54 protein-coding genes are annotated in these 55,802 nt (G+C 67.3%); 32 read left to right on the top strand and 22 right to left on the bottom strand.

Annotated features, from left to right (window positions below; genetic code table 11):
- Positions 1-85: 85 nt before the first annotated feature.
- The 3 genes from ACV4UZ_RS07160 to ACV4UZ_RS07150 all read left to right on the top strand — a co-directional run bounded on the left by ACV4UZ_RS07160 (position 86) and on the right by ACV4UZ_RS07150 (position 3,368).
- Positions 86-766, top strand: coding sequence for a Crp/Fnr family transcriptional regulator (locus ACV4UZ_RS07160; protein ID WP_491600211.1), 681 nt, complete (start codon positions 86-88; stop codon positions 764-766).
- Positions 738-1,577 carry a Crp/Fnr family transcriptional regulator gene (locus tag ACV4UZ_RS07155; RefSeq protein ID WP_491600210.1) on the top strand — a complete coding sequence of 280 codons (840 nt, stop codon included), beginning with the start codon at positions 738-740 and terminating at the stop codon, positions 1,575-1,577. The genes ACV4UZ_RS07160 and ACV4UZ_RS07155 overlap by 29 nt, the downstream gene beginning before the upstream one ends.
- 252 nt (positions 1,578-1,829) lie before the next feature.
- Positions 1,830-3,368, top strand: a complete 1,539-nt coding sequence (locus ACV4UZ_RS07150; RefSeq protein WP_491600209.1) for a cytochrome D1 domain-containing protein — start codon at positions 1,830-1,832, stop codon at positions 3,366-3,368.
- A 67-nt stretch (positions 3,369-3,435) separates the two neighbouring features.
- Here ACV4UZ_RS07150 and ACV4UZ_RS07145 read toward each other — a convergent pair whose 3' ends face one another.
- A complete protein-coding gene (locus ACV4UZ_RS07145) occupies positions 3,436-3,663 on the bottom strand; it encodes a DUF6967 family protein (RefSeq protein WP_491600208.1) in 228 nt (75 codons plus the stop codon).
- The gene (locus ACV4UZ_RS07140) at positions 3,660-4,526 is read right to left on the bottom strand and encodes a TauD/TfdA family dioxygenase (protein WP_491600207.1); all 867 of its coding nucleotides are present in this window, start codon (positions 4,524-4,526) and stop codon (positions 3,660-3,662) included. The genes ACV4UZ_RS07145 and ACV4UZ_RS07140 overlap by 4 nt, the downstream gene beginning before the upstream one ends.
- A 239-nt stretch (positions 4,527-4,765) precedes the next feature.
- Here ACV4UZ_RS07140 and dsrA point away from each other — a divergent pair, with 239 nt between their 5' ends.
- From dsrA to hpnH, 15 genes are all read left to right on the top strand, one after another.
- Complete coding sequence (dsrA, locus tag ACV4UZ_RS07135) at positions 4,766-6,016, top strand: dissimilatory-type sulfite reductase subunit alpha (protein ID WP_491600206.1); 1,251 nt, start codon at positions 4,766-4,768, stop codon at positions 6,014-6,016.
- Positions 6,017-6,027: 11 nt separating this feature from the next.
- Entirely contained in the window at positions 6,028-7,098 is a 1,071-nt protein-coding gene (gene dsrB, locus ACV4UZ_RS07130; RefSeq protein ID WP_491600205.1) for a dissimilatory-type sulfite reductase subunit beta, read from the top strand.
- Positions 7,099-7,109: 11 nt separating this feature from the next.
- Positions 7,110-7,469 (top strand): sulfurtransferase complex subunit TusD, encoded by a 360-nt coding sequence (tusD, locus tag ACV4UZ_RS07125; RefSeq protein WP_491600204.1) that lies wholly within the window; start codon positions 7,110-7,112, stop codon positions 7,467-7,469.
- Positions 7,470-7,473: 4 nt separating this feature from the next.
- Positions 7,474-7,854 (top strand): sulfurtransferase complex subunit TusC, encoded by a 381-nt coding sequence (gene tusC / locus ACV4UZ_RS07120; RefSeq protein ID WP_491600203.1) that lies wholly within the window; start codon positions 7,474-7,476, stop codon positions 7,852-7,854.
- 11 nt (positions 7,855-7,865) lie between these two features.
- Complete coding sequence (gene tusB / locus ACV4UZ_RS07115; protein ID WP_491600202.1) at positions 7,866-8,174, top strand: sulfurtransferase complex subunit TusB; 309 nt, start codon at positions 7,866-7,868, stop codon at positions 8,172-8,174.
- Positions 8,175-8,291: 117 nt separating this feature from the next.
- Positions 8,292-8,624: a TusE/DsrC/DsvC family sulfur relay protein gene (locus ACV4UZ_RS07110; protein ID WP_491600201.1), complete on the top strand. Its 333-nt coding sequence runs from the start codon at positions 8,292-8,294 to the stop codon at positions 8,622-8,624.
- A gap of 92 nt (positions 8,625-8,716) precedes the next feature.
- Positions 8,717-9,439, top strand: a complete 723-nt coding sequence (locus tag ACV4UZ_RS07105; protein ID WP_491600200.1) for a respiratory nitrate reductase subunit gamma — start codon at positions 8,717-8,719, stop codon at positions 9,437-9,439.
- Entirely contained in the window at positions 9,439-10,941 is a 1,503-nt protein-coding gene (gene dsrK / locus ACV4UZ_RS07100) for a sulfate reduction electron transfer complex DsrMKJOP subunit DsrK (protein WP_491600199.1), read from the top strand. The genes ACV4UZ_RS07105 and dsrK overlap by 1 nt, the downstream gene beginning before the upstream one ends.
- Before the next feature lie 153 nt (positions 10,942-11,094).
- Positions 11,095-13,044, top strand: a complete 1,950-nt coding sequence (locus ACV4UZ_RS07095; RefSeq protein ID WP_491600198.1) for an NAD(P)-binding protein — start codon at positions 11,095-11,097, stop codon at positions 13,042-13,044.
- Between the two features lie 2 nt (positions 13,045-13,046).
- Positions 13,047-13,421, top strand: coding sequence for a cytochrome c3 family protein (locus tag ACV4UZ_RS07090; RefSeq protein WP_491600197.1), 375 nt, complete (start codon positions 13,047-13,049; stop codon positions 13,419-13,421).
- Positions 13,418-14,119 (top strand): sulfate reduction electron transfer complex DsrMKJOP subunit DsrO, encoded by a 702-nt coding sequence (gene dsrO / locus ACV4UZ_RS07085; RefSeq protein WP_491600196.1) that lies wholly within the window; start codon positions 13,418-13,420, stop codon positions 14,117-14,119. Before ACV4UZ_RS07090 ends, dsrO begins: the two co-directional genes overlap by 4 nt.
- A 3-nt stretch (positions 14,120-14,122) precedes the next feature.
- Positions 14,123-15,337: an NrfD/PsrC family molybdoenzyme membrane anchor subunit gene (nrfD, locus tag ACV4UZ_RS07080; protein ID WP_491600195.1), complete on the top strand. Its 1,215-nt coding sequence runs from the start codon at positions 14,123-14,125 to the stop codon at positions 15,335-15,337.
- Positions 15,338-15,545: 208 nt separating this feature from the next.
- On the top strand, positions 15,546-16,742 hold the full coding sequence (locus ACV4UZ_RS07075; RefSeq protein WP_491600194.1) for a hypothetical protein: 1,197 nt from the start codon (positions 15,546-15,548) through the stop codon (positions 16,740-16,742).
- A 174-nt stretch (positions 16,743-16,916) separates the two neighbouring features.
- A complete protein-coding gene (locus ACV4UZ_RS07070; protein WP_491600193.1) occupies positions 16,917-18,998 on the top strand; it encodes a protein-disulfide reductase DsbD family protein in 2,082 nt (693 codons plus the stop codon).
- A gap of 141 nt (positions 18,999-19,139) precedes the next feature.
- Positions 19,140-20,291 carry an adenosyl-hopene transferase HpnH gene (gene hpnH / locus ACV4UZ_RS07065; protein WP_491600192.1) on the top strand — a complete coding sequence of 384 codons (1,152 nt, stop codon included), beginning with the start codon at positions 19,140-19,142 and terminating at the stop codon, positions 20,289-20,291.
- Here hpnH and ACV4UZ_RS07060 read toward each other — a convergent pair.
- The 7 genes from ACV4UZ_RS07060 to ACV4UZ_RS07030 all read right to left on the bottom strand — a co-directional run bounded on the left by ACV4UZ_RS07060 (position 20,238) and on the right by ACV4UZ_RS07030 (position 29,036).
- Entirely contained in the window at positions 20,238-20,945 is a 708-nt protein-coding gene (locus ACV4UZ_RS07060; protein ID WP_491600191.1) for a phosphorylase family protein, read from the bottom strand. The genes hpnH and ACV4UZ_RS07060 overlap by 54 nt on opposite strands.
- Positions 20,935-22,890, bottom strand: coding sequence for a squalene--hopene cyclase (gene shc, locus ACV4UZ_RS07055; RefSeq protein ID WP_491600190.1), 1,956 nt, complete (start codon positions 22,888-22,890; stop codon positions 20,935-20,937). Before shc ends, ACV4UZ_RS07060 begins: the two co-directional genes overlap by 11 nt.
- A 21-nt stretch (positions 22,891-22,911) precedes the next feature.
- Positions 22,912-23,772 carry a presqualene diphosphate synthase HpnD gene (gene hpnD / locus ACV4UZ_RS07050; RefSeq protein WP_491600189.1) on the bottom strand — a complete coding sequence of 287 codons (861 nt, stop codon included), beginning with the start codon at positions 23,770-23,772 and terminating at the stop codon, positions 22,912-22,914.
- 5 nt (positions 23,773-23,777) lie between these two features.
- Positions 23,778-24,941 (bottom strand): glycosyltransferase, encoded by a 1,164-nt coding sequence (locus ACV4UZ_RS07045; protein WP_491600188.1) that lies wholly within the window; start codon positions 24,939-24,941, stop codon positions 23,778-23,780.
- A complete protein-coding gene (gene hpnA / locus ACV4UZ_RS07040; RefSeq protein WP_491600187.1) occupies positions 24,938-25,930 on the bottom strand; it encodes a hopanoid-associated sugar epimerase in 993 nt (330 codons plus the stop codon). The genes ACV4UZ_RS07045 and hpnA overlap by 4 nt, the downstream gene beginning before the upstream one ends.
- 245 nt (positions 25,931-26,175) lie before the next feature.
- Positions 26,176-27,858, bottom strand: a complete 1,683-nt coding sequence (locus tag ACV4UZ_RS07035) for a hypothetical protein (protein ID WP_491600186.1) — start codon at positions 27,856-27,858, stop codon at positions 26,176-26,178.
- Positions 27,855-29,036: an SEL1-like repeat protein gene (locus ACV4UZ_RS07030; protein WP_491600185.1), complete on the bottom strand. Its 1,182-nt coding sequence runs from the start codon at positions 29,034-29,036 to the stop codon at positions 27,855-27,857. Before ACV4UZ_RS07030 ends, ACV4UZ_RS07035 begins: the two co-directional genes overlap by 4 nt.
- Positions 29,037-29,084: 48 nt before the next feature.
- Here ACV4UZ_RS07030 and ACV4UZ_RS07025 point away from each other — a divergent pair, with 48 nt between their 5' ends.
- The 4 genes from ACV4UZ_RS07025 to ACV4UZ_RS07010 all read left to right on the top strand — a co-directional run bounded on the left by ACV4UZ_RS07025 (position 29,085) and on the right by ACV4UZ_RS07010 (position 34,639).
- Positions 29,085-29,696 carry a 4'-phosphopantetheinyl transferase family protein gene (locus ACV4UZ_RS07025; RefSeq protein WP_491600184.1) on the top strand — a complete coding sequence of 204 codons (612 nt, stop codon included), beginning with the start codon at positions 29,085-29,087 and terminating at the stop codon, positions 29,694-29,696.
- A gap of 8 nt (positions 29,697-29,704) precedes the next feature.
- Positions 29,705-33,670 carry a Pls/PosA family non-ribosomal peptide synthetase gene (locus ACV4UZ_RS07020; protein WP_491600183.1) on the top strand — a complete coding sequence of 1,322 codons (3,966 nt, stop codon included), beginning with the start codon at positions 29,705-29,707 and terminating at the stop codon, positions 33,668-33,670.
- On the top strand, positions 33,667-33,885 hold the full coding sequence (locus tag ACV4UZ_RS07015; RefSeq protein WP_491600182.1) for a ribbon-helix-helix domain-containing protein: 219 nt from the start codon (positions 33,667-33,669) through the stop codon (positions 33,883-33,885). Before ACV4UZ_RS07020 ends, ACV4UZ_RS07015 begins: the two co-directional genes overlap by 4 nt.
- Before the next feature lie 334 nt (positions 33,886-34,219).
- Positions 34,220-34,639 carry a DUF2934 domain-containing protein gene (locus ACV4UZ_RS07010; RefSeq protein ID WP_491600181.1) on the top strand — a complete coding sequence of 140 codons (420 nt, stop codon included), beginning with the start codon at positions 34,220-34,222 and terminating at the stop codon, positions 34,637-34,639.
- Between the two features lie 95 nt (positions 34,640-34,734).
- Here the strand turns inward: ACV4UZ_RS07010 and ACV4UZ_RS07005 are convergent, their stop codons facing one another.
- The 3 genes from ACV4UZ_RS07005 to ACV4UZ_RS06995 form a co-directional block, all read right to left on the bottom strand.
- On the bottom strand, positions 34,735-35,745 hold the full coding sequence (locus ACV4UZ_RS07005; RefSeq protein WP_491599453.1) for an IS30 family transposase: 1,011 nt from the start codon (positions 35,743-35,745) through the stop codon (positions 34,735-34,737).
- A gap of 319 nt (positions 35,746-36,064) precedes the next feature.
- A complete protein-coding gene (locus ACV4UZ_RS07000) occupies positions 36,065-38,815 on the bottom strand; it encodes a bifunctional diguanylate cyclase/phosphodiesterase (protein ID WP_491600180.1) in 2,751 nt (916 codons plus the stop codon).
- Positions 38,805-39,803: an ABC transporter substrate-binding protein gene (locus ACV4UZ_RS06995; protein ID WP_491600179.1), complete on the bottom strand. Its 999-nt coding sequence runs from the start codon at positions 39,801-39,803 to the stop codon at positions 38,805-38,807. Before ACV4UZ_RS06995 ends, ACV4UZ_RS07000 begins: the two co-directional genes overlap by 11 nt.
- Positions 39,804-39,954: 151 nt before the next feature.
- Between ACV4UZ_RS06995 and ACV4UZ_RS06990 the strand changes: the two genes are divergently transcribed.
- On the top strand, positions 39,955-40,143 hold the full coding sequence (locus ACV4UZ_RS06990) for a hypothetical protein (protein WP_491600178.1): 189 nt from the start codon (positions 39,955-39,957) through the stop codon (positions 40,141-40,143).
- Positions 40,136-40,420, top strand: coding sequence for a DUF3572 domain-containing protein (locus ACV4UZ_RS06985; protein WP_491600177.1), 285 nt, complete (start codon positions 40,136-40,138; stop codon positions 40,418-40,420). The genes ACV4UZ_RS06990 and ACV4UZ_RS06985 overlap by 8 nt, the downstream gene beginning before the upstream one ends.
- A gap of 42 nt (positions 40,421-40,462) precedes the next feature.
- Here ACV4UZ_RS06985 and ACV4UZ_RS06980 read toward each other — a convergent pair whose 3' ends face one another.
- Positions 40,463-41,011 carry an antibiotic biosynthesis monooxygenase gene (locus ACV4UZ_RS06980; protein ID WP_491600176.1) on the bottom strand — a complete coding sequence of 183 codons (549 nt, stop codon included), beginning with the start codon at positions 41,009-41,011 and terminating at the stop codon, positions 40,463-40,465.
- Positions 41,012-41,124: 113 nt separating this feature from the next.
- Between ACV4UZ_RS06980 and ACV4UZ_RS06975 the strand changes: the two genes are divergently transcribed.
- Together ACV4UZ_RS06975 and ACV4UZ_RS06970 are read left to right on the top strand one after the other, a co-directional pair.
- Positions 41,125-41,994: a hypothetical protein gene (locus ACV4UZ_RS06975; RefSeq protein WP_491600175.1), complete on the top strand. Its 870-nt coding sequence runs from the start codon at positions 41,125-41,127 to the stop codon at positions 41,992-41,994.
- A gap of 21 nt (positions 41,995-42,015) precedes the next feature.
- Positions 42,016-42,219 carry a hypothetical protein gene (locus ACV4UZ_RS06970; RefSeq protein ID WP_491600174.1) on the top strand — a complete coding sequence of 68 codons (204 nt, stop codon included), beginning with the start codon at positions 42,016-42,018 and terminating at the stop codon, positions 42,217-42,219.
- Between the two features lie 148 nt (positions 42,220-42,367).
- Here ACV4UZ_RS06970 and ACV4UZ_RS06965 read toward each other — a convergent pair whose 3' ends face one another.
- Positions 42,368-42,997 (bottom strand): response regulator, encoded by a 630-nt coding sequence (locus tag ACV4UZ_RS06965; RefSeq protein WP_491600173.1) that lies wholly within the window; start codon positions 42,995-42,997, stop codon positions 42,368-42,370.
- 153 nt (positions 42,998-43,150) lie between these two features.
- Between ACV4UZ_RS06965 and ACV4UZ_RS06960 the strand changes: the two genes are divergently transcribed.
- On the top strand, positions 43,151-43,531 hold the full coding sequence (locus ACV4UZ_RS06960) for a NifB/NifX family molybdenum-iron cluster-binding protein (protein WP_491600172.1): 381 nt from the start codon (positions 43,151-43,153) through the stop codon (positions 43,529-43,531).
- Between the two features lie 202 nt (positions 43,532-43,733).
- Here ACV4UZ_RS06960 and der read toward each other — a convergent pair whose 3' ends face one another.
- The 4 genes from der to ACV4UZ_RS06940 all read right to left on the bottom strand — a co-directional run bounded on the left by der (position 43,734) and on the right by ACV4UZ_RS06940 (position 47,810).
- Positions 43,734-45,116 (bottom strand): ribosome biogenesis GTPase Der, encoded by a 1,383-nt coding sequence (der, locus tag ACV4UZ_RS06955; RefSeq protein WP_491600171.1) that lies wholly within the window; start codon positions 45,114-45,116, stop codon positions 43,734-43,736.
- Between the two features lie 10 nt (positions 45,117-45,126).
- Entirely contained in the window at positions 45,127-46,443 is a 1,317-nt protein-coding gene (locus ACV4UZ_RS06950; RefSeq protein WP_491600170.1) for a PQQ-like beta-propeller repeat protein, read from the bottom strand.
- Positions 46,444-46,461: 18 nt separating this feature from the next.
- Positions 46,462-47,145, bottom strand: a complete 684-nt coding sequence (locus ACV4UZ_RS06945) for a tetratricopeptide repeat protein (protein ID WP_491600169.1) — start codon at positions 47,143-47,145, stop codon at positions 46,462-46,464.
- Positions 47,146-47,252: 107 nt separating this feature from the next.
- A complete protein-coding gene (locus tag ACV4UZ_RS06940) occupies positions 47,253-47,810 on the bottom strand; it encodes a thioredoxin family protein (protein WP_491600168.1) in 558 nt (185 codons plus the stop codon).
- Between the two features lie 85 nt (positions 47,811-47,895).
- Here ACV4UZ_RS06940 and ACV4UZ_RS06935 point away from each other — a divergent pair, with 85 nt between their 5' ends.
- From ACV4UZ_RS06935 to ACV4UZ_RS06925, 3 genes are all read left to right on the top strand, one after another.
- Complete coding sequence (locus ACV4UZ_RS06935; protein WP_491600167.1) at positions 47,896-48,288, top strand: hypothetical protein; 393 nt, start codon at positions 47,896-47,898, stop codon at positions 48,286-48,288.
- A gap of 81 nt (positions 48,289-48,369) precedes the next feature.
- Positions 48,370-48,705: a DUF2794 domain-containing protein gene (locus ACV4UZ_RS06930; protein ID WP_491600166.1), complete on the top strand. Its 336-nt coding sequence runs from the start codon at positions 48,370-48,372 to the stop codon at positions 48,703-48,705.
- A gap of 3 nt (positions 48,706-48,708) precedes the next feature.
- Complete coding sequence (locus ACV4UZ_RS06925; RefSeq protein WP_491600165.1) at positions 48,709-49,260, top strand: hypothetical protein; 552 nt, start codon at positions 48,709-48,711, stop codon at positions 49,258-49,260.
- 415 nt (positions 49,261-49,675) lie between these two features.
- Here ACV4UZ_RS06925 and ACV4UZ_RS06920 read toward each other — a convergent pair whose 3' ends face one another.
- The gene (locus ACV4UZ_RS06920) at positions 49,676-50,719 is read right to left on the bottom strand and encodes a sensor histidine kinase (protein ID WP_491600164.1); all 1,044 of its coding nucleotides are present in this window, start codon (positions 50,717-50,719) and stop codon (positions 49,676-49,678) included.
- 160 nt (positions 50,720-50,879) lie between these two features.
- On the opposite strand from ACV4UZ_RS06920, the gene ACV4UZ_RS06915 reads away from it, so the two are divergent.
- Together ACV4UZ_RS06915 and ACV4UZ_RS06910 are read left to right on the top strand one after the other, a co-directional pair.
- A complete protein-coding gene (locus ACV4UZ_RS06915; protein WP_491600163.1) occupies positions 50,880-51,584 on the top strand; it encodes a response regulator in 705 nt (234 codons plus the stop codon).
- Between the two features lie 330 nt (positions 51,585-51,914).
- Positions 51,915-52,925, top strand: a complete 1,011-nt coding sequence (locus ACV4UZ_RS06910; protein ID WP_491599453.1) for an IS30 family transposase — start codon at positions 51,915-51,917, stop codon at positions 52,923-52,925.
- 142 nt (positions 52,926-53,067) lie between these two features.
- Here the strand turns inward: ACV4UZ_RS06910 and ACV4UZ_RS06905 are convergent, their stop codons facing one another.
- The 3 genes from ACV4UZ_RS06905 to ACV4UZ_RS06895 form a co-directional block, all read right to left on the bottom strand.
- Positions 53,068-53,523 carry a DUF983 domain-containing protein gene (locus ACV4UZ_RS06905; protein WP_491600162.1) on the bottom strand — a complete coding sequence of 152 codons (456 nt, stop codon included), beginning with the start codon at positions 53,521-53,523 and terminating at the stop codon, positions 53,068-53,070.
- Positions 53,524-53,569: 46 nt separating this feature from the next.
- Positions 53,570-53,926, bottom strand: coding sequence for a TfoX/Sxy family protein (locus ACV4UZ_RS06900; protein ID WP_491600161.1), 357 nt, complete (start codon positions 53,924-53,926; stop codon positions 53,570-53,572).
- Between the two features lie 104 nt (positions 53,927-54,030).
- A complete protein-coding gene (locus ACV4UZ_RS06895; RefSeq protein ID WP_491600160.1) occupies positions 54,031-55,647 on the bottom strand; it encodes a fumarate hydratase in 1,617 nt (538 codons plus the stop codon).
- Positions 55,648-55,802: the final 155 nt, after the last annotated feature.

The raw sequence follows: 55,802 nt of genomic DNA, 5'->3' as shown, positions 1-55,802 counted from the left end.
ATCAAGTCGCCGGGCTCTATTTAGAGAGATGATAATGAAAGTTCGGGGGCGGCATCGTCGAATCCCCCCGGCGGCGGGAGGGACGATGAACTCCGACACCCTGTGCGCGTTGAGGCGAAGCCTGCTGTTCTCGGCGGTTCCGGCCGGAGACGTCGCATCCTTGCTGGACGGCCGCGACACGCTGACGCTGGACGACGGCGAGGTGGTGTTCGCCGAGGGTACCCCCGCCGATTTCCTGTTCCTGGTGCTGGCGGGCGAGGTTCTGCTCGACCCCTGCCCCACGACGCCGCAATTGCGGCTGGCGGCCGGCGACACGGCGGGCGAGGAGGCGGTGCTGACCGGCACCCCCTACACCACCACCGCGCGGGCGGTCGGCCCGGTCACCCTGCTGGCCATGCCGGCCGGCACGCTGATGGCCTATCTGGAGACCCATTTCGACGTGGCCATCGCCATGATCTCGGCCATGGCCGGCCACCTGCGCGAGCAGGTGCGCGAGATCACCGAGCTGAAGATGCAGTCCACCGCCGAGCGCCTGGCCAGCTACCTGCTGGCCCTGGCCGGCGAGGCCTCCGGCCGGGCGGTGGTGCGGCTGCCTTATGAAAAGCGGCATCTGGCCGATCACCTGGGCATGGACCCCGCGACCCTGTCGCGGGCCTTTGCCAAGCTCCGCGACAAGGGTGTGGTGGCCAGCCGCACCGACAAGGTAGAGATCGCCGATGTGGCGAAGCTGAGGACCTATGGCGACTGCGCTGCGTTCACCGCCTAGCGGATCCACCGACCCGAAGGCTCCGGGCGGCCCCGCGTCGTGCCCCTGCCGGCCGTCCTGCGAAGGGCCGACCGCCGATTGCGACCGCACGCTTTCCACGCCGCAGCGGGTCTTCAAGGGCTCGCGCAGCGCCCAGGACGTGGTGGCGGCGCTGCCGCTGTTCGACGGCATCCTGCCCGACGTGCTCAATCGCCTGCTGGCCGATTCCGCCACCATTTCGCGCCGGCGCAGCACCTTGCTGTTCGGCGCCGGCGACGAGGCCGACTGCTTCTACATCGTGCTGGACGGCGCGGTGAAGCTGTTCGCCCTGGCCCAGGACGGGCGGGAAAGCATCGTCGAGATCTTCGGCCCCGGCACCTCGTTCGCCGAGGCCGCCATGCTGTCCACCGGCCGCTTCCCCCTGCATGCCGAGGTGATCGAGGACGCCACCCTGATCCGGGTCGGGCGCCGCGCCTTCCTCTACACCCTTCATTCGGACCACGCCCTGGCCTACCGCATGCTGGCCGCCCTGGCCAAGTGGAACCGCCGCCTGGCCAGCGAGATCGCCGACCTCAAGGGCCTGACCCCCTGGCAGCGCGTGGCGGAGTTCCTGCTGGCCCAGACCCCGGCCACCGAGGGACGGGTCGAGGTGCTGCTGCCCTTCAACAAGGAAGTCCTGGCCAGCCGGGTGGGAATCCGCCGCGAAAGCCTGTCCCGGGTGCTGGGCCGGCTGCGCGTGCTGGGAGTCCATACTTCCGGCAATGCCGTCCGGATAGACGACGTGGATCTGTTGCGCCGCGCCTGCTTCGAGGCCGCCGGCGGTCGTTCCTGAGAATGTACCGAGGGCCGTATCAATACTTTCCTCGACGGAATTTGACGATAGTCACATCCCAATCGCCTCGAGGAGCCCATTGTTCGCGGACCTTAGTGCTTTGGCCGCCGCCCCGTGGGGGGCTTTCCGGCCACGGTGTTGTTTGACGTAAGGGAGGGTTGCCGTATGTGGAAGGGAGTTCGGAACGCATTGTTGCTGACGGCGCTGCCGTTCGCGATGGGAGGTGCTGCGTTCGCCCAGGAAGCGCCGACTTTGAGCAAGGAAGCCAAGGAAGCCAGCGCGAAGATTTATTTCGAGCGTTGCGCCGGCTGCCATGGCGTGCTGCGCAAGGGTGCCACTGGTAAGAACCTCGAGCCGGCCAATACCGCCAAGCTTGGCCAGGCCCGTCTCGAGAAGATTCTGGCCAATGGCACCGATGGTGGCATGGTGAACTTCGATGACATCCTGACCAAGGATGAAATCAAGAACATGGCCACCTACATCCAGATGACCCCCGACGTTCCGCCGGAATGGGGCATCAAGGAAATGACTGCTTCGTGGAAGGTCGCGGTGAAGCCGGAAGACCGTCCGAAGAAGCAGATGAACAAGATCAACCTGAAGAACGTCTTCTCGGTCACCCTGCGTGACTCGGGTGAGGTCGCCCTCATCGACGGCGACACCAAGAAGATCTGGACGATCATCAAGACCGGCTATGCCGTGCACATCTCGCGCCTGTCCGCTTCGGGCCGCTATGTCTACGTCATCGGCCGCGACGGCAAGCTGGACATGATCGATCTGTGGATGGAGACCCCCGCCGTGGTGGCCACCATCAAGATCGGCATGGACGCCCGCTCGGTGGACACCTCCAAGTTCAAGGGCTTCGAGGACAAGTACGCCGTGGCCGGCTCCTACTGGCCGCCGCAGTACGTGATCATGGACGGCGCCGACCTGAAGCCGCTCAAGATCGTCTCGACCCGCGGCGTGACCGTGGACGGCGAGTATCACCCCGAGCCGCGCGTGGCCTCGATCGTCTCCTCGATGATCAAGCCCGAGTGGGTCATCAACCTGAAGGAAACCGGCCTGATCAAGCTGGTGGATTACTCCGACATCAAGAACCTGAAGGAGACCACCATCGAGTCGGCCAAGTTCCTCCACGACGGTGGTTGGGACGCGTCCAAGCGCTACTTCCTGGTCGCCGCCAACGCCTCCAACAAGGTGGCCGTCGTCGATACCAAGGACGGCAAGCTGGCCGCCCTGGTTGACACCAAGTCCAAGCCCCATCCGGGCCGCGGCGCCAACTTCAACCATCCCAAGTTCGGTCCGGTGTGGGCCACTTCGCACCTCGGTGCCGACGTGATCACCCTGATCGGCACGGATCCGGCCAAGAACAAGGCCAATGCCTGGAAGGTCGTCGCCGAGCTGAAGAACCACGGTGCTGGTTCGCTGTTCGTCAAGACCCACCCCAAGTCGAACAATCTGTGGGCTGACGCCCCGCTGATGCCGGAAGCGGCCGCCGCCGAGTCGGTGACCGTGTACGACATCAAGAACCTCGACAAGGGCCCGGAAGTGATCAACATCGCCAAGATGGCTGACCTGCCGGAGACCAAGGCGGTGAAGCGCGCGGTGCACGCCGAGTACAACGAGAAGGGCGATGAAGTGTGGTTCTCGATCTGGGCCGGCAAGACCGACCCGTCGGCCATCGTCATCCTCGACGACAAGACTCGTAAGCTGAAGGCCGTGATCAAGGATCCCAAGCTGATCACGCCCACCGGCAAGTTCAACGTGTACAACACGCAGCACGATATCTACTAAGACACTTTACTCCACCCTACACACCCCGGGGATCGCAAGGTCCCCGGGGATTTTTTTGCCCGCCCCACTATCTTCCCGCCCATTCCCCCATCACCCTCATCATCTCGCCCACGGTCTTCTCGTCCAGATCGACGATGGTGAAGCGGGCTCGGCCCTCCTTGATGCGCATGCGCAAGATCCGCAGGCCGCTTTCATGCTCCACGGCGGAAAAACTGATCTCGCGGCTCCACGGCGCCGCCAGGGTGGCGATGGGAGTGACCTCTTCCTTGGCGAACTGGGGATCGTCGGTGGTCATGAAATCCTCTCGTGATAGCGTGCCCGGTAGAGCAGGCGGGGCGATGCGGGATCATCGCGGAACGGTTCGCGGGTGTGCAGCGGGTTGTTGGAGACCAGCCCCTGACCGGGCTCCAGCACGTGTTCGAAGATGTGGGGCGACGGCCCCTCCAGCAGGCGTCTGATCACGGCCGCCGCCGGGGCGGCTTCCTCCGACCAGATGGCGTTACGGATGCGCGCCGTGTAGCGCATGTGCAAGGTGCCGTCGGCGTTGAACGAGAACACCGGCCCCACCGTCTCGGGCCGGGTCAACCCCTCCTCCTCGTTGCCGGGAATGGTCAGCGCGTCGGGCCGCATCAGCACCCGGATCAGCTCCGGGTCCTCGTCCCTGAGCAGGATATAGAGCATCTCGTGGTCCATCAGCCGGTTGGCGCCGCCCTCGGCCGCCCTTCCGGCGCAATGGAGCAGCAAAGCGCGCACGGTGCGCTCCGGCGGATTGTAGTAGCCGTCGGTGTGCCAGGTGATGGGGCGCTCGGTATAGGGGATGTAGCGCGCCCGCGTGCCCTCGCGGTGGACCGAAAGCGGCGTGATGCCGTCGTCGTCGGCCAGGGCGTTGGCATCCAGCGAGGCGAGGCCCAGTCGGGCGGCCAGGGCCTTCAGCGCCACCTTGTCATCGCGGCCCGGCTTCGGCCCCTCGGCGTAGACCGCCATGTTCGCCCGCTCCAGACGCTGGCGCAGCGCCCCCCTTTCCCCAGGGGTCAGTGCGGCGATGTCGCCAACCTCCACCACCAGATCGGCGGTCCCGGCGGGCGCCCCGGCGAGCCGGCCATCCCGCCAACGGGCGTAGGAGTCATCGTCGTCGAGGCGAAAACATCCTGGAATCATTGAAATTTTTCCTCCTCCGCCATTTTCATGCGAATTCGCTAAAGAATCCACTTGGATCGGTGCCTCCCTAAATATTATCATCCTCGAATGTAACGAGCCGCATAGAACGGCCGGACGAATCAGGAGAGGTCCGGGAGCAAGGCTTCCCAACGGATCGGATATTCATCCAGCGTATTGCCGCGCCCGGCGAAAGGCGCGCGTGCGAGCGCTTCGTGACGAATGCGAGGGAGCGAGACGTAATGACCAAGAAGATGCCGCCCACCCCCATGCTGGACCAGTTGGAAAGCGGTCCGTGGCCCAGCTTCGTGACGGGCCTGAAGCGCCTGGCCGAGGTGGAGGGCAAGGCCCATTCCGGCATCATGAAGAGCCTCTTGGGCCAGCTGGAGCACAGCTACCAGACCCGCAAGGGCTATTGGAAGGGCGGCACGGTCGGCGTGTTCGGCTATGGCGCCGGCGTCATCCCGCGCTTTTCCGAGGTGGCCGACCAGTACCCGGAAAGCTCGGAATTCCACACGCTGCGCATCATGCCGGCCCCGGGCTTCTTCTACGACACCAAGACGCTGCGCCAGATGTGCGACATCTGGGAGGAGCACGGCTCGGGCCTGATCGCGCTGCACGGCCAATCGGGCGACATCATGTTCCAGGGCTGCCGCACCGAACAGGTCCAGGCCGCCTGGGACAAGATCAACGAGATGGGCTTCGACATGGGCGGCGCCGGCGCCGGCGTGCGCACCGCCGCCTCCTGCGTCGGCCCGGCGCGCTGCGAGCAGGCCTGCTACGACACCCTGGCCGCCCACCGCGCCATCATCAACGACTTCACCGACGACATTCACCGCCCCTCGCTGCCCTACAAGCTGAAGTTCAAGTTCTCGGGCTGCGCCAACGACTGCGCCAACGCCACCCAGCGGGCCGACGTGGCCATCTTGGGCACCTGGAAGGACGACATGCAGGTCGACCAGGAGGAGGTGAAGGCCAAGGTCAAGCAACTGGGCCGCAAGGAATTCATCAACCAGGTGATCCGCATGTGCCCGACCCAGGCGCTGGGGCTCAACGACGACGACACGCTGGACGTGGACAACAAGTCCTGCGTGCGCTGCATGCACTGCATCAACGTCTGCACCAAGGCGCTGAAACCCGGCAAGGACAGAGGCATCTGCATCCTGGTGGGCGGCAAGCGCACGCTGAAGATCGGCGACCTGATGGGCACCGTGGTGGTTCCCTTCATGAAGCTGGAGACCGAGGAGGATTACGAGAAGCTGGTTCAGCTCGCCCACGACATGCTGGACTTCTTCGCCGACAACGCGCTGGAGCACGAGCGCACCGGCGAGATGATCGAGCGTATCGGGCTGGTCAACTATCTCGAGGCCCTGGGCCTGCCGCTCGACGTCAACATGATCAACCAGCCGCGCACCAATTCCTACGTCCGCACCGACGGATGGGACGAGGAGGCCCGCAAGTGGGCCGAGCGTAAAAATTCGGCCGCCGAGTAGGAGCAACGACCATGAGCCAACTTCGTCGTCCCGTTGAAAGCGGCGTGCCGGATTCCAAGCAATTCATGCACCCCGCTTTGGTGCGCAATTACGGCAAGTGGACCCACCACGACCGCCCGCGCCCCGGCGTGCTGCGCCACGTGGCGGAAAGCGGCGAGGCGGTGTTCACCGTCAAGGCCGGCACCCAGCGCCAGATGGACGTGTTCACCATCCGCCGGCTGTGCGACATCGCCGATGCCTTCTGCGACGGTCACATCCGCTTCACCGTGCGCTCCTCGGTGGAGTTCATGACCACCGACGAGTCCAAGGTTCCGGCCCTGATCCAGCGCCTGGAGGACGAGGGCTTCCCCGTGGGCGGCACCGGCAATTCGGTGGGCTTCATCAGCCACACCCAGGGCTGGCTGCACTGCGACATCCCCGGCACCGACGCGTCGGGCGTGGTCAAGGCGCTGATGGACGAGCTGGTGGACGAGTTCAAGTCCGAGGAGATGCCCAACCGCGTCAAGATCACCACCAGCTGCTGCCAGATCAATTGCGGCGGCCAGGGCGACATCGCCATCAACGTCCAGCACACCAAGCCGCCGGTGATCAACCACGCGCTGGTGGCGGGCGTCTGCGAGCGTCCGGCGGTGATCGCCCGCTGCCCCGTCGCGGCCATCCGCCCGGCCCTGGTGGACGGCAAGCCCTCGCTGGAAGTGGACGAGAAGAAGTGCGTGTGCTGCGGCGCCTGCTATCCGCCCTGCCCGCCCATGCAGATCAACGATCCCATCCATTCCAAGATCGCCATCTGGGTGGGCGGCAAGCACTCGTCGACCCGCTCCAAGCCCATGTTCCACAAGCTGGTGGCGGCGGGCCTGCCCAACAACGCGCCGCGCTGGCCGGAAGTGGCCGAGGTGGTGAAGAAGATCCTCGCCGTCTACAAGGCCGATGCCCGCGCCTGGGAGCGCATGGGCGAGTGGATCGAGCGCATCGGCTGGCCGCGCTTCTTCGAACTGACGGAACTGCCGTTCACCAAGTACCATGTGGACAACTGGCGCGGCGGCCGGGCCAATCTCAACGCCTCCGCGCACCTGCACTTCTAGGAGGACGAACAATGAAGTTCGCCGTTCTGGTCAACGAAGGCCCCTACAACCACCAGGCCGCCGACAGCGCCTTCCAGTTCTGCAAGGCGGCCTTGGACAAGGGCCACGAGATCTTCCGCGTGTTCTTCTATTACGACGGCGTCAACAACGCGACCAGCCTGGGCCAGCCGCCCAGCGACGACCGCAACGTGACCAGGAACTGGCAGAAACTGGCCGAGGATCACAAGGTCGATCTGGTGGTCTGCGTCGCCGCCGGTCTGCGGCGCGGCATCACCGAGGCCAATCTGGCCCCGGGCTTCCGCATCTCGGGCCTGGGCCAGCTGATCGAGGCCGGCATCCATGCCGACCGTCTCGTGACTTTCGGGGATTAAAGCCATGGACGATATGGAAAGCGGCATCGTCAAGAAGTTCATGTTCGTCAACCGCAAGGCCCCCCACGGCACCGTCTACGCCCTGGAGGTGCTGGAAATGGTGCTGATCTCGGCGGCCTTCGACCAGGATGTGCATCTGGCCTTCCTGGACGACGGCGTGCTGCAGATCAAGAAGGGCCAGACCCCCGCCGGCATCGGGGTCAAGAACTTCTCGCCCACCTACCGGGCGCTGGAAGGCTACGACATCGAGAAGCTGTACGTGGAGGCGGAAAGCCTGGCCGAACGCGGCCTGACCGAGGACGATCTGCTGGTCCCCGTCGAGGTTCTCAGCCGCGCCGAGATGGGCAGGCTGATGGCCGAGATGGACGTGGTTCTGACCGCTTGAGGGGAACGAAAATGGCAACACTTCACACCGTCAACAAATCCCCCTTCGAGCGGTCCTGCCTCGAATCCTGCCTGGGCCACGCCCAGCCGGGCGATGCCATCCTGCTGATGGAGGACGCGGTCATCGCCGCTTTGTCCGGCACCGCCTTCGAGGGCAAGATGGCCGATGCCGCCAAGACCATGAAGCTGCATGTGCTGGGCCCCGATCTGGCGGCCAGGGGACTGGACCCGGCGAAGGTGGTAAAAGACATCATCGTCGTGGATTACGCCGGATTCGTCGATCTGGCGGCCGGAACCAGGGCGACCAACGCCTGGCTGTAACCTTACCCGCCCCCGTCATGGCCGGGCTTGACCCGGCCATCCCTGGACCCCCGGATCAAGTCCGGGGGTGACGGAAGCGGAGGGGAATTCTGAGAAAAAGACCAAGGAGAGGAACACATGGCTTATACCAGCAACGGCGCCACCATCGAGGCCGATGAAGAGGGCTACCTCACCGACATCAACCAGTGGAACGAGGATTTGGCCGGCCAGATCGCCAAGGACGAAGGCATCAACATGACGCCCGAGCACTGGGAAGTGGTCAACTTCCTGCGCGAGTACTACGCCGAGTATCAGATCGCCCCGGCCGTGCGCGTGCTGACCAAGGCCATCGCCAAGAAGATGGGGCCCGACAAGGGCAACAACAAATACCTCTACGAGCTGTTCCCCTACGGCCCCGGCAAGCAGGCGTGCAAGATCGCCGGCCTGCCCAAGCCCACCGGCTGCGTGTAGCTGACACTGTTCACTATCGTCATGGCCGGGCTTGACCCGGCCATCCATGGACCCCCGGATCAAGTCCGGGGGTGACGAGGAAGGGTGCCGTCGTGACGATCTTTTTCGCCATTCTCTTCAGCGTCTCGACCCTGGTCCTGGTGGCCGGGCTGGCCATGAAGATCGCCCAGTACGCCCGCACGCCGGCGCCCTTGAAGATTCCCACCACGCCGGCCCCGCTCACCAAGGGCGGCGTGGCGTTCCGCCTGGGGCGCGAGGCGGTGCTGTTCGAAAGCCTCTATCGCGCCAACAAGCCGCTGTGGCTGTTCGCTCTTGTCTTCCACTTAGGGCTCGCCGTGGTGCTGATCCGCCACTTCCGCTATTTCCAGGCGGAAGTCGGATTTCTGACCCAACTGGTCCAGCCCCTGGCCCAGCCGGCCGGGCTGGCCATGGTGGCGGGCCTTGGCCTGCTGCTGGCCCGACGGTTCGTGTCGGAGCGGGTGCGCTACGTCACCCGGCCCTCGGACATCCTGATGCTGGTCCTGCTGCTGGGCATCGGGGTGACCGGCATGCTGATGAAATGCGTGGTCCACACCGACATCGTGGCGGTGAAGGCCTTCTTCACCGGCCTGATGGGGTTCGAGCTGCGCCCCCTTCCCAATGATCCGCTGCTGGGCCTCCACCTCCTGCTGGTCTGCGTGCTGATGATCGTCTTCCCGTTCTCCAAGCTGCTGCATGCGCCGGGCCTGTTCTTCAGCCCGACGCGCAACCAGACCGACAATCCGCGCGAAGTGCGCCATCTGGCGCCCTGGGCGGCCCGGCTGGAGGAAAAGTGATGGCCGCCGCCCCCTTCGACATCCCCGTCCTGGGCGACCCCGCCGAGCATCCGGTTCCGGCGATCAAGGCCGACGCCATGGCCGCCTCCAAGCCCTATGTGGCCGCCGAGGCGCACCAGCAGCCGCTGGGCTTTCCCGGCGAGCTGACCGAGGGCTGGGAAAAGCGCGCCGTCGACCACATGGGCTCGCTGCTGTCCAAGTACCGCTCGCTCCAGGTGTTCATGGACATCTGCGTCAAATGCGGCGCCTGCACCGACAAGTGCCACTATTTCCTGGGCACCGGTGATCCCAAGAACATGCCGGTGGCCCGTGCCGACCTGTTCCGCAGCGTCTATCGCCGCTATTTCACCCCGGCGGGAAAATTCGCCCCCGGTCTGGTGGGAGCGCGCGACATGACCAGGGAGGTGCTGGACGAGTGGTACAGCTACTTCCACCAGTGCTCCCAGTGCCGCCGCTGCTCGGTGTTCTGCCCCTACGGCATCGACACCGCCGAAATCTCCATGGCGGCGCGCGACATCATGGATTCCATCGGCCAGGGCCAGAAGTACTGCAACGAGATCATCGGCAAGGTCCACAGGATCGGCAACAATCTCGGCCTGCCCGCCCCCGCCCTGATCGACACGCTGGAAGGGCTGGAAGAGGACATCCTGGACGAGACCGGCGTGCCGGTCAGGCTGCCCATCGACGAGGCGGGGGCCGAGGTTCTGCTGGTCACCCCCTCGGCCGATTTCTTCGCCGAGCCGCACGTGCTGGGCCTGATCGGCTATGCCAAGGTGTTCCATGCCGCCGGCGTGTCGTGGACGCTGTCCACCAAGGCGTCGGAAGCCGGCAATTTCGGCATGTTCATCGGCAATTACGAGCAGATGCGCAAAATCTCCATGCGCATCCGCGAGGCGGCGCGGGAGTTGGGCGTCAAGCGCATCATCTTCGGCGAGTGCGGCCATGCCTGGCGCGTCGCCTACTCGTTCCTCAACACCCTGGCCGGTCCCTGGGACTTCCTCGACCCCCGCTATCCCGTGCCCCAGCACATCCTGGAATTCACCTCCGACCTGATCGCGAGGCAAGGCATCAAGCTCGACAAGTCGGGCAATGACGGCATGGTGCTGACCGTCCACGATTCCTGCAACGTGGCGCGTGGCGCCCGCATGGGCGACCGGCCGGGCGGCCAGTTCACCATCCCGCGCGAGGTGATCAAGGCGGCGGTGCCCAAGCTGGTGGACATGCATCCCGACACCATCTGCGACAAGACCTTCTGTTGCGGCGGCGGCGGCGGCCTCTTGACCGACGAGCTGATCGAGCTGCGCGTCAAGGGCGCATCCCCTCGCATGGAGGCGCTGAAGGACGTGGTGGACAAGGAAGGCGTCACCCACATGGCCGCCATGTGCGCCATCTGCAAGGCCCAGTTCACCAAGATCCTGCCCTATTACGACTTCGACCGCGAGATGGTGGTCAGCGTTCACCAGCTGGTGAGCAACGCCATCGTGCTCGGCGACAACGACTGACAACAACGAAAAGGACTGTCCGAGCAGAAGAACCCGCCCCCTGTTCATCGTCATGCCCGGGCTTGACCCGGGCATCCATGGCCCGCCGGATCAAGTCCGGGGGTGACGGGGGAAACGGTCAAGAAGGACAGAACAACGAGAGGGAGAGCCACCATGGCCGCCAACGCCGAGACCACCACCGAGGGGCGGAACTACCGCCGCTACAAGGATGGCGATTTCAAGCCCAAGCACTGGCAGGAGGAGATCTTCAAGGCCGGCTGGTCGCACAAATGCCCGACCTACGTGCTGCGCACGCCGCCCTGCTCGGGCTCGTGCCCCTCGGGCCACGACATCCGTGGCTGGCTGGACATCGTGCGCGGCGTGGAAAAGCCCCCGGCGGGCATGGAATGGCAGGAATACGCCTTCCGCCGCATGACCGAGGCCAACCCCTTCCCCGCCATCATGGGCCGCGTCTGTCCGGCGCCGTGCGAACAGGGTTGCAACCGCAACATGGTCGAGGAACACGTCGGCATCAATTCGGTGGAGCATTACATCGGCGACTGGGCCATCGCCAACAAGCTGGCCTTCCCCAAGCCGGAGCATGAGACCGGCAAGCATGTCGCCGTGGTGGGCGGCGGCCCGGCCGGTCTGTCGGCGGCCTATCACCTGCGGCGGGCGGGCCACGCCGTCACCGTGTTCGAGGAAAAGGCCGAGCTGGGCGGCTATGTCCGCTACGGCATCCCCGGCTACCGCACGCCCCGCGAGGTGCTGGACGCCGAGATCAACCGTATCCTCGACATGGGCATCACGGTGCGCGCCAAGTGCCGCATCGGCACCGACATCACCGTGTCGGAACTGGAAGACAAGTTCGACGCCATCTTCTGGGGCATCGGCACCCATGCGGGGCGCGGCCTGCCCATTCCCGGCTGGAAGGACACCGTCAACTGCGTGTCGGGCGTGGCCTTCCTCAAGGCCTTCAACGAAGGCCGCCTGCAGCACGTTCCGGGTCGCATCATCGTCGTCGGCGGTGGCGACACCTCCATCGACGTGGCCTCGGTGGCCCGCCGCCTGGGCCATATCGAGACGGTGTCCGAGCAGGACCGCGCCGACAACGTCATCCTGGGCCACGTGGCCCACGACGTGGCGGCCACGGCGCGGCGCGAAGGCGCCAACGTCACGCTGACCTCGCTGTTCCCGGTGGAGAAGATGTTCGCCGCCCAGCGCGAGATCGACGACGCCAGGCGCGAGGGCGTCGACATCCGGGGCGGCATCATGCCGCTGGAGGTGATCAAGGGCGCCGACGGCCGCGCGGTAGGCCTCAAGCTCTGCCAGTGCACCATGGAGGGCATGACGCCCAAGCCCATCGAAGGGACGGAATTCACCCTGGACGCCGATCTGGTGGTCGCCGCCATCGGCCAGGCGGGCGATCTGGCCGACCTGCCCGAGATGGACAACGGCAAGGGCTTCATCAACGCCGACAAGGCCTATCGCGTGCCGGGCAAGCCCAAGCACTTCGTGGGCGGCGACGTGGTCAGGCCGCACCTCTTGACCACCGCCATCGGCCATGGCCGGGTGGCCTCGGCCGGCATCGGCGAATTCCTGGACAAGGGCGACGTGGCAAAGCGGCCCAAGGTGGACGTCCACCATTTCGACCTGCTGGCCAAGCTGCACGAAAGCAACCTGGATCCGGCTCCCTACCAGCCCGGCCCGGTGCGCGGCACCTGCGACGCCAAGTTCGCCGTGCACAATTTCGAGAACCGGGCGGCGGCCGAGATCATCCCCCACGACGACCTGTTCCTGGGGCACTTCACCCGCACGGCGCGCCATCACCGCCACGAGGTGCACATCGACGCCGACAAGGTGATCGGCAATTTCGACGAGCGCCTGCTGACGCTCTCCGATGCCGAGGTGGTGGACGAGGCCAAGCGCTGCATGTCCTGCGGCCTGTGCTTCGAATGCGACAATTGCGTGGTGTTCTGCCCGCAGACCGCCGTCAGCCGCGTCAAGAAGTCCGAACGCACCACCGGGCGCTATGTGGAAACCGATTACGCCAAGTGCATCGGCTGCCACATCTGCAAGGACGTCTGCCCCACCGGCTACATCCAGATGGGGCTGGGGGAATAGGGATGCTGGCTCGGCTGCTGCTGGGAGTGCTGTTGATGGTGAGCGCGGCGGCGGCCACGGCCGCCGACCTGCCCCACTGGCCCAAGGCCAAGGGCGATTCCTGCATCGCCCCCAACGAGGTGATGCGGCGCGACCACCCGGACATGCTGAAGCACCAGCGCGACGACACGCTGCGTCTCGGCATCCGGGGGGCCAAGGCGTCGCTCAGGGCCTGCGTCGAATGCCACGCCGCCACCGATTCGGCGGGCAAAATGGTGCCGGTCAACGATCCCGGCCAGTTCTGCCAGTCGTGCCATGCCTATGTGGCGGCGAAGCCCGATTGCTTCGAATGCCACGCCACCACGCCCAAAACCCCGGTCAGGGAGGCGTCGCGATGACCGATCTCTCCCGCCGTCAGGTGATTCTCGCCTCGGGCGCGGTGCTGGTCGCCGCCCCCGCCCAGGCCCGCGCTCCAGGCGAACCGGCTTCGGCGCGCCAGCGCTGGGGTCTGCTGATCGACACCCATAAATGCGGCGCCGAATGCACCGTCTGCGTCGAAGCCTGCAAGGGCGAGATGGGGCTTGCCGGCCGCGACCGGCCGCTGACCGACGCCCAGTACATCCGCAAGGTCAATGTGCGCGATCCCGCCACCGGGGCCACCCATTCGGTGCCGGTGATGTGCCAGCACTGCGCCAAGCCTCCTTGCGTCGACGTCTGCCCCACCGGCGCCTCCATGAAGCGGGCCGACGGCATCGTGCTGGTGGACCGCCACATCTGCATCGGCTGCCGCTATTGCATGATGGCCTGTCCCTACAAGGCCCGCTCCTTCGCCCACGAGGATCAGACGGGGCAGCAACCCCATCTGCCGCGCGGCAAGGGCACGGTGGAGGGCTGCACGCTCTGCGTCCACCGCATCGACGAGGGCCGCCTTCCCGCCTGCGTCGAGGCCTGCGTCTCCAGGGCCAAGGGCGCCATGCTGTTCGGCGATCTGAACGACCCCAAGTCCGAGATCACGCAACGGGTGGCGCGCGAGGCCACCACCCGCATCCGCGCCGATCTGGGGCTGGAGCCCGCCATCCGCTACCAGGGGATCTGAGCCATGAGCACCGGCACCACCACGTATACCCAGGTGCGCCCCTATACGCGGGGCTGGCTGGCCCTGATGGCGGGCCTTGGCGCGGTGGTCGCCGTGGCGCTGGGCGCCGTCTGGCACATGGAGCACCAGGGCCACTGGGTCACCGGCATGACCAATCAGGTGGTGTGGGGCCTGCCCCACGTCTTCGCCGTGTTCCTGATCGTCGCGGCTTCCGGCGCGCTCAACGTCGCCTCCATGGGCTCGGTGTTCGGGCGGGCGGAGTACCAGCCCCTGGGCCGTCTGTCGGCCCTGCTGGCGGTGGCGCTGCTGGCCGGTGGCCTCGCCGTGCTGGTCCTCGACCTGGGCAGGCCGGACCGGCTGGGGATCGCCATGACTCACTTCAACTTCAAGTCCATCTTCGCCTGGAACGTCATCCTCTATTCCGGCTTCATGGCGGTGGTGGGCGTCTATCTGTGGACCATGATGGACTGGCGGGCCAGGCGCTTCTACAAGCCGGCCGCCCTGGTCGCCTTCGGCTGGCGGCTGATCCTCACCACCGGCACGGGCTGCATCTTCGGCTTCCTGGCGGCGCGCGAGGCCTACGGCGCGGCGGTGATGGCGCCCTTGTTCATTGCCATGTCCTTCGCCTATGGGCTGGCGGTGTTCATCATCGTGCTCAATGTCGCCTTCAGGATGACGCGGCGGCCCATGGGCGACGAGCTGCCCGCCCGGCTGGTGCGGCTGCTGGGCCTGTTCGTCGCCGCCAACCTCTATTTCACCGCGCTTCATCACGTCACCCAACTGTATTTCGCCGGGCGCGGCGCGGTGGAAGCCTTCATCCTGTGGAACGGCGGAATCCACACCACCCTGTTCTGGGTGGGCCAGGTGGGGATGGGCGGCATCCTGCCGCTGGTCATCGCCTATGGTGGCTGCGGCCATGCGGCGCGCAAGCGGGCCATGATGGCCTCCATCCTGGTGGTGCTGGGGGGCCTCGCCCAGGTCTGGGTGATCGTCATCGGCGGACAGGCCTGGCCGCTGGACCTGTTCCCCGGCATGGAGACGTCGTCCACCTTCGCCGACGGCCATGTCCACGCCTATGCCCCCAGCGCCTGGGAAGTGATGCTGGGCCTGGGCGGCGTGGCCATCGCGCTGGCCATCGCCACCGTCGGCATGACGGCGTTGCGCCTGTTGCCCGGCCAGCTGGGGTCCGCAACCGATTCGTGTCACTGTCACAACTAAGACACATATGGCGGGATACAGACTGAAGTATGGATTTATTAACAATTTGTTGATGTTTGCGCCAATCCATGACCATTCTGGATGTAGGGTTATGGGCACATAGTCATCACTTCCCGGGGGGGAGAGTGTGAGCGCAAGCATCAAAGCCCGTAAAGGGCCAGGGCCGGAGCCACGGACGGATGATGGGCTGGAAGCGGTCCGCAATACATTGCGGACCCAGGTCGCCGACATCCTTCGCGTCAACATCGCACAACTTTCCACGGTTCCGCCGCACGAGGTCTATGACCACGTCCTGAACACACCCGGTTTGCTGCATGAATGCTTCCAGGTGTTCCGCAATCAGCCGGACCTGTTCCGCAAGGTGGTGCTGCGCAAGGACAAGCGCCCCGCCACCGAGGGCGACGAGGAATTGTGGTGCGGCCGCACCCTGGACCACGTGGTGGCCCTGGTGGTGCGGGCCTCGGCCAAGCGCTATTTCCGCGAGGCCATGCCGGCCCCCGAGGCGCCGCCCGTGATCGTCGAGGCGCCCAGCCTGCTGCACAAGACCGCCATCAAGCTGGGCATCAAGAAGCCCATCCATCGCGCCCCCTACGTCGCCCCGAAAGGTCCCGGCGACAAGCTCTACGACGTGTTTCGCGAGAATCTGCGCTACGAGTGGCAGGCCCAGCTGATTCCCAGCTATTCGACCCTGCATCCCAGCACCGTCCGCGTCCTGGGATCGCGCATTCTCAAGCTGCGGGACTCCTCGCAGATCGACATCCTGGCGGCCGAGGGGCTGGGGCCCGACGGGCGCCTGCCGCTGCTGCTGGAGGACGCGCGGCGCCTGCGCGCCGTGGACGGCAGCATCGATTCCAACGCCCTGATGGAGGCCTTCACCAAGCAGGGCCTGGAGGCCGTCTTCCCCGACCTGGACGACGTGGCGCTGCGCAAGGCGGTGTCGCAGATCGCCGTCATGGAGAACAAGGCGGTGGACATGATCTTCCCCGCCATGGAATACGCGCTGAAGCCGGTGACGGTGTTCCTGTTCACCGCCTACACCAAGCTGGACACCAAGGGTTTCCGCCAGGCCTTCGGCCCCCATTGCGCCCTGTGGGCGGTGCAGAAGCTGGCCAAGCACCTGGAGACCCAGCGCCCCTGGCCGCGTTCCATGCCCGGCATGAAGTCGGCCACCCTGGCGGCGCTGGCCTATGCCATCGACCTGGACAGCGGCATGCCGGCCAGCGCGCCGATCCGCCCCGCGCCGCAGGCGGTGACCGGGGTGCCCAGCAACGCCGCCGTGCCCGCCATGGCCGCCGCCCCGCCGCCCATTCCGCCATCCCTCAAGAAGCCGGCACCCAAGGGCAATGCCGATCTGGAGCGTGCCTCGCGCCGGGCCAAGCCCCTGTCCTCGGCCGGGGCGCGGTAGATTTTCCAGCCATCCCTCCGCCTCGGGGCGGAGGGATTTCCTTCCGCCATTCCGTAACATCCGACCCGCATCGGGCGAAGCCGGGAAGACGGCGCGCGCCGTCATTGACACCGGCGGGGCGAGGGTGCTGTTGTTCCCCGCACGGAAAATCCAAGGAATGCGGCGATGGTGCGGATGATCTGGTTGCGGACGGTGCTGATGGCGGTTCTGCTGGCCGTGGCGGGACCGGCGGCATGGGCGCAGGAGCCGGACGCATCCGAGTGGGCGGCCGGCGAATCCGGCAAGGTCCGCCTGATTTCGGCCACCACGGGAATGGGCGAGTCCTCCCGCCTGCACCTCGGCCTGCAGTTCAAGCTGGAGCCCGGCTGGAAGATCTATTGGCGCACGCCGGGCGACGCCGGCTACCCGCCCAAGCTGGACTGGACCGGCTCGGCCAATCTGGAAAATCCCCAGCCGCGCTGGCCGGCCCCCCATCGCTTCGTGCTGGCCGGGCTGCAGAATTACGGCTATTCCGGCGAGGTGATCCTGCCGCTGGACGCCCGTGCGCCCGATGCCACCCGCCCGGTGGCGGCCCGCCTGGCGGTGGATTTCCTCGCCTGCGCCCAGATCTGCGTGCCGCAGAATGTCGAGCTTGCCCTGGACCTGTCGCCCGGCCCGGCCGGGCCCTCCGCCTTCGCCCACGACATCGGCCGCTTCACCGCCCTGGTGCCGGGCGACGGACGCCGCCACGGCCTGTCCCTCGATGCCGCCGAGACCCTGGGAGAGTCGGCGCTGCGCCTTTCCGTGTCGTCGATCGAGCCGTTCACCGATCCCGACGCCTTCGTCGAGGCCGAGGAGGTCGCCGCCTTCGGCCAGCCCCGTGTTACTCTGTCACCCGACCGCCGCCGGGCGGTGTTCGAAATTCCGGTCCCCGCCGGTTCGCTGCGAAAGCCCCTGGCCGGCGCGCCCATGAGCGTCACCGTCACCGACGGGCTGCGCTCCTTCGAGACCGCCATGACCCCCGTCCCCGGCACGGCGGCACCCATGGCGGCGGCGGGCGAGGCGCCCGGACTGGCCGGCATGCTGCTGGTGGCGCTGCTGGGCGGATTGATCCTCAACCTGATGCCCTGCGTGCTGCCGGTGCTGTCCATCAAGGTGCTGGGCGTGCTCGGCCATGGCGGCGGCGAGCGCTCCCACGTGCGGGCCAGCTTCGTCGCCTCGGGGGCGGGCATCGTCGTCTCGTTCCTGGCGCTGGCCGCCCTGGCCATCGGCCTGAAACAGGCCGGCGCGGCGGTGGGCTGGGGCATCCAGTTCCAGCAGCCGGGCTTCCTGGCCCTGATGGTGGTGCTGCTCGCCCTGTTCGCCGCCAATCTTTGGGGAATGTTCGAGATTCCCATGCCCGCCTTCCTGTTCAGCCGGGGCGGCGGCGGTGCCCATCATACCGTTCTCGGCCACTTCCTGTCGGGGGCCTTCGCCACCCTGCTGGCCACTCCGTGCTCCGCCCCCTTCCTGGGCACCGCCATCGGCTTCGCCCTGGCGCGGGGCCCCGGCGAGATCGTGCTGATCTTCACCGCCTTGGGAATCGGCATGGCCGCCCCCTATCTGGCGGTGGCGGTCTGGCCCGATGCCGCCCTGAAGCTGCCCAAGCCCGGACGCTGGATGGTCACGGTGCGCAAGGTGCTGGGCCTCGCCCTGGCCGGCACCGGATTGTGGCTGCTGACCGTGCTGATGGTGCAGGCCGGGATGCTGGCCGCCCTGGTCACCGGCGGCGCCATGGCGGCGGCCGTCGCCGTTCTGGGCCTGCGGCACCGCTTGCCGGCGGCGGCGCGGCCGGCGGTGACCGCTTGCGTGGTGGCCCTGGCCGGTCTTGCCCTGGCCGCCCCCTTCCACGGCTCGGCCAATGGGGAAACCACCGCTGAAGCCGGTGGCCCGGTGCCCTGGGGCCGCTTCGATTCCCAGACCGTGGCGCGGCTGGTGTCGGACGGCAAGGTGGTGTTCGTGGACGTCACCGCCGACTGGTGCATCACCTGCAAGGTCAACAAGGCGGCGGTGATCGAGCGGGGCGAGGTGGCCCGGCGCCTGTCGTCACCCGGCGTGGTGGCGCTGCGCGCCGACTGGACCCGGCCCGACGAGAGCATTTCCCGCTATCTGGCCTCGTTCGGGCGCTACGGCATTCCCTTCAACGCCGTCTATGGCCCCAGCGCCCCCGACGGCATCGCCCTGCCCGAACTGCTGAGTGAGGCCGAGGTGCTGGCGGCTCTGGACAAGGCGCGCTGATCCTTCGGCCCGTCGCCGGAAAGTCCACACTCCTTAAACCGTTGAAACTTTCCAAGTCCGGCCTGTATGATCCGCCCGCTTCCCGGCCGGTCTTCGGAATTGGGCGGGGGGCGCGTCGAGGCAGAAATCAGGGTCCAACCCGTGGCCGTTCCCCTTCATCAATCCATCAAGATCGGTTCCTACATCGTCAAGCAGCACCTGGTGGGCAACAAGCGTTACCCGCTGGTCCTGATGATGGAGCCCCTGTTCCGCTGCAACCTGACCTGCGCGGGATGCGGCAAGATCGACTATCCCGACGCCATCCTGAATTCCCGCATCTCGGTGGCCGACGCGCTGGCCTCCATCGACGAATGCCCGGCCCCCGTGGTGGTGCTGGCCGGCGGCGAGCCGCTGCTCCACCGCGAGATCGACCAGATCGTCGAGGGCGCCCTGGCGCGCGGCAAGATCGTCTTCGTCTGCACCAACGCCCTGCTGCTGGAAAAGAAGCTCGATTCCTTCAAGCCGCACAAGAACTTCACCTGGACCGTCCACCTGGACGGCGACCGCGAGGACCACGACCGCGCCGTGTCGCGCGAAGGCACCTTCGACCAGGCGGTGTCGGCCATCAAGGCGGCCAAGGCGGCCGGCTTCCAGGTCAACATCAATTGCACCCTGTTCAACAACGCCGATGCCGAGCGCATGGCGGAGTTCTTCGACTTCACCAAGACCATCGGAATCGGCGGCATCACCATCTCGCCCGGCTACGCCTACGAGCGCGCCCCCGATACCGAGCACTTCCTCAACCGCCGCGCCACCAAGGAACTGTTCCGCAAGCTGTTCCGCCTGGGCAAGGGCAAGAAGTGGGAATTCACCCAGTCGTCCCTGTTCCTGGACTTCCTGGCCGGCAACCAGACCTACCAGTGCACGCCGTGGGGCAACCCGACCCGCAACGTGTTCGGCTGGCAGCGCCCCTGCTACCTGCTGGGCGAGGGCTACGCCAAGACCTACAAGGAACTGATGGAGGAGACCGACTGGGACTCCTACGGCACCGGCAAGTACGAGAAGTGCGCTGATTGCATGGTGCATTCGGGCTATGAGCCCACCGCCGTGGCCGATTGCATCACCAATCCCATCAAGGCGGCGGTGGTGGCCTTGCGCGGCCCGCGTACCGAAGGCCCCTTCGCCCCCGATCTGCCGCTGGACAAACAGCGGCCGGCGGTCAACAACTACGACGCCCTGCTGGCCCAGAACCTCGAGCGCCTACACGCCGAGGGAATGACCAACAACCTTCACCGCGTCTCCCAGGGCAGTTAGGGCGGCGCGGCTGTCGAGGCCGACGCGGATCAGCCCCGGCAGTTCCCACGGGCGGCGCAGCAGCGCCCCCATGACCGCCCAAGGCCGGGGGGAACCGTCGGGGGCAAGCCCCACGAACACCGATCGGGGCAGGCCCCGCCGGGCCGGATCGGCCACGGCGCGCAGCACGGCGAAGGGCTTGCCGGCCCTGGCCGCCACCCGGGCCATGGCCCCGCTTTCCATATCGACCACGGACGCGCCGCCTTCGTAGAGAGCACGCTTGGCCTCGGGCGTCGCGGCGATGCGCGGCACCGCCGCCACCACGCCGGCGCGCGAAAAGGGAATGCCCGACAGCAGGCGACATTTCCACACGCCGTCCGCCTCGAAGGTCTCGCCCTCCCACTGCACGGCAGAGCCCACCACCACGTCCCCCGGCGCCAGGGCCGGGTCGAGGCCGCCGGCGATGCCGAAGGACAGCAGCCCCTCGGCCCCTTCGGCCACCAGCTTTTCCGCCAGTTCGGTCACCCGCCGGGTGACGCCGCCCGCCGCCGCCCAATGGGTGCCGGCGGGAAGCAGGGCGCCCTCGCTGGTCATGCCGACGATGACGCCGACGCGGGCGCCCTTGCCCAATCCCGGCCCCCAGCAGGTTTCGGGAAAGGCGTGGTCAGAGGGCATGCATCACGGGTCCGGCATTGCCGGTGGTGAGGTTGCGATACCGCGCCAGGGCCCAGATGGGGAAGAACTGGCGGTAGCCGTGGTAGCGGAGATAGAACACCCGGGGGAAACCCACCGCCGTGTAATGCTCCTCGTCCCACAGGCCTTCTTCGTTGCGGGTGCGGATCAGGTAGTCGATGCCGCGCGCCACGGCGGCCGACTTGGTCTCGCCCGCCGCCATCAGGCCGAGGACCGCCCAGGCGGTCTGCGACGGCGTGGAGGGGCCGCCCATGCCGCGCGGCTGGTCGTCCCAGTAGGACCGGCCGCATTCGCCCCAGCCGCCATCTTCCCGCTGCTTGGATTCCAGCCACTTCACCGCTTTGCGGAAGGCGGGATGGTCATGGGGCAGTCCGGCGGCGTTGAGCGCGCACAGACTCGACCAGGTGCCGTAGACGTAATTGGTGCCCCATCGGCCGAACCACGAGCCGTCGGCCTCCTGCTCGCGCAGCAGGTAATCGACGCCTTCGTGCGCCACCTTGTCCTTGCCCCGCTCGCCCAGCACCGACAGCACCGAGACGCAGCGGGCCGAGACGTCGGCGGTGGGCGGGTCCAGCAGCGCGCCATGGTCGGCGAAGGGAATGTGGTTGAGGTAGTAGCTGGTGTTCTCGGCGTCGAAGGCGCCCCAGCCGCCGCCTTCCGACTGCATGCCCTGAATCCACACCTTGCCCTTCTCGATGGGCTCGGCGTACTTCACCGGGTCGATGCGGTCCAAGGCGGCCATAACCACGGCGGTGTCGTCCACATCCGGGTAGTGGGGGTTGTTGTACTGGAAGGCCCAACCGCCGGGGGCGAGGCCGGGACGGCGCACCGCCCAGTCGCCCACCACGTCGGTGATCTGGCGCGCCACCATCCAGTCGGCGGCCTTGCGCACCGCCGCGTCGGCCTCGGGGGTGCCCACCTCCAGCATGGCGTGGGTGGCGAGAGCCGTGTCCCAGATGGGCGACAGGCAGGGCTGCACCCAGGCGCGCTCGCCTTCCTCCACCACCAGATTGCGGATGGATTGCTTGGCGATGACCACGCGGGGATCGTCCTTGGGAACCCCCAGCACGTCGTACATCCACACGGCGTTGACCATGGCCGGGAAGATGGCGCCCAAGCCGTCCTCGCCGTTGAGGCGCTCGTCCACGAAGGCCACCGCCTTCTCGATGGCCTTGTCCTGCACCGACTTGGGGAAGAAGCGGTAGACCTTCTGCAGGATCATGTCGATGCCGCGGAACAGGTAGGCCCAGTTGGAGCGCACCGGCTCCAGGTACCAGTTCCTGACCTGCTCGGGCGGGGTGACGAACAGTTCCTGGATATGGATGCCCAGCGGATTGCGGGCCCGGGGCCGCTTGGTCATCAGGACGGTGAGCGGCGCGATCACCGTGCGCGACCAGTAGCTGACCTTGTCCATGTGGAAGGGGAACCAGCGCGGCAGCAGCATGATCTCCACCGGCATGATCGGCACGCCCTTCCAGGGGATCTGCCCGAACAGCGCCAGCAGGGTGCGGGTGAAGACGTTGGCCGTCGCCGCGCCGCCATGGGCCAGGATGGCTTCGCGGGCCTTCTTCATGTGCGGCGCGTCGATGTCGTCGCCGATGGCCTTCAGGGCGAAATAGGCCTTCACCGAGGCGCTGATGTTGAGGTCGCCGCGATGGAACAGCGGCCAGCCGCCGTGATCCTCCTGGATCTCGCGCAGGTAGACGCCGATGCGCTTCTCCAGTTCCGGATCGCGCTCGTCCAGATAGTGCAGGTACAGCACGTATTCGGCCGGAATGGTGGCGTCGGCTTCGAGCTTGAACACCCAGTGGCCGTCTTCGCGCTGCTGCTTCAGCAGGGCCTCGGCGGATTCGTTGACCGCCCGCTCCAGGGGATCGCGGAACGCGGCGGCGGTGAAGTCACGGGGATTGATTTCGCTGGGAGACACTGTTCGACCTCAAATAATGGCTCAGAGCAAACCGTGGCGGAGAATACACCACAGCTTGAAGGCTTTCGAGACTTTGACCGGCGGATCACGCGGCACGAAGCCCTCGGCCTCGACCCGCTTGAAGATCTCGCGGTACATCTCCTTCATCAGGGTGGCCGGGCGCATGTGAGCGCGCGAGCACTCGGCCTGGGCGGCGTCTGAGGCGACGAAATAGCCCCGCGCCGTCTCGCCCAGGTCGCGGCAGACCCCCACCAGATTAGGATGGGCCAGAACCTCCATGGGATCGCGGCTGGCGATGCCGTGCCTGGTCAGCAGCTCCACGGGCAGGTAAAGCCGCCCGATCCTGGCGTCAACCGCCACGTCGCGCAGGATGTTGGTCAGCTGCAGCGCCATGCCGGTGGCGTTGGCGGTCTCGATGGACCGGGGCCGCAGGGGCCCGAACACCCGCACCGAAAGGCGGCCGACGGCGCAGGCCACCCGGTCGCAGTAAAGCTCCAGATCAGCCATGGAAAGGCCCGTCACCTGGGGCTGGGCATCGCTCTCGCAGCCGGCGATCACCGCCAGGAAGTCTTCCTTGGGCAGGTTGTACTGCAGCACCGGCCCATGCAGCGCCTTGGCGATGGGGTGGGTGGGGGCGCCGGCGTAAAGCCGGTCCAGCTCCACCCGCCACTCGGCCAGCCCTGCCCGCTTGACCTCGGGCTCACCCGGCTCGTCGGCGATGTCGTCCACCACCCGGCAGAAAGCGTAGATGGCGTACATGGCGTAGCGCCGGGGCCGGTCCAAAAGGCGCATGCCCCAGTAGAACGACGTCCCCGAGGCGCGCACCATCCCGGCCACCAGCTCGTACTGGGCGGGATCGATGGTGAAGACGGTCGGGCTCATGGCGTTCAAGGGCGCGCCCCCTGGCCGTGGGTGTCCTGCACCCTGCCCTTCCACTCGCCGCCCCGGCCGCGCCAGTACATCCAGGCGGAATGGAGCGTGGCGCCCAGATAGAACAGCGACACCAGCGGCAGGGCCAGCGCCCAGGCGGGGAACAGCCGGTAATAGCGCACCATGGGGTAATAGGCGATGGTCATGGCCGCCCAGGCCAGCGCGCCGGTGGACGCGCCGCCGCCGTTCCTCATTGCCAGCAGGGGCGGCGCCACGAAGACCAGCAGCATGGCGACCACGGTTCCCACCAGCAAGGCGGGCGAGTGGCGCAGCTGGGTATAGGCCGAGCGAGAGATCATCCGCCACAGCCCCTCCGGCCCCTCGTAGCGGCGCGTCGAGATGGTTTCCTCGGCCAGATCGAGGGTGAGGCGCCCGTGATGGGCCTTCACCGCCGCCGCCAGGGTGCAGTCGTCGATCAGCGCGTCCTTGATGGCCTTGATGCCGCCGATCTTTTCCAGCATGGCCGGGCGGATCAGCACGTAGCCGCCGGCGGCGGCGGCCGTGGTGGAGCGCGAATCCTTCACCCAGGCGAAGGGATAGAGCATGCGGAAGAAGAACACGAAGGCCGGCACGATGGCCTTTTCCCAGACGCTGACCGTGGACAGCCGCACCATCAGCGAGGCCATGTCCAGGCCCTCGGCCAGCATGCGCGACACGGTGCGGCGCAGCTCGCCCGCCCCATGGCGGATATCGGCGTCGGACAGCAGCAGCAGGTCGGCCTCGGGGAACTTGGACCGCGCCACCTGGACGCCGTGATTCTGGGCCCACATCTTGCCGGTCCAGCCACGCGGAAGCTCCGGGGCCTCGACCACGGTGACCCGGGCGGCGAGGCCCATCTCCTCGGCGGCCTTGCGCGCCGCTTCGGCGGTACCGTCCGAGGAATGGTCGTCCACCAGCACCACCGAGAAATCGCCGGGATAATTCTGGGACAACAGGGATTCGATGGTGGCGCCGATGACGTCGGCCTCGTCGCGGGCGGGAATCACCGCCACCACCTGGGGCCAGACCTCGGGCACCACGGCCTGGGGCGCATCCTCGATCCGCCAGAACGACCCGCGCATGGTCAACAGCCAGGCCCAGGCTCCCGCCCCGACCACGCCGGCAAGCGATGCCAGACTCATGAGACCTCCCCGATGCTCTTGAACCACTCCACCGCCGCGTCCAGCGCCTCGTCGGCGGGACGGTGGCGGTACCCCAACTCCCGCTCGGCCTTGGCCGAGGAGAAGAACATGTGCCACCTGGACATTTTCAGCCCGTCGATGGTGACGAAGGGCTCGCCGCCGAAGACGCGGGCCCAGGTCTCGGCGCCCAGGGCCAGCGGATAGAGCGGCCAGCGCGGCAGCTTCATCAGCGGCGGCTTGCCACCGGTGATCTCGGCGATCTTCCTCAGGATGTCGGCCAGCGTCAGGTTGTCGCCGCCCAGGATGTAGCGCTCCCCCACCCGTCCCTTGTCCAGCGCCAGCAGATGGCCCTCGGCCACGTCGTCCACATGGACGATGTTGAGGCCGGTATCCACATAGGCCGGCATGCGCCCCGAGGCCGCCTCGACGATCATGCGGCCGGTGGGGGTGGGCTTGACGTCGCCCGGCCCCACGGGGGTGGAGGGATTGCAGATCACCGCCGGCAGACCCTGTTCGGCCACCATGCGGCGCACCACCTCCTCGGCCAGGAACTTGGACTGCTTGTAGGGGCCGACCTTGTCGGAAATGTCGCTGGGAGTGTCCTCGTCGGCCACGCCGCCGTCGATGTGACCGAGCGTCGCCACCGACGAGGTGTAGACCACGCGCTCCACCTTCTCGGCCAGGGCGGCCTGCATCAGGGCGCGGGTGCCTTCCACGTTGGCCCGCATCATGGCCTTGGGATCGGGCACCCAGATGCGGTAATCGGCGGCGGTGTGGATCAGCACCCGGCAGCCTTCCATGGCCTTGCGCAGCGAGGCCGCGTCCTCCAGCCGGCCCTCGACCACCTCCACATGCAGGTTGGCGACGTTGCGCCGGTCCGAGGTGGGGCGCGCCAGCACGCGCACGGATTCGCCACGGGCCAGCAGGGCGCGGACGATAGCGGCGCCGACGAATCCGGTCGCTCCGGTGACGAGAACAGGTCCAGCCATTTCCCCACGCCTCATCGCGGCCGGGCGGGATCGCGCGGCCGATGGCTGGTAGTTACAACGATTGTGCGGCGCACCGCCAGTGATTCTTTGGGGTACCGCCGAGACTCTCCCTGTCATCCCGAGCCTTGGGCGAGGGATCTCATCCTGGACCGATTTTTCAGAGCAGGAAACAGCATGCCAAGCGGAGATCCCTCCGCCCAGGGCGTCGGGATGACAAGGGGGGGGAGGGTGCAGGACCCAAGCCCTCAGCCGAATCCGCACTCCACCAGCAGGCGGTGGAAGTCGCGCAGGTGCTTTTCCCCCTGGCTGGGGTCGGGCATGGAGGCGACGAACTTCTCCTCGAACTGCTTCTGGCGCAGATGCTCGATCACGCGGGCCTTGGCCATGTTGAGGGACTTGCCCTCGATCAGCACGCCCGAGCCGCAGAACTTGACCAGCCGGATGGCCCGCATGGCCAGCGGGTCGTCGGGCTTGTCCACCTTCTCGATGATCTCCTCGGCGGTGAGGTAGCGGACCATCACGTCGTCGACGCGGTCGGCCAGTTCCTTCCTGAATTCGTCCACCAGATTGGGGCAGGTGCGCAGCAGCTTGTTGGCGTTGGTGAGCGCCGCCATGCGGGCCGGGGGCGCCAGGCGCACCGGCACCCAGGCGTCGATGTGGTTGGAGCGGCGCACATGGGCGTCGAGCATCTCGGTCAGGATCTCCCCCATGCTGCGCCCCAGATTGGAGCCGGCCAGGGTAAGGAGGAACTGCAGCCGCACGCAGCCGTCGGGAAGCGCGCCGAGCAGCAATTGCAGCGCCTGGGGCGCCGAGACGCTGGCCCCGCCGGAATTGAGCACCCGCGCCCCGCGCTGGAGCAGCGCCTCGGCCATGGGGGCGCCGCCCACCACCCGGTCCTTGTCCACCAGCCGGGTGAGCAGCTTGTGGAACATCTCGTATTCCTGGGAGGAATCGTTGCGCGACAGGGGATTGGTGCCCCCCGCCTCGCGGATCACGCGGCCCATCAGCACGTCGCGGCTTTGCGGCAACGCCCCTTCGGCGAACAGCTTGTTCAGATCGGTGAAAGTCTGGGGGGCGAACTTGGCCGCTTCCGCCCCGCCTTCGGTCAGGGCCACGATGGTGCACAGCGCCGCCGACAGGTTGGACTGGAATCCCAGCAGGTCCTGGATGACCTGGGCCGGCACGGTGAGATCGGCGATCACCGCGTCGATCTCCACCATGTTGCCCTTGGCCTCGGGCTCGGCCGCCCAGGTGATCAGCAGGTCCAGCTTGCCGAACCACGAGCGCTTTTCCAAGAGCGCCAGGGTCATGTAGGAGCGCAAGGTGAACGGGTCGCCCTTGGCCGAATCCTGGGCCTCGGCGAAGGTGGCGGGCGGCTTGGGCTTCCTGGCGGCGAAATCCCGCGCCCGCTTGCCCATCTCCTCCCACGTCTTGTCGAGGACATCCTTGCGGGCCTTGGACTCCTCGCCCGACGCCTTGGCCTGAAGCGACGCGACCCGGTCGATGGCCGAGAACAGCAGGTTGCCCTTGTCGCCGAACCGCTTCATCTCCTTGGCGTCGTGCAGCAGCTCGAACGGCGTCACCAGCGCCTCGTCGAGATACTTGCGCAGCAGCTTGCCCATGGTGGTGCGGGCCGGCTGGGCGTAGAAATCCTCCAGCTCCGAGCAGAGCGGCGCCTCGGTGATGGTGGTGAGCTGAGGATCGCCGGCGGCCTTCTCCGCCGACTTCTTCTCCATCAGGATGGTTTCGGAATGGGTGCCGTCGATGCGCTCGTGATCCTTGACCACCCGCACGGCGGCATGGTTGCCCGCCTGCAACAGGTTCTCGGCGAAGGCCTTGGCCTTGGCCTCGTCGGGCGCCATCTCGGCGATGACCCAGTTCTTGTCGGTCAGGACCTGGACCTCGTACGAGATCTTCGGGCCGCTCATGACGGGGCCTCCGCCGCGCGGCGCCTTTCCAGCGCCGCCGCCTGCACCTCGCCGCGCGGATCGCCCGACTGGGCGGCCCGGCGGAACCAGCGGATGGCGGCCTCGTCATCCTTCTCGACACCGATGCCCAGGGCCAGCATCACCGCGTAATTGTACTGGGCCTCGGGCAAGCCCTGCTCGGCGGCGCGGCGGCACATCACCGCCGCCTCGGTGGGGTCGGGGTCGGTGCCGCGTCCCTGGCGCAGCATGTTGGCCAGGTTGTGCAGGGCGCTGGCCAGCCCTTGGTCGGCGGCCTGGCGGTAGAGTTCCACCGCCTGGGTCTCGTCGCGCTCGACCCCCTTGCCGGACTCGTAGAGCGCCCCCAGGGCGAAGATGGCCCCGGCGTCGCCCTGATCGGCCGCCTGCCGGAACCATTTGACCGCCACCTCGGCGCTGGATTCGACGCCGCGCCCCTGCTGGATCATGTTGCCCAGATTGAACTGGGCCTGGGCGTCGCCCTGCTTGGCCGCCTCGCGGTACCATTTCAGCGCGTGGGCGTTGCTTTGCGCCACCCCCAGCCCCTGGTCGTACATCACCCCCAGGGAGAACTGGCCCCGCGCGTCGCCCGCCTTGGCCGCCAGGGTGTAAAGCCGCACCGCCTCGCCCAGGTCGGGGGGCACGCCGTTACCCTCGCGGTAGGCGTTGCCCAGCGCCACCATGGCCGCGGCGTCGCCCCTGTCGGCGGCGCCCCTCAAGGCGGCCGGATCGACCATGGTCTCGCCGATCCGCAGCGGGTCGGTCTCCACCTCGATCTCGGGCAGGGGAATGACCTTGGGGCCGGCCTGGACGGGGGGCTCCGGCTCGGGCTCGGGCTCGGGCTGCGGCTCGGGCTGGGACGGCCGGGTCTCCTCGGCCGCCGGCGTCCCGTAATCGGGGCGCTCCACATGGGGCACCTTGCCCGGCAGGTCATCGACCCGGCGGCGCACGTCCACACCCTCGGCGGCCATCTTCTTCAACAGGGCCATGGCCTCGGCGTTGCCCTGGCGGGCCGAGCGCACCAGCCACACCACCGCCTCGTCCAGATCGCGCTTGACCTGATAGCCCAGGCGGTAAAGATCGCCGAGCTTGAACTGGGCGACCGGATCATTCTCCAGCGCCAGCCGGCGATAACGGGTGACGATCTCAGGTTCGCGCGCCATTCTGGCCATCCATCCCGAGTGAATAGCCTCTTAGAATGCCGTAAGCCCATGACGGAGTCGATGCGATTAGACGAACAGACCCGGCTTTATGCCGGTATCGCCGCCAGTGCCGGGGCGCGGCGGCGCGTCCTGCTCGCCCATCTGGCCGCCGAATTGGGGCGGCCCGAGGCGGAGATCGCCATCCGCCGCGAGCCCTCCGGCAAGCCGTTCCTGGCCGGGGCCGACCCGGGCTACTGGTTCAATTGCTCTTCGGTGGACGGGCTGCTGCTGATCGCCGGCTCGCGCGCCGGGCCGGTGGGGGCCGACATCGAGACGGTGGAGCGCTGCCGCCCGGTGTGGGAGGGCGCCTCCCGGACCTTCGCCCCCGCCGAGCGGGCGCGCCTGCTTGCCCTGCCCCCCATGGACCGCCCCCTGGCCTTCGCCCGGCTGTGGACCGCCAAGGAGGCGGTTCTGAAGGCGCGCGGCACCGGCATCGTCCATGGCCTGGCCGAGCCCGGCCTGGAACATCCGGACGACCTCGCCGCCCCGCCCCCCTGGCGCCCCACCCATATGCATGTAGGGGGTGAATGTTATGCCGTGACTTGGTATACCCTCCCCATCGACGAGGTTCTGGCCGTTGCCGCCCGCGCCGAACCCTCGCCAGCACCGGGAACGATGTGACACAGCCCTTGCCTTCCGCCCTCTTCGGCCTCCGCGACCCCTCGCTGATCCACGACGAAACCCTGTGGGAAATCTTCTCCGCCAGCGTCGGGGCGTTTCCCCATGCGCCCGCCGCCACCTTCGGCGACGAGACCCTGAGCTATGCGGAACTGTCGGCCCGCGCCCAGGCGGTGGCCCGCGCCCTGGCGGCCAGGGGGATCGGGCGCGGCGATTTCGTCGGCCTGTGGATGAGCCGCTCGCTGGACCTGCACGTGGCGCTGCTGGGCATCCTGGCCTCGGGGGCCGCCTACATCCCCTTCGACACCGAGGCGCCGGCCGAGCGGGTGGCCGAGTGCCTGGCCGATTGCGCCGCCAAGGCGCTGATCGTCGACGCCTTCACCATGGGGGCCATCACCGGTTCCATGCCGGCCCACACCCTGATCCTGCCCACCCTGGAGCAGAGCGCGCCGGACGGCCCCTCGCCCGATCCGCGCGCCCAGGGCGCCAATCCGTCCGACCCGGCCTACGCCATCTACACCTCGGGCTCCACCGGCAAGCCCAAGGCCATCGTCATCAGCCACGCCAATATCTGCCACTACCTGCGCGCCGCCAATTCCATCTACGGCCTGCGCTCCGACGACGTGGTGTTCCAGGGCGCCTCGGTGGCCTTCGACCTGTCGCTGGAGGAGATCTTCGTCCCCTATCTGGTGGGGGCCAGGCTGTGGATCGCCGGACGGCGCACCCTGGCCGAGGCCGACCGCCTGCCCCAGGTGCTGGCCGAGGCCGGAATCACCGTGCTGGACACCGTGCCCACCCTGTTGAGCCTGCTTCCCGGTGACATTCCCGGCCTCAGGGTGATCATCCTGGGCGGCGAGGCCTGCCCCCCCGCCCTGGCCGAGCGCTGGTGCCGCCCGGGGCGGCGCATCTTCAATTCCTACGGCCCCACCGAGACCACCGTGGTGGCCACCGTGGCCGAGGTGGAGGCGGGCAAGCCGGTGACCATCGGGCGGCCCATTCCCAATTACGTCTGCCACGTGGTGGACGACTTCACCCGGCCGGTGCCGCCCGGCGCCACCGGCGAGCTGCTGATCGGCGGGCCGGGCGTGGCGGCGGGCTATCTCGGCCGCCCCGAACTCACCGCCGAGAAATTCATTCCCAACCCCTGGGATACCGACGGTTCCGCCCCGGTGCTCTACCGCTCGGGCGACGCGGCGGCCATCGACGAGACCGGCGACATCGTCTTCCACGGCCGCATCGACGACCAGGTCAAGATCAGGGGCTTCCGCGTCGAGCTGGGCGAGATCGAGGCCCGGCTCGCCGCGCTGCCCGGCGTCAATCAGGCGGCGGTCTCCTTGCGCACCGACGACGGCATCGAGCGGCTGGTGGCCACCATCCTGCCCGAGGCCGGGGCCGCCATCGAGTCCGGCGCGCTGCGGGAAGGCCTGCGCGCCCAGCTGCCCGCCTACATGGTGCCGTCCCACTATCTGGTGGTGGAGGAACTGCCCCGCCTGACCTCGGGCAAGCTGAACCGCAAGGCGCTGAAGGACCTGCCGCTGGACCTGTCGGTGGGGGGCGCCGAGCAGGAGGAGCCCGCCAATCCCATCGAGGCCGCCCTGCTGGAGGCGGCGCGCCGGGTGTTCCCCGGTCAGGTCATCCCCTTCGAGGCCGATTTCTTCCTGGATCTGGGGGGGCATTCCCTGCTGGCCGCCAAGTTCGTCTCGGCGGTGCGCGAGACGCCGGACCTGGCCAGCCTGACGCTCAACGAGATCTACGCGGCGCGCACGCTTCGCGCCATGGGCGCCCTGCTGGCCGCCCGGGCGCCCGCCCCCGGGGCCAGGGCCGCCGACCTGTCCTTCACGCCCCCCTCGCTGAAGCGGCGTTTCCTGTGCGGTCTGGCCCAGGCGGCGGCCATGCCGTTCATTCTGGCGCTGACCACCGCGCCGTGGCTGGGCGTGTTCATCTCCTACATGCTGCTGTCGGGCGAGGACGCCAGCTTCTGGCGCGAGATCGGCACCCTGATGGCCACCTACGCGGTGATCAACATCGGCACCATTTCCGCCTCCATCGCGCTCAAATGGCTTGTCCTGGGGCGGACCCGGCCGGGGCGGCACAAGCTGTGGGGCGTCTATTATTTCCGCTGGTGGCTGGCCCAGCGGGTGGTCAGCGTCGCCCACATCAAGTGGTTCCAGGGCACCCCGATCATGAGCCTCTACCTGCGCCTGCTGGGAGCCAAGGTGGGCAGCGACTGCGTGCTGTCGGAAATGGAGGCCGGCGCCTTCGATCTGGTGCGCATCGGCAACGGCGTGGCCATCGGCGGCAAGACACGGCTGGCCAATGCCGAGGTGGTGGGCGACGAACTGGTGATCGGCACCATCGAGATCGGCGACGATTCCTATATCGGCACCTCGTGCATGATCAGCCACGGCGTGGTGATCGAGACCGGCGGCGAGTTGGGCGACCTGACCTCCATCGCGCCTTTCGGCCGGGTGGGACGCTACGAGCACTGGGACGGCTCGCCGGGACGCAAGGTGGGCATGGTGGACGAGAGCACGCTGCCCGCCCCGGCCCACGCCTCCTTCGGCCACAAGCTGGGGCTCACCGTCCTCTACGGCCTGATGCTGGTGGTGCTGCCGCCCATCAGCCTGCTGCCCATCTTTCCGGCCTTCTTCATCTTCGAGCGCCTGAGCGATTATCTGGTGGGCGGCGAATACGCCACCATCCTGCCGCTGCTGGCCTGGCCCACCGCCATGGCGCTGATCGCCGTCACCGTGCTGCTGATCGCCGTGGTGCGCTGGTCGGTGCTGCCGGTGGTCACGGCGGGCAGCTATTCCATCTACGGCAGCCTCTACGTCCGCAAGTGGATCGTGGCCCTGGCCACCGAGCTGATGCTGGAAACCCTGTCCTCGCTCTACGCCACCGTCTACATGCGGCTGTGGTACCGCCTGATGGGGGCCAAGATCGGCAAGGACGCCGAAATTTCCTGCAATCTGGCCGGACGCTACGATCTGACCGAGATCGGGCCGGGCTGCTTCATCGCCGACGAGGTGGTGCTGGGCGACGAATGCGTCCGCCGCGGCTGGATGGTGCTGGAGCCGGTCAAGACCGAGGCCCGCGTCTTCGTCGGCAACGATGCGGTGGTGCCGCCCGGCGCGGTGATCCCCACCGGCGCCCTGATCGGCATCAAGTCGCGGCCGCCCGCCAACGACGAGATGTCGCCCGGCGACACCTGGTTCGGCAATCCCCCCTTCAAGCTGCCGGTGCGCCAGCGCTTCGACGACGTGGGCGCCGGCTGGACCTTCGCGCCGCCCCTGTGGCGCCGGGTGTGGCGGGCGGTGTTCGAGGCCTTTGCCGTCTCGCTGCCCACCGCGCTGTTCATCACCTTCGGCATCATGACCGTGGACCTGCTGGCGCCCAGCATCCTGGCCCGGGACTACGCCATCGTCCTGCCGCTGTTCGCCGCCGCCTCGGTGGCCATCTCCGTGTCGCTGGCCCTGTCGTCGGTGGCGGTGAAGTGGCTGATGATGGGAGCCTACCAGCCCACCGCCAAGCCCATGTGGTCGTGGTGGGCGCTCAGGACCGAGGCCGTGGCGGTGATGTACTGGGGCCTGGCCGGCAAGGTGCTGCTGGACCACCTGCGCGGCACGCCGTTCCTGCCCTGGTTCCTGTGGCTGTACGGCTGCCGCTTCGGCCGGGGCGTGTTCATGGACACCACCGACATCACCGAGTTCGATTGCGTCGAGGTGGGCGATTTCTGCGCCATCAATTCGCTGTCGGCGCTGCAGACCCACCTGTACGAGGACCGGGTGATGAAGGTGGGCCGGGTCCGGCTGGGTACCGGCGTCACCGTGGGCTCGGGCTCCACCGTGCTCTACGACACCCAGGTGGGCGACTTCGCCCGCATCGGCAAGCTGACCATCGTCATGAAGGGCGAAGGCATCCCGGCCCACTCCCAATGGGAGGGCGCCCCGGCCCAGACGGTCGCGGCAAAGCCGTGAGCGCCCCCCTGAAACGCTCGGTCAAGATCGCCGGCCACGCCACCAGCGTGACCCTGGAACCGGAGTTCTGGGAGTGCCTGCGCGACATGGCGGCGGAGCGCGGCGTGTCCATCAACCAGATGGTGGCCGAGATCGACTGCGCGCGCGGGGCCAACCTGTCCTCGGCCATCCGGGTGTTCGTCCTGAACGAACTCAAAGGAAAAGCCGCCGGGTAAGGCCCGGCGGCTCGTTCCGTCCCACTCGTCCCGCCGTGCTACTTGCCGAGCCGGCTCAGCACGAACCACGCGAGGCCGCCGGTCACCGCCAGGATGAATCCCAGGAACGTCAAGGCGATCACGGCCGTATCGTCGATAACCATACTGTCCTCCCCCTCGGAAAACACGTCTTGATGCATGTCAAGGTTAGCAGGACCGCCGCCGGGCCGCTTTGATCTGGATCAGTGGGGAAACTGTCATCCGTCCATCACTTAAGCGGCATTGAAACCCCCTGGCGTTCGCCCTAGGATTATCCCTGAAGAATGTGGACAATCCGGCAATCGGGAGGGACCCGATGGCAAGCCTGAATTCGGAAAGGCTGACCTTGGCCGAGACCGGGGCGCTGGCCCTCGACGAGGCGGCCCGGGAACTGGACAAGGCCAGCGACACCGCCAGCTTTCTAAAGGCGCTGGAACGTAACCAGCGGGTCTGGCGGACCCTGGCCCACATCGCCATGACGCGCGCCTGGCAATTTCCCAACGAGCGCCAGGTGGCCTATGCCCTGTCCACCGACGGCCTGGGCGCCAAGGGCAATGACGACCGCATCAATACCATGATCGACATCAACCGGGAGGTCTCGGACATCCTGGCCCATGGCGACGACATCGCCCGCATCCGCGAGCGGGCCTACGCCATCTGGGAAAGCCGGGGCCGCCCCCAGGGCCAGGACCTGGAGCACTGGCTGCTGGCCGAGATGGAACTGTCCAGCGGCTGAAGCCGCCTCTTGGATCATCCTGCTTTAACAGGCTGCGGAAAAACTCGCCCACCACTCTATTTATTCGTCACCCCCGCGAAGGCGGGGGGATGGACTCACATTTCAAGTGCAACACCGAGATCGATGGCTTTTCCGAGGAAAGCCTCAAGCGGAGTTCGATATCCGAGGCACTTTCGCGGGGTGAGGTTGTAGTCCATGGCCAGGTCGTCCAGATCGGCCTGGGAAACTGCCGCGAGATCTGTTTTTCGCGGCAGTCCCCGCCGCATTCGCCCGATGGCGTTCTCGACGCCGCCCTTCTGCCAGGGGCTATGGGGATCGCAGAAATAGGTTTTCATGCGAAGCCTTGTCTTCAGGCGGCGATGGGCCGCGAATTCAGAGCCGTTATCGAAGGTGATGGTGCGGCGCTGCTCGGCAGGAAATCGCCGCAGCATGGCGGTCAGGCTGTCGGCGATTGGCTCGGCGGCTTTGCTGAGGTGATGCCGGAGCAGAAGCAGGCGCGAGCTACGTTCGTGCGCCACCAGGACGGCTTGGCGATAGCGGGAGAACAGCATCAGATCGGCTTCCCAGTGGCCGGTCTGGCGCCGGTCGGCGACCTCGGCGGGACGCTCGGCTACCGGCACTCGCTGGGGAATGAAATGCACCGAGCTGCCGCCCTTGCGGCCACGCCAGCCACGCTGAAACTTGGCGCGCGGCAGCAGCCGGTGCAGATAGTCCTTGTGGCTGTTCACGCGCCAGTAGATGTAGCGGTAAATTGACTCGTGGCTGATCACCGGCCTACCTTGCTCAAGCTCGAGCCGCCCGGCGATCTGCTCCGGGGACCATCCCATCGCAAGGCCGTCCAAGGTCAGTTTCCTGAGCGCGCTCGAGCGCTCCAGTTTGTAAAGCTTGCGCCGCCGCCGGGCGCGGGCCTGGATCATCGCCCAATCCACCTTGTAGCCGACTTGGGCGCCACTGTTGCGCTCCAGCTCTCGGCTGATTGTTGACGCCGCCCGGCCCAAGGCCCGGGCAATGGCTCGCCGAGATTTACCGTCTGCATGCAGACGGTAAATCTCGCACCGCTCATCCAGACTGAGCTGATTGTATCGTTGTCCCATCGCAGCACCCATTATAGCGGGTGTTGCACTTCGATCGTGAGCTTAGGGGGTCCATGTTGACGCAATTTGGCGACATCAAAACAAGATATAGTTTGCTGATGCATGGATTGTCCGCTCCGCGTTCCCTTCGGTCCCGCTTTCGCGGGAATGACGACGTCTTGGGACGAGTATTTCCGCAGACTGTTAGAGCGGCGAGCGTCAAATATGAAAGGCGCTGTCATGCTGAGCGCAGCGAAGCATCTTTCAGCCTGAGGCGGTTGCCGCCTGTGCCTGAAAGACCCTTCGCCAAGGCTCAGGGTGACAATCTGTCTCTGATTTGACGCCCGACGCTTTAAGCCGGCTGGTCCGGCGCGCAGGCCAGGGGCAGGTAATCCGCCGCCTGCTCCACCGGCAGCGGGCGGGCGAAATAGTAACCCTGGGCGAAATCGCAGCCGTTCTCGCCCAGGAAGCGGCTTTGCGCCTCGGTCTCCACCCCCTCGGCCACCACGTCCAGGGACAGGGCCTTGGCCATGCGGATGATGGCGAGGCAGATGGCTTCGCCCTCGGGGTCGCCGGGCAGGTCGGTGACGAAGGAGCGGTCGATCTTCAGCACGTCCACGGGAAAGCGCTTCAGGTAGCTGAGGCTGGAATAGCCGGTGCCGAAATCGTCGATGCTGAGCCTGATCCCCAGGTCCTTGAGGCGGAACAGGATGGAGCGCACCTGCTCGGCGTCACCCATCAGCATGCTTTCCGTCAGTTCCAGTTCCAGCAGCGGGGGCGCCACGCCGAATTCGCGCAACAGGCCGTCGATCTCGCCGGCCAGGCCGGGATTGCCCAACTGACCGGCCGACAGGTTGACCGCCACCGGCAGGGGCTGCCGTCCGCCCGCCTGCCAGCCGGCCATGGCGCCCAGGGTCCGGCGCAGCACCGTGTCGCCGATGGCGGCGACCAGGCCGCATTCCTCGGCCACCGGAATGAAGCGGCCCGGCGGCACCGGGCCGTGCTCGGCGCTCTGCCAGCGGGCCAGGGCCTCGAAGCCGGTGACCCGGCCCTCGCCCAGCCGGACCTTGGGCTGAAGATGGATGAACACCTCGCCATCGCGCAGGCCCTGGCGCAGGGACTTCTCCAGCGCGCGACGCTCCGCCATCTGGCGGTCCATGGCGGAAGTGAAGAACTGATAGCCCAGGCGCCCCTTCTCCTTGGCCTTGTACATGGCGATGTCGGCCTTGCGGATCAGCGTCTCGGCGTCGGTGCCATCGTCGGGCGCCATGGTGATGCCGATGGAGCAGCCCACCTCGATGGCCTGGGAATCGATGGCGAAGGGATCGCCCATCAGGGCCAGCACCTGCTCGGCCAGCTCCGCCGCCTTTTCCCGGGTCTGGATGTCGGGGGCCAGCAGGATGAACTCGTCGCCGCCGTGGCGGCAGACGGTGTTGTAGGCCCCCTCGATGGAGCGCAGCCGGTCGGCCACCTCCACCAGCAGCCGGTCGCCGAAGCTGTGGCCCAGCACGTCGTTGACCATCTTGAAGTTGTCGAGGTCGATGAACAGCAGGCAATGCTGCTGCCGCGCCCCGGTCTCGGGCAGGGTCTCGTCCAGCTTCTCGCGCAGCACCGCACGGTTGGCCAGGCCGGTCAGGACGTCGTGACGGGCCAGGAAGCGGATGTTGGATTCCGCCTCCTTGCGCGCCGAGATGTCGCGCATGATGCCGGAATAGAAGCGGCTTCCCTTGAACGAGAACCCGGCCAGGGTGACCTCCACCGGGAACAGGGTTCCGTCCTTGCGCTGGGCCGGCTGCTCGCGCGGCGTGGTATCGACCTGATGGTCGGCGGTCTGGCGGATGCCGGCCAGGATGGCGTCGTGACGCTCGCGCAGGTAATCGGGCATCAGCCGGGTGACGTTCTGCCCCAGGATCTCCTCCGGCTGGTAACCGAACATGCGTGTGGCGCCGCGATTCCACGACACGATCACCCCTTCGGCATCGATCACCACCAGGGCATCGCTGGCGCTGTCCATGACCAGTCGGAACTTCTCCTCGGACTCGCCCAGGTCGCGCAGCAATTCGCCCACCCGTCCGGTCATGGAATTGAAGGCGGAGGCCAGGGCGCCGATCTCGTCCGCCGAGGTGACCGGAGCCCGCCGGGTCATGTCGCCGGCCTCCACGTCCCGCACCGCCTCGGCCAGGGCGTCGATGGGGGCCAGGATGGCGCGGCGCGCCCGGCGCATCAGGACCCAGGCCCCCAGGCCGCCCAGCAGCAGCACCACGGCGACGATCAGCACCGTCCCGGCCGGCAGCTTCAGCGCGCTGAGCAGCGGCTGCTCCACCACCACCAGGAAACGGCGCCCGCCGATCACGAAGGCCTCGCTGGTGGTGAAGGCCCAGGCGCCGTCCAGCCCCCGGCCGATGCCATCGGCCACCGGCAGGCGCCGGATGGTGTGGGCCAGCACCACGGAAGGATTGCGATGGGCGATCACCTGACCGGCATGGTCGAGGACATAGCTGTTCAGCGGCTCGAGGCCGGGCAGCGGCCGGGTCAGGTCCCACACCCGCCGGAAGCGGGCCTGGGCCAGGACGAAGCCCTCCGGCCGGCCGCTCCTGGGGTCGATGGAGGGCACCGCCAGCCCGATCATCGGTTCGTTGGTGGCGCCGTATTGGCGGATGGCGCCGATGGCGTTGGCGCCGCCGACCATGGCCGCCGCCACCTCGGGCAGATGGGCCAGCCCGGCCGCACCCTGGGATACCACCGGCTCGAAGCGGCTGGCCCGCGCCATGATGTTTCCCGAGGGATCGAGCACCACCACCTCGATGAACATGGGCTCGAAGGCGATCAGCCCCTCGGCCAGGGCCTGCCGCCCGGCGGAGTCGAGCGACGCGACGCCCTGACGGCGGATGGGTTCCTCCAGCTCGATGATCAGCGTGCCCAGGTAATTGCGGAACTCCGAGGCGATGGTCCGTCCGACCTGACGCTGGATGGCCTCGGTCTGGCGATCCTGCAGGCGGTAGACGGTGGCCGAGAGAACCAGCCCGGCCACCAGCAGCGGCCCCACCGCCAGAGCGACGAAGGCCAGCCGAAGCTTGCGGTGGAGCGAACGCTCAACGGCCATCGCCCCCCCTCGCCGCGCGGATCAGCTCGGCCTGACGCAGGATGGCATCGGGAATCGGAATGCCCAGGCGTCCGGCGGTCTCCATGTTGATGACCAGACGGAATTCGGCCGTCTCCACGGGCAGGTCGCCGGCGGGAACGCCGCCGAAGATCTGGGCGGCCAGCCGGGCGCCCTGCCCGCCCAGGGCCCGCATGTCGAGGCCGTAGGACATGAAGGCACCGTCCACCACGCCGCCGCGCTGGGGCGTGGTCAGGGGAATTCCCCGGTCCAGGGTGGCCAGCATGAGCCCCGGCACCTGGGACGCCACGAAGGCGTCCACCGGCACGAACACCGCCCCCACGTCGGGCGCCATCCGTGCCAGGGCCACTTCCAGCTCGGGCACGTTGCGAACATGGGCCAGATCGAGGCGTATCCCCAGCTCGGCGGCCAGCGGCGTGATCTTGGACACCGACACCCGGGGCGAGGCATCGTCGGGATTATAGGGCACCAGCACCGCCTTGAGATCGGGCAGCAGGGATTTCAGCCATTGCAGCCGCACCGGCTCCTGAATGCCGAAGGTGACGCCGGTGGCGTTGCGGCCCGGCCGGCCCAGGGTCTCGGCCAGGCCGATGGCGATGGGGTCGCTGGCCGGGGCGAAGACCAGCGGCGCGCCCAGCGGCCGGGCCACCGCGAAGGCCGCCTTGGCCGCCGGAGTCGACAGGCTGAGAAACAGGTCGGGCCGCAACCCCGCCAGCCGTTCCGCCTCGGCCTCCAGGGCCGGACCGGTCACCGGACCGCGATAGTGATAGGTGACACGGCTTCCCTCGGGATACCCCTGGGCCGCCATCCCGGTCTTGAAACCGTCCAGGGCCTCCTCGGCCACCATGGCATGGTTGAGGACGCCGACCACCAGCTTGCGGTCGTCGAAAACGCCGCCCCAGCGCAGCAGCACCAAGACGGCGAGGAGAGCGGCGCCTCCCACCCCCGCCAAGGCCCAGCGAAACCGCATTCGGTCCTCCCCTTTCGCCCACCCATACCTCCGTAATGGGAGATGGGAACTGCACGTTATCGGTTCAAGCCCGGCCACCACCCCGGGCGAAACTCGATATTGCCATTTTGTTCGTTCTATTTTATCGTTTTGTTCTGTTACGGAGGCAGTCATGGACGAACAATGGACCAGCGCGGCCCATGAGATGGTCGCCTATTTCGGGCGGGAAGCAATTTTCGTGGCGGCACGGCGGGCCGAAGACCTGGCCCGGCGGGGCGACTGGCCGGCGGCGGACCGGGCCATGCGGCTGCTCTCCCAGGTGGAGCGCATGTACCGGGCCAGGGGGATCGGCCATGCGTGACGCCATGATTTCTCCCGCCTCGGCGGAAGTGACGGCGCTGCGGGCACTGGCCTGGCTGGTCGCCGACCAGGACAGGGCCATGCGCTTCCTGGCGCTGACCGGCTGCGATTGCGAGACCCTGCGGCGGCGGGCCGGCGAGGCGGACGTGCTGGGGGCGGTGCTGGACTTCCTGCTGGACGACGAATCGGCGCTGCGGGCCTTCGCCGACGAGGTGGACCTGCCGGCCCAGTCGGTGGCCCTGGCCCGCCACGCCCTGCCCGGCGCGCTGCGGCGCTAGGCCAATCGACATTCAAGCGGATGGGCCGGCAAAGTCGCCCCCTCAGCCGAACAGCCAGCGGCGCAGCAGCCTTGTGGCCTGGGGCATGAAGATGTAGGTCATCAGCAGCACCTGGGCCGACACCATGATCAGGGCCTTCAGCCACAACGGGTAGGCGGCGATCAGCGGCCCGATGGTGAGATTCAGGCCCATGACCACGCCATAGGCCACCAGGGTGACCACCAGGGCCATCTTGTGGGGCGACGGCCGGGCCTGGGCGGGAACCTCGGGCAGGTCGAACCAGAATTCCAGGCCGGTGACCTTCTTGATCTCCGCCTCGGATTCCACCATGCCCTCCAAATCCTTCAGCAGGCGGGCGCGCACCTCCGACTTCTCGAAGGCGTGGCACTGCTCCCAGTTGGCGAAGCGATAGATGGTGACATAGGCGAAATCGGTCGCCGCCGCCGGCCGCAGGACGTTGACCCCCTGATAGCCCGGCCAGTGGCTGACCTCGGCGGTGACCCGCGATATCCAGGCCTCGTAATCAGCCTCGCGGCCAGGGACGGCCTTGCGGGTGATGCTGACGGTGACCGGCCCGGCTTGCCCTTCCATCTTTTTTTCCTTTCCACGCCCCATCATCCTCCCTATCTGGGAGTTGAAAACCCGCCCGTACAGGGACCACAATGCCGCCAGTCGCGCGGGACGAACAGGATCGGATTTCCCTCATGCCCCTCAGGTCGATGGCGTTGCTTGCACTCGCGGCCATGGCCGTCCTGTCGCCCGGGGCCATGGCGGCGGAATCCCAGGCAGCCACCGCCCCGGTCAAGGGCGTTCCCGGCGCCCCCCTCCCCGTCGCCGTGGCGGTGGAGAATTTCGCCCTGGTGGAGAAGGCGCCGGTGGCCAGCGGCTTCGGCATCTTCACCATCGAGGCCACCGGCCTGTTGCCGGCGCCGCGCAAGCGTGAGAGCTTCACCCCCACCGAGGACGAGCATTTCTACACCCTTCGCCGCACCGTGGAGCGCTTCCTGCTGCGCAAGGAAATTCCGCGCGGCTGGACCCGCTCCAACGAGGCCACCTTCTCGTTCAGGAACGAACTGGCGCGCTTTCCCCGCACCGACGGCATCGCCTACGCCGTCGAGGGCGAGCTGGTGGTGCACGGCACCAAGCCCATTCCGGTGGGCGTGACGCTGGCGGCGGCGCCGGGCGGCCCGGTTCTGCGCTATTCCATCGGCATCATGGCGGCCAACCAGACCCTGATGATGAAGGAGGGGGTGATCGAGGGCGCCAACCGCAGGGTAGGCTGGATGCTGTCGCTGCGCCCCACCGGCCCGGACGCCGCCATTCCGGTCCGCGCCGTGTTCGCCGTCCGGGCCGAAGGCGGCGACGAGGCAACCCAGCGGGCCGCCCTGGAAGAGATCACCGCCACGTTGAACGCCTCGAGCGACGGCCGCGCCGCCGTGGCGGAACGGGCCAACGACGCCTCTGATTGGCTGAAGCCCCTGCAGACCTTCATACGCCCCGACCAGGTGGCGGGCAAAGGCGGCGGCAAGGACGAGAAGAAGGACGACAAGAAGGAAAAGAAGGGCGGGCACTAGGCCTTCGCCCCTCGGGCCAGCATGGAAGATCCGCCTCCCCCCAAGCGCCCCTCCACCCGCTCCGGCCGTCCCACCCGGGCCGAGCCGCCGGAGGATTGCCCGGTCAAGGACCGCTGCCGCCGGGCCCGCGCCCAGGTGTGCCTGGATTGCGGCGTGGAGCAGAAGCTGCGCCGCGGCCGGCGCAAGGGAGGCAATCCCCCGCCGCCGCCGCCGGAATCCCAGTGATGCCGGAGATCATGCCAAATCCGAATGATTGATTCGGATTTGGTATGATTTATTCATGCCCCTCGCCGGGCGCAAACCTTCGGTTTGCTTGGCCGCGCCCGCAATGGGCGCTGAGTACGGAAACCGAATTGATCATTCGGATTCCGTATTATTCGATCAGGCCGCGCCGGATGGCATAGGCCGCCAGTTCGGCGGAATTGTGCAGGTCGAGCTTCTGCATGATCTTGGTGCGGTGGGTTTCCACCGTCTTGATGGCGATGCCCAATTCGTCGGCGATCTCGCGGTTCTTGTGGCCGCGGGCGATCAGCTGCAGCACCTCGCGCTCGCGGGCGGTCAGCGAACCGCCGCCCATGTCCGAGCCTTCCAGATACTCCTTGACCAGATCCTCGGACAGGCCGGGGCCGAGATAGGTCTTGCCCGCGCACACCGCGGTGATGGCCGCCATCAGTTCGGCATGGCCAAGCTTCTTCAGGGCATAGCCATCGGCGCCGGCGGCCAGGGCCTCGGCCACCCGGCGTTCGCAATTGGCGACGGTGAGAACCAGGACGCGCACCTGCGGCGCCACCTGCTTGATGCGCCGCGTCGCCTCCACACCGTCCAGCTCGGGCATGGACAGATCCATCAGCACCACGTCCGGCGACAGGGTCCGGGCCATCTCGAGCGCCCCCCTGCCATCCTCCGCCTCGCCCACGATGGTGACATCGTCAACCGCCAGCAAGGCAACCAGGCCCTGCCGAACCAGCTGTTGATCCTCGGCTATCAGAATGCGTACCGTCACAGTCGTTCTCCTCCGCCTGCCGGATCATCGCCGAGTTCAGGCCCCACATCAAGGGAATGCGCATCCCGATACGTATTCCCGCCCCAGACTCGCCTTGGTGATCGTTTGATCTTTCCATGTCTATGAATTGCTTCACATTGAGGACGACTTGCCATGAAAATCGCCGTTGCCGTGGATTCCCGCTTCGCCAAGGTCACCGGCCATGCCGGGCGTGCCCGTTACTGGTTGGTCTACGAGTCCGAAGCCAGCGCCGCCCCCGCCCGGATCGAGCTGGAACCCGCCCAGGTCTTTCACCATTACGAAGGTGACGGCCCCCATCCTCTCGACGGCATCGAGACGGTGATCGCCATATCGGCCGGCGACGGCTTCATGAAGCGCATGCAGGCCCGCGGCATCGATGCCCGCCAGACCGCCGAGACCGACCCCGACAAGGCGGTGGCCGATTACCTGGCGGAATGCCTGTCGGCCCCCAAGCCCCGCCCCATCGGCTCGCTGATCTGCAAGACGCTGGACCTGTTCTCCAAGCACAAGTAATACCAAAGGGCCGCGCCGCTTATGCGGCGGGAGCCCAGCCGCCACAGGTGGCGCCCGGCGATTGAGGGCGATGCACTGATCGGTTCCGATCAGTGCATCTTGGTATAAGGGCCCCACCTGTCATGCTGAACCGCAGGTGAAGCATCTTTCAACCGCGATCGGGTGAAAGATCCTTCGCTCCGCTCAGGATGACACGACTGGGTCAGCCGTCCTTGTCGGCGTAGGGATTCTTGCCGCCGCGCACATAGAGGCGGACCGGCACGCCGGGCAGGTCGAAGGCCTCGCGCAGGCCGTTGACCAGATAGCGGGAATAGGATTCCGGCAGTTCCTCGGGCCTTGTCGCGAACAGCACGAAGGTCGGCGGCCGGGCCTTGGCCTGGGTCATGTAGCGGATCTTGTAGCGGCGCCCGCCCGGCAGGGCCGGCGGCGGATGGCGCTCGATCATGTCCTCCAGCCAGCGGTTGAGCTGGGCGGTGGGAATGCGGCGGTTCCAGTGGTTCCAGGTATCCAGCACCGCGTCCATCAGCCGCTCGACGCCCCGCCCGGTCAGGGCCGACAGGGTCACGGTGGCGACGCCCTTGGCCTGGGGCAGCGAGGTTTCCAGCCGGTCCTTCAGGCGCTTCAGGGCGGTCTGGGGATCGTCGACCATGTCCCACTTGTTGATGGCCAGCACCAGGGCGCGGCCCTCGTCCACCACCAGCCGGGCGATGGTCAGGTCCTGCTTGTCCAGGATGGCGGCGGCGTCCATCACCAGCACCACCACCTCGGACATGCGGATGGTCTCGATGGTGTTGCCCACCGACAGCTTCTCGATGGCGTCGTAGATCTGGGCCTTCCTGCGCAGACCGGCGGTGTCCACCAGCTTCATGCGCCGCCCCCGGTGCTCCCATTCCACGGCGATGGCGTCGCGGGTCAGGCCGGCCTCGGGGCCGGTCAGCAGGCGCTCCTGGCCCAGCAGCTGGTTGCCCAGCGTCGACTTGCCCACGTTGGGACGGCCGACGATGGCCATGGTCAGGGGGCGGGTCGGGTCGTCCTCGTCGGATGCCTCGGGCTCCTCGGGATCGTCGCCGTCCTCGGTCAGGGCGCCTGCCTTGATGGCGTGGTCGCGCAGCGCCTCGAACAGCTCGTACATGCCCTCGCCGTGCTCGGCCGAGACCGGCACCGGCTCGCCCATGCCCAGGCCGTAGGCCTCGTACAGTCCGGGCGCTCCCGCCTTGCCCTCGCACTTGTTGGCCACCAGGATCACCGGAGTGGGCAGACGGCGCAGATGATCGGCGAAATGGCGGTCCAGCGGCGTCACCCCGGCGCGGGCATCGATCAGCAGCAGGGCCACGTCGGCCTCGGACACCGCCATGTCGGTCTGGCGGCGCATGCGCGCCTCGACGGAATCGCCGCCCTCGTCCTCGAAGCCGGCGGTGTCGACCACCTGGAACTCCATGCCCAGCAGGCTGGCCTTGCCCTCGCGGCGGTCGCGGGTCACCCCGGGCAGGTCGTGGACGATGGCCAGGCGCTTGCCCACCAGACGGTTGAACAGGGTGGACTTGCCCACGTTGGGGCGTCCGACGATGGCCACGGTAAAGGACATGAAGGGTACTCTAGCGATAGGCGACGAGATCGGCGTCGTCGGTCAGGAAATACAGGGTCCCGTTGGCGATCGCCGGCGCGATGCTGATGCCGGCGGGAGCCTCTTCCCAGCCCAGCATGTCACCGGTATAGGGCGACAGCGACACCAGCTTGCCGTCGGACGAGGCCACGATCAGGCGGTCCGAGGCCAGGACCGGGCCGACCCAGACGATGCGGCCCTCGCGGTCCTTGGGGTTCTCCCAGTTCTGCATCTCGGTCACCCAGACGATGCGGCCGGTCTTGGCCTCCAGCGCCAGCACCTCGTTGTTGTTGGTCAGCACGAAGAGATAGTCGCCGGCGATCCACGGGCTCTGGACGCCGCCGATCTCCTTCTCCCAGATGCGCCGACCGGTGCGCTGGTCCATGCAGACCAGCATGTCGGCATTGCTGATGGCGTAGACGCGGCCCCGGTCGATGGCCGGACGGCCGCGAATGTCGAGCAGGGCGCCGACGATCTCGGTGCGGCGCACGGTGGCCAGAGAATCCTGCCAGATGATGGAGCCGTTCTCGACGCGCAGCGCGAAGATCTCGCCCGAGGAATAGGGAACCACCACCATGTTGCCGTCCACGGCCGGCGAGTTGCCGGCCAGCAGACCGGCGGATTCGGCGATGCCGCTATGGACCCACAGCACCGAGCCGTCCTCGGCCGCCAGGGCATGGGTCTGGTTATCGACGGTCACCGCGAACACCCGTCCGCCGCGCACGGTGGGCGAACCGCGCAGCGGCCCCGACACGGTCTGGCGCCACTCGATCCGACCGCTGCCGGCGTTGAGCGCCACCACCTGGGCGAAGCCGGTGGCCGCGAAGATCTGTCCGTCCTCGTAGGCCAGGCCGCCGCTGGTATAGACCTCGGAGGTGTCCTCGGGAGTGAGATCGACCCGCCACAGCCGCTTGCCGGTATTGGCGTCGAAGGCCGATACCCTGGACGAGGCATCGACGGTGAAGACCCGGCCATCGGCGACGATGGGCTGCCCCAGCAGGCGGCGGCGCTTGCCGGCGCTGGTGCCGGCATCGCTGCTCCAGGCGCGCTCCAGGGCGTCGCCCACCTCCATGTGATGCATGGCGTGGTTGGAATAGCCGCCGGCCTGGGGCCAGTCCTCGTTGTCCTCGGGCGGCGGCAGCACGATCTTGGCCACCGCCCCGCCGATGTCGGGTTCGACCATCTTCTCGCGCGACAGGACCGAGATGCGCTTGCCCGGCAGGGGCGGTGCCTTGTTCTCACCCAGCCAGCTGTCGCAGCCCCCCAGCGCCAGCGCGGCGATCAAGACACCGGCGATCCTGCGCGTCATGACGGTCATTCCCATGAATCAGCTCCTGGCGCGTTGCCCGGTGGCGGCTAGCATTTCGGCGGCGCGGGTGCGAAGCCCCTGCGGCGCGGCGGCGTCCTCGGCGATCTTGGCGAACAGATCGGCGGCACGGGCGGAATCGCCGCGCTTCAGCGCGGCGAGCGCCAGGATCTCGCGGGCGGAATGACGCCACGAGCTGGCCTCCACCGCCAGCGGCTCCACCGACTTCTCGATGGCGGCGGGATCGCTGCTGTCCAGCACCAGATAGGCGGCGCGGATGGCCGACATGTCGCGGTAAACCTTGTCGACTCCGCTGTCGGCGGCGATCTTGCCGTACAGCGCGGCGGCGCCGGCGAAATCGCCCGCCTGCTGGGCCATGTCGGCCCGGCGCAGTTCTGCCAGCAGGCGGTACCCCTTGGGTCCCTCGGCGGCCAGCTTGGCCAGCACCTCGGAGGCTTCGTCCTTCTTTCCCTGCTCCACCAGCGCCGAGGTCTCGGAATAGCGAGCCGAGGCCGCCTGGCGCTGCTTGGTGTCCCAGGCCTGCCAGCCCTGCCAGCCGGCCACCGCCAGCACCAGCGCCACGGCCGCCAGTGTCAGCAGGCTGCCGTGCTTCTTCCACAGCCTGTTGAGCTCTTCCTGCCGCAGATCCTCGTCCACCTCCTTGATCAGGAGGTCGGCGGCGGCATCGTCGTGCTTCTCGGTCAAGGAACTCTACTCCATGCGGGCGGTCACGCTCCCGGCTGTTGGCCTGGAGCCGCGCCGTAACATAGTCCGCCCCGGCCCCCTTGGCAAATACGGCGTCACGACTCCCCTCAAGGCGCCTCGCGCCACTTTATCGAGCAGCCCATGCTGGGCACCTGATGCTCCGGACCCAGCCCGGTGGCCGCCACCAGCCGCATGGCGTCCAGCAGCTCGCGCCGCGCGTCCGGGGCGGCGGGCAGGCGGCCGGACTCGTCCAGCCGGCCGCGATAGCGCAGGCGGCCGTCCCGGTCCAGGCCGAAGAAGTCCGGGGTGCAGACCGCGCCCCAGGCCCGCGCCACCTCCTGGCTTTCGTCGAACAGGTAGGGGAAGCCGATCCCATGCGCCCGGGCGAAGATCGTCATGTTGTCGAAGGAATCCTCGGGGTACTGGATGGGATCGTTGGAATTGATCGCCACCACGCCGATCCCTTCCGCCCGCAGCAGGGCCGCGTCGCGGACCAGCCGGTCGATGATGGCCACCACATAGGGGCAATGATTGCAGATGAAGGCCACCAGCGTGCCGCGCTCGCCCCTGACGTCGGCCAGACGCCAGATCCGGCCATCGATTCCGGGCAGGGCGAAATCCGGCCCTTGCCAGTCCCCGGCGCAAAGTGGTGCCGTCACCGCCATGTCTCGCCCCCGGCAGAATCTGCCCATTGATTCCGTTTTGACGTGGTCCCACACTATAGTTCAAGTGTCTGGCAGGATCATAGAAATGATCGGGCGCAATTTTGCATTGGTTGGGGCTTTGGCCGGCATGCTGGCGGTGGGCGGCTGCGCCTGGATCGGCGAGCGCGGCACCATCAATCCCGGCCCCCGGCCGCTGCCCAATGCCTACACCTTCATGCAGCTGGAAGCGCTGAGCCTGATCAACACCCACAAGACCATCGGCGACCACGTGGTGGGCTGGATCACCGGCAAGGATTGCTCGAGCCCCAGGGCCGAGCGCGGCGACGCCTATTGCATGGACCTGCCCGACCGGCCGGCGCCGCCACCCCAGGTCTATTGCTACAGCACCCTGGCGCGGCCCACCTGCTATTCCCAGCCCTACAACGAAGGCAACGACCGCCTGATCGGCTTCGTCCCCGCCTCCACTCCCATCCGCTGACCGCCAAACCCATCTAAATACTCGACAGGCACCATCCCGTGGGCGACAGTCGTTCCAGGGGCAAGACCGGTGGGGTGACCGATGGCAACATTGATCCGCATGTCGGAATTCCGGGCTGGCAGGGGATTCGTCCACTTCGAGCGTACCGAGATCACCCAGTTGCTGGCCCTTTACGCGGTACGGGTCGCCAACGGCGAATGGCGTGACTATGCCATCGACGTGCGGCCCGACGGCGCGGTGTTCTCCATTTTCCGCCACGCTCTCGAACGCCCTCTCTACACCGTCACCAAATCGGCCCCCGGCCCCCGGGGCGCCACCTGGAGCGTCGCGCGGTCGGGACGGATCGTGTCGCGCGGGCCCTCCCTGGCCGGCGTGCTGGCCGCCCTGGAGCGCGCGCCCCATCCCGTGGCGCCATAGCCCATGCGCCCCGTCGCCGTCGCCCTGTTGGTCCTCGCCCTGCTCGGCTGCGCCGCGCCGCCGCCGCCACCGCCCGAGATGAACGCCGAGGAGCGCGAGGAGTTCCGCCGGGAGATCCTGGTGGACATGGACAAGATCGAGACCTTCCTGCAGAAGACCCGGCGAGGAATCAACCTGACCGAAATCACCCTCGGCTGGTTCGCCATGATCCTGCTGAACGAGCTCAGCGCCCGCGACGCGGGCCTGCATGCCCACATCCTTCACGATGACGGCACCGCCGAATCCTACCTCCGCACTCACTTCCGGGCCGCCCCGGAACGCGAGATCGCCGCCCTGGGCGATCTCGCCCGTCAGGGTGAGACGGACATACGGCTGGCGGCGCGCGAGGTGCTGGTCTGCCTCACCACCATCCCCGATCCGAAAACCTCGGACAGCGAGCAACGGGATGCCAGAACCGAACTGGCCGCCGCCCTGCTGAAGCTGAAACGGCACCTCGGCCGGGTGGCGGCGGCCAATCTTCCGCCCGAGCCCGCGCTTCCCGGCACGGCGAACTGATTGCGACCATCGAATGCCCCCGTCATCCCGACGCCCGGCGGGCGGAGGGATCCCGTCCCGGCACGGTCGTTCAGAACCGGTACCGCCGCTCCGGACGGGGATCTTCGCTCTGGTCGGGATGAGGTGAAATCTCGAACCGATGGCAGGACGGCGTGACCGTCCCCATGCCCGAAAGTGAAGGAGAGGGAGCGTTTGGGGGCCGCTCCCTCTCCAAGCCCCCTCGCGGCCTTGGGGTTCGGGGATGGCCGCGAAGGAACATTTCCTCTGATTTCCGGTGGCTGCGAGGAGGGGGCGTTGGGGGCACCCCCTCCTCTCCGATCTTGCCCGCGGCTTGGGGTTCGGGGATGCCGCAAGCTGACCGTGCCACCGAGGAGGCATCGCCGAAGGACGATACCACCCCGTCTTCATCGCCGCTTCAGGCGGCGTTCGCCTCCTCGCCACGCAGCGTCCCCAGGCGCAGGCTGAAGCCGAAGGAACTACCGACACCGCCCTCCGATTCCACCCAGACCTGGCCGCCCAGACGCTCCACCAGGCGGCGCACGACCGCCAGACCGGTACCGACACCGGGCGCAACACCCTCGTCACCGCCATGGGGACGATAGAAAATCTCGAACATGCGGACCATGCGGGCCGAATCGATGCCCATGCCGTTGTCGCAGACCTTGATGCGGGCCATCTCCCCATCACGGACCACCGAGACGTGGATCACCGGCCGGCGCGCCGGCGAGCGGTAGCGCACGGCGTTGTCCAGCAGCTGGACGAATATCTCCACCAGCGAGGCCTGGTCGGCCTCCACGTCGGGCAAGGGATCGACCACCAGGGTCGCCCCGGCATCGGCCAGCACCTCGGCCAGGCGCTGGCGGGCGATACCCACCGCCACCCAGGCCGAGCACACCTCGCCGGTGCGCGGAACGGAATCCACCGCCACGAACTCCCTGAGCCCGCTGACCAGCGCCCGCATGCGCCGCGCCCCGTCGACCACGTGCCCGACATAGTCGCGCACCTCGTCGTCGCGCCCGGCGGCATCATGACTGGCCAGCAGCTGGGAGTACGACACCATGCGGCGCAGGGGCTCCTGCAGGTCGTGGGCGGCCACTTCGGCGATACGTTCCAGGTCGGCCACGTAGCGGCGCATCCTGTCACGCTGCTCGGTCAGCTCGGCCTCGCGCAGGCGAAGGCGGGCGGCGGTGCGCCGCTGCCAATAGACCGCCTGGACCAGCAGCAGGACCAAGGCGCCCATTCCCATCACCACGATGGTGGCCAGCACCATGTTGCCGCCCCGGACACCCTCGACCGGAGCAACTCCACCACCGACCGGCAACTGACGGTCGAGACCGGGGTCCATGCCCAGCCCCACCCAGAACACCGCGACCAGCAGCACGCCGACCAGGGCGGAAAGCCGGCCGAAACCGCCACCATCGTCTAAGCGCCCAAGGATCGGAATGTGCCGCGGAACCATCTCGTCTCCACCCCGCCTCCAAGGCCATGGCCGGCGGGAAAACCCAGTGGAGCTTTTATAGGGCCAAGTTCACAATGGAATTACGGCAGTGATTGAATTGCGCACCAATACCCTGTAAACGGGAGGTGAATATCAGACAGGCCGTCGGCCGGAGAATGCAGTGTCGGCAAAAGCACACGTCTTGATCGTCGAGGACGAACCCGTCACTCGCGCCAAACTCGCGGCCTATCTCACCGGCGAGGGCTTTCAGGTGAGCGAGGCGGCGGACGCCAGGGACATGAAGGCCATCGTGTCGCGCACGGTGCCCGATGTGGTGCTGCTCGACATCAACCTTCCCGATGAAAGCGGCCTGATCCTGGCGCGCGAGCTGCGCGCCAAGTCGTCGGTGGGCATCATCCTGGTGACCGCGCGCCAGGACGAGACCGACCGTATCGTCGGGCTGGAGATCGGCGCCGACGACTACATCACCAAGCCGTTCAATCCCCGCGAGCTGGCGGTGCGGGTCCGCAACCTGCAGCGCCGCGTCGCCCCCACCATGGCCGCCGAGCGCTCGGCCACCGGCATCCACAATTTCGCCGGCTGGCGCCTGGATTGCGACGCCCGCCAGCTGACCTCGCCCACCGGCGAGCTGGTGCGCCTGACCCGGGGCGAGTTCGACGTGCTGGCCGCCCTGGCCCGCAACGCCGGAAGGGCGCTGACCCGCGACCAGCTGCTCGACCTCACCCAGCACGACGGCGAGGCGGTGATCGACCGCACCATCGACGTGCTGGTCGGCCGCCTGCGCCGCAAGATCGAGGCGGATTCGCGTCACCCCTCCATCATCCTGACGGTCCACGGCGTCGGCTACCGTCTGGTGGCGAATTAAATAAACCAGAGACGGGTTGTCACCCTGAGCCTAAAGCGACGAGCGTCAAATATGAAACGCGCTGTCATGCTGAGCGCAGCGAAGCATCTTTCAGCCTGAGGCGGTTGCCGCAGGTGCCTGAAAGATGCTTCGCCGAGGCTCAGGGTGACAATCTGTCTCTGATTTGACGCTCGATGCTTTAACAGGGTGCGGAAAAACTCGTCTCAAGACGTCGTCATTCCCGCGAAAGCGGGAATCCATGCATCAGCCAACTGCATCTTGTGTCGATGCCGCCAAATTGTGTCAACATGGACCCCCTAAGCTCACGATCGAAGTGCAACACCCGCTATAATGGGTGCTGCGATGGGACAACGATACAATCAGCTCAGTCTGGATGAGCGGTGCGAGATTTACCGTCTGCATGCAGACGGTAAATCTCGGCGAGCCATTGCCCGGGCCTTGGGCCGGGCGGCGTCAACAATCAGCCGAGAGCTGGAGCGCAACAGTGGCGCCCAAGTCGGCTACAAGGTGGATTGGGCGATGATCCAGGCCCGCGCCCGGCGGCGGCGCAAGCTTTACAAACTGGAGCGCTCGAGCGCGCTCAGGAAACTGACCTTGGACGGCCTTGCGATGGGATGGTCCCCGGAGCAGATCGCCGGGCGGCTCGAGCTTGAGCAAGGTAGGCCGGTGATCAGCCACGAGTCAATTTACCGCTACATCTACTGGCGCGTGAACAGCCACAAGGACTATCTGCACCGGCTGCTGCCGCGCGCCAAGTTTCAGCGTGGCTGGCGTGGCCGCAAGGGCGGCAGCTCGGTGCATTTCATTCCCCAGCGAGTGCCGGTAGCCGAGCGTCCCGCCGAGGTCGCCGACCGGCGCCAGACCGGCCACTGGGAAGCCGATCTGATGCTGTTCTCCCGCTATCGCCAAGCCGTCCTGGTGGCGCACGAACGTAGCTCGCGCCTGCTTCTGCTCCGGCATCACCTCAGCAAAGCCGCCGAGCCAATCGCCGACAGCCTGACCGCCATGCTGCGGCGATTTCCTGCCGAGCAGCGCCGCACCATCACCTTCGATAACGGCTCTGAATTCGCGGCCCATCGCCGCCTGAAGACAAGGCTTCGCATGAAAACCTATTTCTGCGATCCCCATAGCCCCTGGCAGAAGGGCGGCGTCGAGAACGCCATCGGGCGAATGCGGCGGGGACTGCCGCGAAAAACAGATCTCGCGGCAGTTTCCCAGGCCGATCTGGACGACCTGGCCATGGACTACAACCTCACCCCGCGAAAGTGCCTCGGATATCGAACTCCGCTTGAGGCTTTCCTCGGAAAAGCCATCGATCTCGGTGTTGCACTTGAAATGTGAGTCCATCCCCCCGCCTTCGCGGGGGTGACGGGTAAATGGAGTGGCAGGCGAGTTATTCCGCAGCCTGTTAAAGCGAAGGGGCTTTCATGCACCTTCGGCTTACGCCTCAGCATGACATGAAAGAAGACGACGGCACCGCCCCCTAACCGTGGCGCTCCACGTCGCCCTGGACTTCGTCGCCCTTGAGGCCGTGCGCCCACATCAGGCCGACCACCGCCCCCTTGACCCGGGGAAGCAGGCGCCAGATCAGCAGCCCCAGCCCGCTGACCGCCACCGCCATCTGCACCTCCAGCGGCGGATGCCAGGCCTGCTCCGCCGCCAGGACCAGCGGCACCACGATATGGCCGGCGATCAGCATGGTGAAATAGGCCGGGCCGTCATCGGCCTTGATGTGCCCCAGCCGCTCGCCGCAATGGGGGCAGACGGCGCGGATGCCGAGATAGCCCTCCATGCTGGCTCCCACGCCGCAGCGGGGACACAGCTGCCGCGCCCCGCGCCAGATGGACAGAAGAATGGGGCGACGATGCCCGGGCTCCGGCGGCAGGTTGGCGGGCGGCGGAGCCGGCTTGCAGACGGGAACGCGCAGGCGATGGGGCATCGGGCAACTCTCCTGCGAATAAGACGCACTTCGTGAAGAGTGATCCTCAACGCCGTCCTTTTCCAGTCCTTTTCCGCTGCGGCTTGCGGGTCCTGAGCGCCGCGTCGAACGCCGCCCGCCCCCAGGCGCACAATGCCGCCCCGTCCTCCATCACGTCGGCGGGGACCTCCCAATAGGGCATGACCATGGGCTTGTCGTCCCACGGCTTGAACTGGGCGGCGCCCGCTTCCTCGAACATGGGGCGGTTGCCGTCATCGGCCTTGAGGAACAGGGTGTCCCAGGCGATCAGCCCGAACATCAACTGATCGAGATAGATGCCGAAGCCCCCGAACATGGCCCGCGCCGTGACGGGGCCGAGGGGGGACAGCATGTCGCAGACGTGTTCGGCGAATTGGCGGGACATGGGTATTCCTCCTCATTCAGGTCATAAGGAGGTCCGGAGCATCGCTCCGGGCGGGTATGGGCGGCAGCCCATCCGCGTCGGCGGACACGCTGCCGCTCCAAGCCTCAGTGGGCGAACTCGGCGAAGAAGTCGTTGCCCTTGTCGTCGACGACGATGAAGGCGGGGAAATCGACCACCTCGATGCGCCAGATGGCTTCCATGCCCAGTTCGGGGTACTCGATGACCTCGACCTTCTTGATGCAGTCCTGGGCCAGACGGGCGGCGGCGCCGCCGACCGAGCCCAGGTAGAAGCCGCCGTACTTCTTGCAGGCTTCGGTGACGGCCTTGGAGCGGTTGCCCTTGGCGATCATCAGCATGGAGCCGCCGGCGGCCTGGAACTGGTCCACGTAGGAATCCATGCGGCCCGCCGTGGTCGGCCCGAACGAACCCGAGGCGTAATTGCTGGGCGTCTTGGCCGGACCGGCGTAGTAGACGCCCATCTGCTTGAAGTACTCGGGCAGGCCCTCGCCCTTGTCCAGGCGCTCCTTGAGCTTGGCGTGGGCGATGTCGCGGGCGACGATCATCGGGCCGGTGAGCGACACGCGGGTCTTCACCGGGTACTGGGACAGGGTCTTCCTGATCTCGTCCATGGGGCGGTTGAGGTCGATCTTGACCACCTCGCCGGCCAGCTTGGAGGCGTCCACGTCGGGCAGGTACTTGGCCGGGTCCTTCTCCATGGCCTCCACGTACACGCCGTCCTTGGTGATCTTGCCGAGGATCTGGCGGTCGGCGGAACACGACACGCCGATGGCCACCGGGCACGAGGCGCCGTGGCGCGGCAGGCGGATGACGCGCACGTCATGGCAGAAGTACTTGCCGCCGAACTGAGCGCCGATGCCCATGTCCTGGGTCATCTTGAGGACGATCTGCTCGAGCTCCACGTCGCGGAAGGCCTGGCCGTACTTGTTGCCCGAGGTGGGCAGCGAGTCCAGGTACTTGGCCGAGGCCAGCTTGACCGTCTTCAGGCACATCTCGGCCGACAGGCCGCCGATGACGATGGCCAGGTGGTAGGGCGGGCAGGCCGAGGTGCCCAGCGTGCGGATCTGGGCATCCAGGAAGGTCAGCAGGCTCTTGGGGTTCAGCAGCGCCTTGGTCTGCTGATAGAGGAAGGTCTTGTTGGCCGAGCCGCCGCCCTTGGCCATGAACATGAACTTGTAGGCGTCGCCCTCGGTGGCGAACAGGTCGATCTGGGCCGGCAGGTTGGTGCCGGTGTTGACCTCTTCGTACATGTCGATGGGCGCGGTCTGGGAATAGCGCAGGTTCAGCTCGGTATAGGCCTCCTGGACGCCCCTCGAGATGGCGGCCTCGTCATTGCCGCCGGTCCACACCTTCTGGCCCTTCTTGCCCATGACGATGGCGGTGCCGGTGTCCTGGCACATGGGCAGCACGCCGCCCGAGGCGATGCAGGCGTTCTTCAGCAGGTCGTAGGCGACGAAGCGGTCGTTGGGCGAGGAATCGGCGTCGTCGAGGATGTTCCGGAGCTGCTGCAGGTGAGCGGGACGCAACAGGTGCGAAGTGTCCTTGATGGCTTCCTTGGTCAGCAGGGTGATCGCCTCGGGGGCCACCGTCACCACGGTCTGGCCGTTGAAGCTGGCGGTGCCCACGCCGTCCGCCGTGATCTTGCGGTAGGGGGTGTCGTCGGACGACAGGGGGAACAGCTCGTGGTAGGCGAAATCGGACATGGCCGGCGACCTCGGTCTGAGAAGAAACGGGTAGCGCCGCCCCACCCGTCGGGGGTGGACGGCTGCGTCAGGTCAAACACCTTTTTGCGGGCAACGTCAAGGGGGCGGCCACGGGCCACGCCCCGAAACCGTCACTTCTTGCGGAACTTGTCCAG

Source organism: Paramagnetospirillum sp. (assembly GCF_058402745.1).
Note: the sequence above shows the minus strand (reverse complement) of the source record. Positions and strands in the feature narration are given on the sequence as shown.

Coding starts and splice junctions, on each gene's coding strand:
- ACV4UZ_RS07090 (WP_491600197.1), top strand. CDS start 13,047: ATGCTGGCTCGGCTGCTGCTGGGAGTGCTGTTGATGGTGAGCGCGGCG.
- ACV4UZ_RS07010 (WP_491600181.1), top strand. CDS start 34,220: ATGGCAAGCCTGAATTCGGAAAGGCTGACCTTGGCCGAGACCGGGGCG.
- nrfD (WP_491600195.1), top strand. CDS start 14,123: ATGAGCACCGGCACCACCACGTATACCCAGGTGCGCCCCTATACGCGG.
- ACV4UZ_RS07095 (WP_491600198.1), top strand. CDS start 11,095: ATGGCCGCCAACGCCGAGACCACCACCGAGGGGCGGAACTACCGCCGC.
- ACV4UZ_RS06920 (WP_491600164.1), bottom strand. CDS start 50,719: ATGGTTCCGCGGCACATTCCGATCCTTGGGCGCTTAGACGATGGTGGC.
- ACV4UZ_RS06995 (WP_491600179.1), bottom strand. CDS start 39,803: ATGCGGTTTCGCTGGGCCTTGGCGGGGGTGGGAGGCGCCGCTCTCCTC.
- ACV4UZ_RS06950 (WP_491600170.1), bottom strand. CDS start 46,443: ATGACGCGCAGGATCGCCGGTGTCTTGATCGCCGCGCTGGCGCTGGGG.
- der (WP_491600171.1), bottom strand. CDS start 45,116: ATGTCCTTTACCGTGGCCATCGTCGGACGCCCCAACGTGGGCAAGTCC.
- ACV4UZ_RS06925 (WP_491600165.1), top strand. CDS start 48,709: ATGCGCCCCGTCGCCGTCGCCCTGTTGGTCCTCGCCCTGCTCGGCTGC.
- ACV4UZ_RS07025 (WP_491600184.1), top strand. CDS start 29,085: ATGACGGAGTCGATGCGATTAGACGAACAGACCCGGCTTTATGCCGGT.
- ACV4UZ_RS07000 (WP_491600180.1), bottom strand. CDS start 38,815: ATGGCCGTTGAGCGTTCGCTCCACCGCAAGCTTCGGCTGGCCTTCGTC.
- ACV4UZ_RS07145 (WP_491600208.1), bottom strand. CDS start 3,663: ATGACCACCGACGATCCCCAGTTCGCCAAGGAAGAGGTCACTCCCATC.
- dsrB (WP_491600205.1), top strand. CDS start 6,028: ATGAGCCAACTTCGTCGTCCCGTTGAAAGCGGCGTGCCGGATTCCAAG.
- tusB (WP_491600202.1), top strand. CDS start 7,866: ATGGCAACACTTCACACCGTCAACAAATCCCCCTTCGAGCGGTCCTGC.
- ACV4UZ_RS06960 (WP_491600172.1), top strand. CDS start 43,151: ATGAAAATCGCCGTTGCCGTGGATTCCCGCTTCGCCAAGGTCACCGGC.
- ACV4UZ_RS06970 (WP_491600174.1), top strand. CDS start 42,016: ATGGAAGATCCGCCTCCCCCCAAGCGCCCCTCCACCCGCTCCGGCCGT.
- ACV4UZ_RS06930 (WP_491600166.1), top strand. CDS start 48,370: ATGGCAACATTGATCCGCATGTCGGAATTCCGGGCTGGCAGGGGATTC.
- dsrO (WP_491600196.1), top strand. CDS start 13,418: ATGACCGATCTCTCCCGCCGTCAGGTGATTCTCGCCTCGGGCGCGGTG.
- dsrK (WP_491600199.1), top strand. CDS start 9,439: ATGGCCGCCGCCCCCTTCGACATCCCCGTCCTGGGCGACCCCGCCGAG.
- ACV4UZ_RS07155 (WP_491600210.1), top strand. CDS start 738: ATGGCGACTGCGCTGCGTTCACCGCCTAGCGGATCCACCGACCCGAAG.
- tusD (WP_491600204.1), top strand. CDS start 7,110: ATGAAGTTCGCCGTTCTGGTCAACGAAGGCCCCTACAACCACCAGGCC.
- ACV4UZ_RS07030 (WP_491600185.1), bottom strand. CDS start 29,036: ATGGCGCGCGAACCTGAGATCGTCACCCGTTATCGCCGGCTGGCGCTG.
- ACV4UZ_RS07005 (WP_491599453.1), bottom strand. CDS start 35,745: ATGGGTGCTGCGATGGGACAACGATACAATCAGCTCAGTCTGGATGAG.
- ACV4UZ_RS07070 (WP_491600193.1), top strand. CDS start 16,917: ATGATCTGGTTGCGGACGGTGCTGATGGCGGTTCTGCTGGCCGTGGCG.
- ACV4UZ_RS07045 (WP_491600188.1), bottom strand. CDS start 24,941: ATGAGTCTGGCATCGCTTGCCGGCGTGGTCGGGGCGGGAGCCTGGGCC.
- tusC (WP_491600203.1), top strand. CDS start 7,474: ATGGACGATATGGAAAGCGGCATCGTCAAGAAGTTCATGTTCGTCAAC.
- dsrA (WP_491600206.1), top strand. CDS start 4,766: ATGACCAAGAAGATGCCGCCCACCCCCATGCTGGACCAGTTGGAAAGC.
- ACV4UZ_RS06980 (WP_491600176.1), bottom strand. CDS start 41,011: ATGGAAGGGCAAGCCGGGCCGGTCACCGTCAGCATCACCCGCAAGGCC.
- hpnD (WP_491600189.1), bottom strand. CDS start 23,772: ATGAGCCCGACCGTCTTCACCATCGATCCCGCCCAGTACGAGCTGGTG.
- ACV4UZ_RS07110 (WP_491600201.1), top strand. CDS start 8,292: ATGGCTTATACCAGCAACGGCGCCACCATCGAGGCCGATGAAGAGGGC.
- ACV4UZ_RS06900 (WP_491600161.1), bottom strand. CDS start 53,926: ATGTCCCGCCAATTCGCCGAACACGTCTGCGACATGCTGTCCCCCCTC.
- ACV4UZ_RS06940 (WP_491600168.1), bottom strand. CDS start 47,810: ATGGCGGTGACGGCACCACTTTGCGCCGGGGACTGGCAAGGGCCGGAT.
- ACV4UZ_RS06905 (WP_491600162.1), bottom strand. CDS start 53,523: ATGCCCCATCGCCTGCGCGTTCCCGTCTGCAAGCCGGCTCCGCCGCCC.
- ACV4UZ_RS06975 (WP_491600175.1), top strand. CDS start 41,125: ATGCCCCTCAGGTCGATGGCGTTGCTTGCACTCGCGGCCATGGCCGTC.
- ACV4UZ_RS06935 (WP_491600167.1), top strand. CDS start 47,896: ATGATCGGGCGCAATTTTGCATTGGTTGGGGCTTTGGCCGGCATGCTG.
- ACV4UZ_RS07035 (WP_491600186.1), bottom strand. CDS start 27,858: ATGAGCGGCCCGAAGATCTCGTACGAGGTCCAGGTCCTGACCGACAAG.
- ACV4UZ_RS06985 (WP_491600177.1), top strand. CDS start 40,136: ATGCGTGACGCCATGATTTCTCCCGCCTCGGCGGAAGTGACGGCGCTG.
- ACV4UZ_RS07060 (WP_491600191.1), bottom strand. CDS start 20,945: ATGCCCTCTGACCACGCCTTTCCCGAAACCTGCTGGGGGCCGGGATTG.
- ACV4UZ_RS06895 (WP_491600160.1), bottom strand. CDS start 55,647: ATGTCCGATTTCGCCTACCACGAGCTGTTCCCCCTGTCGTCCGACGAC.
- ACV4UZ_RS06990 (WP_491600178.1), top strand. CDS start 39,955: ATGGACGAACAATGGACCAGCGCGGCCCATGAGATGGTCGCCTATTTC.
- hpnA (WP_491600187.1), bottom strand. CDS start 25,930: ATGGCTGGACCTGTTCTCGTCACCGGAGCGACCGGATTCGTCGGCGCC.
- ACV4UZ_RS06910 (WP_491599453.1), top strand. CDS start 51,915: ATGGGTGCTGCGATGGGACAACGATACAATCAGCTCAGTCTGGATGAG.
- ACV4UZ_RS07140 (WP_491600207.1), bottom strand. CDS start 4,526: ATGATTCCAGGATGTTTTCGCCTCGACGACGATGACTCCTACGCCCGT.
- ACV4UZ_RS07160 (WP_491600211.1), top strand. CDS start 86: ATGAACTCCGACACCCTGTGCGCGTTGAGGCGAAGCCTGCTGTTCTCG.